53 protein-coding genes, 4 tRNA genes and 2 pseudogenes (2 of these 59 cut by a window edge) are annotated in these 57,671 nt (G+C 50.4%); 19 read left to right on the forward strand and 40 right to left on the reverse strand.

Annotated features, from left to right (window positions below):
- Positions 1 to 360 carry the 3' portion of an NUDIX hydrolase gene (locus tag JL719_RS13855; protein ID WP_033159341.1) on the forward strand. Its footprint begins 144 nt before the window's first position, so 360 of the gene's 504 nt are visible here — the last part of the coding sequence; the start codon falls outside the window, past its left edge; its stop codon occupies positions 358 to 360.
- Between the two features lie 69 nt (positions 361 to 429).
- On the opposite strand, the gene JL719_RS13860 is transcribed toward JL719_RS13855, so the two are convergent.
- A tRNA-Asp gene (locus tag JL719_RS13860) sits at positions 430 to 506 on the reverse strand.
- A 64-nt stretch (positions 507 to 570) separates the two neighbouring features.
- Here JL719_RS13860 and JL719_RS13865 point away from each other — a divergent pair.
- Entirely contained in the window at positions 571 to 1,230 is a 660-nt protein-coding gene (locus JL719_RS13865) for a class I SAM-dependent methyltransferase (RefSeq protein ID WP_033159342.1), read from the forward strand.
- Here JL719_RS13865 and dmeF read toward each other — a convergent pair.
- Positions 1,193 to 2,212 carry a CDF family Co(II)/Ni(II) efflux transporter DmeF gene (gene dmeF, locus JL719_RS13870; protein ID WP_033159343.1) on the reverse strand — a complete coding sequence of 340 codons (1,020 nt, stop codon included), beginning with the start codon at positions 2,210 to 2,212 and terminating at the stop codon, positions 1,193 to 1,195. The two genes, JL719_RS13865 and dmeF, sit on opposite strands and share 38 nt — an antisense overlap.
- Before the next feature lie 160 nt (positions 2,213 to 2,372).
- Between dmeF and xseA the strand changes: the two genes are divergently transcribed.
- The 3 genes from xseA (at position 2,373) to JL719_RS13885 (ending at position 4,804) form a co-directional block, all read left to right on the forward strand.
- Entirely contained in the window at positions 2,373 to 3,716 is a 1,344-nt protein-coding gene (xseA, locus tag JL719_RS13875; RefSeq protein ID WP_033159344.1) for an exodeoxyribonuclease VII large subunit, read from the forward strand.
- A 114-nt stretch (positions 3,717 to 3,830) separates the two neighbouring features.
- A complete protein-coding gene (locus JL719_RS13880) occupies positions 3,831 to 4,235 on the forward strand; it encodes a bacteriohemerythrin (RefSeq protein WP_051670515.1) in 405 nt (134 codons plus the stop codon).
- Positions 4,232 to 4,804, forward strand: a complete 573-nt coding sequence (locus tag JL719_RS13885; RefSeq protein WP_033159345.1) for an alpha-ketoglutarate-dependent dioxygenase AlkB family protein — start codon at positions 4,232 to 4,234, stop codon at positions 4,802 to 4,804. The genes JL719_RS13880 and JL719_RS13885 overlap by 4 nt, the downstream gene beginning before the upstream one ends.
- A gap of 28 nt (positions 4,805 to 4,832) precedes the next feature.
- On the opposite strand, the gene nqrM is transcribed toward JL719_RS13885, so the two are convergent.
- From nqrM to JL719_RS13925, 8 genes are all read right to left on the reverse strand, one after another.
- Positions 4,833 to 5,021, reverse strand: coding sequence for a (Na+)-NQR maturation NqrM (gene nqrM, locus JL719_RS13890; protein ID WP_033159346.1), 189 nt, complete (start codon positions 5,019 to 5,021; stop codon positions 4,833 to 4,835).
- A gap of 88 nt (positions 5,022 to 5,109) precedes the next feature.
- Positions 5,110 to 6,330, reverse strand: coding sequence for an NADH:ubiquinone reductase (Na(+)-transporting) subunit F (gene nqrF, locus JL719_RS13895; RefSeq protein WP_033159347.1), 1,221 nt, complete (start codon positions 6,328 to 6,330; stop codon positions 5,110 to 5,112).
- Between the two features lie 10 nt (positions 6,331 to 6,340).
- Positions 6,341 to 6,949 (reverse strand): NADH:ubiquinone reductase (Na(+)-transporting) subunit E, encoded by a 609-nt coding sequence (nqrE, locus tag JL719_RS13900; RefSeq protein WP_033159348.1) that lies wholly within the window; start codon positions 6,947 to 6,949, stop codon positions 6,341 to 6,343.
- Positions 6,949 to 7,617: an NADH:ubiquinone reductase (Na(+)-transporting) subunit D gene (locus tag JL719_RS13905; protein WP_033159349.1), complete on the reverse strand. Its 669-nt coding sequence runs from the start codon at positions 7,615 to 7,617 to the stop codon at positions 6,949 to 6,951. Before JL719_RS13905 ends, nqrE begins: the two co-directional genes overlap by 1 nt.
- Before the next feature lie 8 nt (positions 7,618 to 7,625).
- The gene (locus tag JL719_RS13910) at positions 7,626 to 8,489 is read right to left on the reverse strand and encodes a Na(+)-translocating NADH-quinone reductase subunit C (RefSeq protein ID WP_033159350.1); all 864 of its coding nucleotides are present in this window, start codon (positions 8,487 to 8,489) and stop codon (positions 7,626 to 7,628) included.
- Positions 8,482 to 9,681, reverse strand: a complete 1,200-nt coding sequence (locus JL719_RS13915) for an NADH:ubiquinone reductase (Na(+)-transporting) subunit B (RefSeq protein WP_033159351.1) — start codon at positions 9,679 to 9,681, stop codon at positions 8,482 to 8,484. Before JL719_RS13915 ends, JL719_RS13910 begins: the two co-directional genes overlap by 8 nt.
- Positions 9,681 to 11,027 (reverse strand): Na(+)-translocating NADH-quinone reductase subunit A, encoded by a 1,347-nt coding sequence (locus JL719_RS13920; protein ID WP_033159352.1) that lies wholly within the window; start codon positions 11,025 to 11,027, stop codon positions 9,681 to 9,683. Before JL719_RS13920 ends, JL719_RS13915 begins: the two co-directional genes overlap by 1 nt.
- A gap of 186 nt (positions 11,028 to 11,213) precedes the next feature.
- On the reverse strand, positions 11,214 to 11,942 hold the full coding sequence (locus JL719_RS13925; RefSeq protein ID WP_033159353.1) for a metallophosphoesterase: 729 nt from the start codon (positions 11,940 to 11,942) through the stop codon (positions 11,214 to 11,216).
- Between the two features lie 102 nt (positions 11,943 to 12,044).
- Between JL719_RS13925 and ispG the strand changes: the two genes are divergently transcribed.
- Entirely contained in the window at positions 12,045 to 13,265 is a 1,221-nt protein-coding gene (gene ispG / locus JL719_RS13930) for a flavodoxin-dependent (E)-4-hydroxy-3-methylbut-2-enyl-diphosphate synthase (protein WP_033159354.1), read from the forward strand.
- A gap of 319 nt (positions 13,266 to 13,584) precedes the next feature.
- Here the strand turns inward: ispG and JL719_RS13935 are convergent, their stop codons facing one another.
- The 3 genes from JL719_RS13935 to JL719_RS13945 all read right to left on the reverse strand — a co-directional run bounded on the left by JL719_RS13935 (position 13,585) and on the right by JL719_RS13945 (position 16,057).
- The gene (locus JL719_RS13935; protein WP_033159355.1) at positions 13,585 to 14,757 is read right to left on the reverse strand and encodes an NnrS family protein; all 1,173 of its coding nucleotides are present in this window, start codon (positions 14,755 to 14,757) and stop codon (positions 13,585 to 13,587) included.
- Positions 14,750 to 15,565 carry a ferritin-like domain-containing protein gene (locus tag JL719_RS13940; protein ID WP_033159356.1) on the reverse strand — a complete coding sequence of 272 codons (816 nt, stop codon included), beginning with the start codon at positions 15,563 to 15,565 and terminating at the stop codon, positions 14,750 to 14,752. Before JL719_RS13940 ends, JL719_RS13935 begins: the two co-directional genes overlap by 8 nt.
- Positions 15,566 to 15,667: 102 nt before the next feature.
- Positions 15,668 to 16,057: a lipocalin-like domain-containing protein gene (locus JL719_RS13945; RefSeq protein ID WP_033159357.1), complete on the reverse strand. Its 390-nt coding sequence runs from the start codon at positions 16,055 to 16,057 to the stop codon at positions 15,668 to 15,670.
- A gap of 197 nt (positions 16,058 to 16,254) precedes the next feature.
- On the opposite strand from JL719_RS13945, the gene JL719_RS13950 reads away from it, so the two are divergent.
- The 3 genes from JL719_RS13950 to JL719_RS13960 all read left to right on the forward strand — a co-directional run bounded on the left by JL719_RS13950 (position 16,255) and on the right by JL719_RS13960 (position 18,033).
- The gene (locus JL719_RS13950; protein ID WP_033159358.1) at positions 16,255 to 16,965 is read left to right on the forward strand and encodes a DUF6901 family protein; all 711 of its coding nucleotides are present in this window, start codon (positions 16,255 to 16,257) and stop codon (positions 16,963 to 16,965) included.
- Positions 16,966 to 17,214: 249 nt separating this feature from the next.
- A tRNA-Leu gene (locus JL719_RS13955) sits at positions 17,215 to 17,301 on the forward strand.
- 180 nt (positions 17,302 to 17,481) lie between these two features.
- The gene (locus JL719_RS13960; RefSeq protein ID WP_129871412.1) at positions 17,482 to 18,033 is read left to right on the forward strand and encodes a site-specific integrase; all 552 of its coding nucleotides are present in this window, start codon (positions 17,482 to 17,484) and stop codon (positions 18,031 to 18,033) included.
- An 89-nt stretch (positions 18,034 to 18,122) separates the two neighbouring features.
- Here JL719_RS13960 and JL719_RS13965 read toward each other — a convergent pair.
- A pseudogene (locus tag JL719_RS13965) lies at positions 18,123 to 19,228 on the reverse strand (IS5 family transposase).
- Between JL719_RS13965 and JL719_RS13970 the strand changes: the two are divergent.
- Positions 19,227 to 19,625, forward strand: coding sequence for a tyrosine-type recombinase/integrase (locus JL719_RS13970; RefSeq protein WP_225892860.1), 399 nt, complete (start codon positions 19,227 to 19,229; stop codon positions 19,623 to 19,625). The pseudogene JL719_RS13965 and the gene JL719_RS13970 overlap by 2 nt on opposite strands.
- A 461-nt stretch (positions 19,626 to 20,086) precedes the next feature.
- A pseudogene (locus JL719_RS13975) lies at positions 20,087 to 21,191 on the forward strand (IS5 family transposase).
- Positions 21,192 to 21,489: 298 nt separating this feature from the next.
- Here the strand turns inward: JL719_RS13975 and JL719_RS13980 are convergent.
- The 13 genes from JL719_RS13980 to hemF all read right to left on the reverse strand — a co-directional run bounded on the left by JL719_RS13980 (position 21,490) and on the right by hemF (position 32,595).
- On the reverse strand, positions 21,490 to 22,542 hold the full coding sequence (locus JL719_RS13980; RefSeq protein WP_225892861.1) for a phosphotransferase: 1,053 nt from the start codon (positions 22,540 to 22,542) through the stop codon (positions 21,490 to 21,492).
- A 218-nt stretch (positions 22,543 to 22,760) separates the two neighbouring features.
- Positions 22,761 to 22,837, reverse strand: a tRNA-Pro gene (locus JL719_RS13985).
- A gap of 70 nt (positions 22,838 to 22,907) precedes the next feature.
- Complete coding sequence (locus JL719_RS13990; protein WP_020481982.1) at positions 22,908 to 23,261, reverse strand: MerR family transcriptional regulator; 354 nt, start codon at positions 23,259 to 23,261, stop codon at positions 22,908 to 22,910.
- Positions 23,245 to 23,541 carry an integration host factor subunit alpha gene (gene ihfA / locus JL719_RS13995; protein ID WP_026146839.1) on the reverse strand — a complete coding sequence of 99 codons (297 nt, stop codon included), beginning with the start codon at positions 23,539 to 23,541 and terminating at the stop codon, positions 23,245 to 23,247. Before ihfA ends, JL719_RS13990 begins: the two co-directional genes overlap by 17 nt.
- Positions 23,542 to 23,543: 2 nt before the next feature.
- A complete protein-coding gene (pheT, locus tag JL719_RS14000; protein ID WP_033158014.1) occupies positions 23,544 to 25,919 on the reverse strand; it encodes a phenylalanine--tRNA ligase subunit beta in 2,376 nt (791 codons plus the stop codon).
- Positions 25,920 to 25,934: 15 nt separating this feature from the next.
- A complete protein-coding gene (pheS, locus tag JL719_RS14005) occupies positions 25,935 to 26,954 on the reverse strand; it encodes a phenylalanine--tRNA ligase subunit alpha (protein WP_033158015.1) in 1,020 nt (339 codons plus the stop codon).
- Between the two features lie 140 nt (positions 26,955 to 27,094).
- Positions 27,095 to 27,457 (reverse strand): 50S ribosomal protein L20, encoded by a 363-nt coding sequence (rplT, locus tag JL719_RS14010; RefSeq protein ID WP_020481986.1) that lies wholly within the window; start codon positions 27,455 to 27,457, stop codon positions 27,095 to 27,097.
- A gap of 29 nt (positions 27,458 to 27,486) precedes the next feature.
- Complete coding sequence (rpmI, locus tag JL719_RS14015) at positions 27,487 to 27,684, reverse strand: 50S ribosomal protein L35 (protein WP_033158016.1); 198 nt, start codon at positions 27,682 to 27,684, stop codon at positions 27,487 to 27,489.
- Positions 27,685 to 27,843: 159 nt separating this feature from the next.
- Entirely contained in the window at positions 27,844 to 28,368 is a 525-nt protein-coding gene (gene infC / locus JL719_RS14020) for a translation initiation factor IF-3 (RefSeq protein WP_084153369.1), read from the reverse strand.
- A 22-nt stretch (positions 28,369 to 28,390) separates the two neighbouring features.
- Positions 28,391 to 30,298, reverse strand: a complete 1,908-nt coding sequence (gene thrS, locus JL719_RS14025) for a threonine--tRNA ligase (protein ID WP_033158141.1) — start codon at positions 30,296 to 30,298, stop codon at positions 28,391 to 28,393.
- A 48-nt stretch (positions 30,299 to 30,346) separates the two neighbouring features.
- A tRNA-Val gene (locus JL719_RS14030) sits at positions 30,347 to 30,423 on the reverse strand.
- 74 nt (positions 30,424 to 30,497) lie between these two features.
- Entirely contained in the window at positions 30,498 to 31,445 is a 948-nt protein-coding gene (locus JL719_RS14035; RefSeq protein WP_129871414.1) for a hypothetical protein, read from the reverse strand.
- A 235-nt stretch (positions 31,446 to 31,680) separates the two neighbouring features.
- On the reverse strand, positions 31,681 to 32,595 hold the full coding sequence (hemF, locus tag JL719_RS14040; RefSeq protein ID WP_033158020.1) for an oxygen-dependent coproporphyrinogen oxidase: 915 nt from the start codon (positions 32,593 to 32,595) through the stop codon (positions 31,681 to 31,683).
- Between the two features lie 266 nt (positions 32,596 to 32,861).
- Between hemF and JL719_RS14045 the strand changes: the two genes are divergently transcribed.
- The 6 genes from JL719_RS14045 to JL719_RS14070 all read left to right on the forward strand — a co-directional run bounded on the left by JL719_RS14045 (position 32,862) and on the right by JL719_RS14070 (position 38,104).
- A complete protein-coding gene (locus tag JL719_RS14045; RefSeq protein ID WP_033158021.1) occupies positions 32,862 to 33,329 on the forward strand; it encodes a ProQ/FinO family protein in 468 nt (155 codons plus the stop codon).
- 507 nt (positions 33,330 to 33,836) lie between these two features.
- Entirely contained in the window at positions 33,837 to 34,583 is a 747-nt protein-coding gene (locus JL719_RS14050; RefSeq protein WP_033158022.1) for a DUF5765 domain-containing protein, read from the forward strand.
- A 133-nt stretch (positions 34,584 to 34,716) separates the two neighbouring features.
- Complete coding sequence (locus tag JL719_RS14055; RefSeq protein ID WP_033158023.1) at positions 34,717 to 35,460, forward strand: TorF family putative porin; 744 nt, start codon at positions 34,717 to 34,719, stop codon at positions 35,458 to 35,460.
- Positions 35,461 to 35,583: 123 nt separating this feature from the next.
- Positions 35,584 to 36,144: an RNA polymerase sigma factor gene (locus JL719_RS14060; protein ID WP_033158024.1), complete on the forward strand. Its 561-nt coding sequence runs from the start codon at positions 35,584 to 35,586 to the stop codon at positions 36,142 to 36,144.
- Between the two features lie 4 nt (positions 36,145 to 36,148).
- On the forward strand, positions 36,149 to 36,856 hold the full coding sequence (locus JL719_RS14065) for an anti-sigma factor (protein WP_051670225.1): 708 nt from the start codon (positions 36,149 to 36,151) through the stop codon (positions 36,854 to 36,856).
- Positions 36,857 to 36,862: 6 nt separating this feature from the next.
- A complete protein-coding gene (locus JL719_RS14070; protein ID WP_033158025.1) occupies positions 36,863 to 38,104 on the forward strand; it encodes a S8 family peptidase in 1,242 nt (413 codons plus the stop codon).
- On the opposite strand, the gene JL719_RS14075 is transcribed toward JL719_RS14070, so the two are convergent.
- The 12 genes from JL719_RS14075 to JL719_RS14130 form a co-directional block, all read right to left on the reverse strand.
- On the reverse strand, positions 38,098 to 39,243 hold the full coding sequence (locus JL719_RS14075) for a glycosyltransferase family protein (RefSeq protein ID WP_033158026.1): 1,146 nt from the start codon (positions 39,241 to 39,243) through the stop codon (positions 38,098 to 38,100). The two genes, JL719_RS14070 and JL719_RS14075, sit on opposite strands and share 7 nt — an antisense overlap.
- Before the next feature lie 13 nt (positions 39,244 to 39,256).
- Positions 39,257 to 40,780: an alginate export family protein gene (locus JL719_RS14080; protein ID WP_033158027.1), complete on the reverse strand. Its 1,524-nt coding sequence runs from the start codon at positions 40,778 to 40,780 to the stop codon at positions 39,257 to 39,259.
- A gap of 14 nt (positions 40,781 to 40,794) precedes the next feature.
- Complete coding sequence (locus JL719_RS14085) at positions 40,795 to 41,637, reverse strand: polysaccharide deacetylase family protein (RefSeq protein WP_051670226.1); 843 nt, start codon at positions 41,635 to 41,637, stop codon at positions 40,795 to 40,797.
- Positions 41,627 to 42,838 (reverse strand): glycosyltransferase family protein, encoded by a 1,212-nt coding sequence (locus tag JL719_RS14090; protein ID WP_033158028.1) that lies wholly within the window; start codon positions 42,836 to 42,838, stop codon positions 41,627 to 41,629. The genes JL719_RS14085 and JL719_RS14090 overlap by 11 nt, the downstream gene beginning before the upstream one ends.
- A complete protein-coding gene (locus JL719_RS14095; protein WP_051670228.1) occupies positions 42,835 to 44,637 on the reverse strand; it encodes an ABC transporter ATP-binding protein in 1,803 nt (600 codons plus the stop codon). Before JL719_RS14095 ends, JL719_RS14090 begins: the two co-directional genes overlap by 4 nt.
- Positions 44,638 to 44,656: 19 nt before the next feature.
- Positions 44,657 to 45,940, reverse strand: coding sequence for an aminoglycoside phosphotransferase family protein (locus JL719_RS14100; protein WP_033158029.1), 1,284 nt, complete (start codon positions 45,938 to 45,940; stop codon positions 44,657 to 44,659).
- A complete protein-coding gene (locus JL719_RS14105) occupies positions 45,937 to 46,581 on the reverse strand; it encodes a histidine phosphatase family protein (RefSeq protein WP_051670229.1) in 645 nt (214 codons plus the stop codon). The genes JL719_RS14100 and JL719_RS14105 overlap by 4 nt, the downstream gene beginning before the upstream one ends.
- Positions 46,568 to 47,896: a phosphotransferase family protein gene (locus tag JL719_RS14110; RefSeq protein WP_033158030.1), complete on the reverse strand. Its 1,329-nt coding sequence runs from the start codon at positions 47,894 to 47,896 to the stop codon at positions 46,568 to 46,570. The genes JL719_RS14105 and JL719_RS14110 overlap by 14 nt, the downstream gene beginning before the upstream one ends.
- Positions 47,893 to 50,022 carry an alginate lyase family protein gene (locus JL719_RS14115; protein ID WP_203531397.1) on the reverse strand — a complete coding sequence of 710 codons (2,130 nt, stop codon included), beginning with the start codon at positions 50,020 to 50,022 and terminating at the stop codon, positions 47,893 to 47,895. The genes JL719_RS14110 and JL719_RS14115 overlap by 4 nt, the downstream gene beginning before the upstream one ends.
- A gap of 3 nt (positions 50,023 to 50,025) precedes the next feature.
- On the reverse strand, positions 50,026 to 52,035 hold the full coding sequence (locus JL719_RS14120) for an alginate lyase family protein (RefSeq protein ID WP_033158032.1): 2,010 nt from the start codon (positions 52,033 to 52,035) through the stop codon (positions 50,026 to 50,028).
- Entirely contained in the window at positions 52,010 to 53,365 is a 1,356-nt protein-coding gene (locus tag JL719_RS14125) for a glycosyltransferase (protein ID WP_033158146.1), read from the reverse strand. The genes JL719_RS14120 and JL719_RS14125 overlap by 26 nt, the downstream gene beginning before the upstream one ends.
- Positions 53,366 to 53,428: 63 nt before the next feature.
- A complete protein-coding gene (locus JL719_RS14130; protein ID WP_033158033.1) occupies positions 53,429 to 54,685 on the reverse strand; it encodes a glycosyltransferase family protein in 1,257 nt (418 codons plus the stop codon).
- 1,068 nt (positions 54,686 to 55,753) lie between these two features.
- Between JL719_RS14130 and JL719_RS14135 the strand changes: the two genes are divergently transcribed.
- Positions 55,754 to 56,494, forward strand: a complete 741-nt coding sequence (locus JL719_RS14135; protein ID WP_129871415.1) for a hypothetical protein — start codon at positions 55,754 to 55,756, stop codon at positions 56,492 to 56,494.
- Positions 56,495 to 56,536: 42 nt separating this feature from the next.
- On the opposite strand, the gene JL719_RS14140 is transcribed toward JL719_RS14135, so the two are convergent.
- Positions 56,537 to 57,304, reverse strand: coding sequence for an Lcl C-terminal domain-containing protein (locus tag JL719_RS14140; RefSeq protein ID WP_033158036.1), 768 nt, complete (start codon positions 57,302 to 57,304; stop codon positions 56,537 to 56,539).
- A 168-nt stretch (positions 57,305 to 57,472) separates the two neighbouring features.
- Here JL719_RS14140 and JL719_RS14145 point away from each other — a divergent pair, with 168 nt between their 5' ends.
- Positions 57,473 to 57,671, forward strand: partial view of a hypothetical protein gene (locus tag JL719_RS14145; RefSeq protein ID WP_129871416.1) — the 5' end (the start) only. Its footprint extends 338 nt past the window's final position; the window shows 199 of its 537 coding nt (coding positions 1–199); it begins with the start codon at positions 57,473 to 57,475; its stop codon lies beyond the right edge, outside the window.

Here is a 57,671-nt window from a genome sequence, read left to right on the forward strand (position 1 = left end):
AAGCGCTCGATGAAAAAAGATTTGAACAAAGGCTTATGGGATACCTCGGCGGCTGGTCACGTCGACGCCGGCGAAAGCTATGACCGTTGCGCGCCTCGTGAATTAAAGGAGGAATTGGGCATATTTGCCGAAAGCCTGGAGAGTTTATTTAAATTGGAACCTAGCACCGACTTAGGTATGGAATTTATCCAGGTCTATCGGTGTCGGCATAACGGACCATTTAGCTTAGCGGCAGATGAAATCGACGAAGGTTGTTGGGCAGATCCGGATAACCTGGATAAGCGCGTTGCCAAGAACGATCCAACCTTGACGCTGACGTTTAAAATTATCTGGCAACGGTTTAGGAATATTGCAAACTAAAATGCTTGTTAGATACTCATCATCAATGTCACTTAAACGATGAGATTAAAACGCAGATAAAAACGAAAGTGGCGGAGCGGACGGGGCTCGAACCCGCGACCCCCGGCGTGACAGGCCGGTATTCTAACCAACTGAACTACCGCTCCGCAGTAGAGAGCGGCGCATTCTACAGCATATCGCCCAAGCGTCAAGCAAAAGCCCAAATTAATTATGCCGGCACCATCCTGCCCACTCTGTAACAGCCCCGATACCCATCTTTATCACAGCGACGCAAAACGCGATTACACTCAGTGCCGACAGTGCTTACTGGTGTATGTCGCTTGCTCTCAGCACTTATCGCCGAGCCAGGAAAAAGCTATTTACGATCTACATCAAAATACCATTGACGATCCGGGCTACATTGAATTTCTATCCCGCTTGGCAAAACCTTTGCTCAGAAAATTACCGAACAATTCTGTTGGACTTGATTATGGTTGCGGCCCAGGCCCGGCGCTTGCAGAACTGTTCAAGGCGCGTGGGCATCGAGTAAATGTCTACGACCCATTCTATGCGGACTTTCCTGAACACCTGCAAAGAACCTACGACTTTATCGTCTGCACCGAGGTAGTAGAGCATTTTCGCACGCCGAAACGTGAGTTCGACACGCTGTTTAGACTATTAAAACCCGGCGGTTGGCTGGGCATCATGACCAAATTGGTCATAGATGCCGAGGCCTTTGCCAAATGGCATTACAAAAACGATCAAACCCACATCGCTTTTTTCTCGCGACCGACTTTTCATTGGTTAGCGGCGCATTATCATTGCCAAATAGAATTCATCGGCAACGACGCGATTATTCTGCAACGCAATCCTGACCCTTACAACAATTGACTTCCACGGTGATATGGTCGAGCTGCGCGAATTTGCCCAATAGATTCTTGTAATAACTGGGCGATTTTGGCTGCTGCGTGACCAAAACCACGATTGCCGCATAATGATTGGCACTAACGGGCCAAACATGCAGATCGCTGACAAGGCATTCGCCGTCTTCCTCCAGCGCGGTTTGTATCGCGTGGGTGTATTTGGGGTTCATGGTCTGGTCCAGCAATACGGGGCTGGTCTCTTTGATTAAGCCGTAAGCCCAGACCAGAATCACTGTCGCGCCAACAAAACCCATCACCGTATCCAGCCAAACCCAACCGTAATATTTGCCAGCCACCAAGGCGACGATGGCCAATACCGATGTAAGGGCATCGGCCATTACGTGTAGATAGGCCGCTCTTAGGTTGTGATCGTGATGATGGGAGCGCTGAGCTTGATCTTTGTGGCCGTGTTCTTCATGGTCATGGTCATGGTCATGGTCATGGTCATGGTCATGGTCATGGTGAGCATTATGCCCGTGTCCATGGTGGTGATCGTGATGGTCTCGCAATAATAGCGCGCTTAACAGGTTGATCAACAAACCCACTTGCGCGACTAAAATCGCCTCGTCAAAGCGAATTATTTCCGGCATCAGCAACCGCTGCACCGAGTCGGCAATCATTACCAAGGCTACCATCGCCAATGCTATCGAACTGGCAAATCCGCCCAATACACCCACCTTGGCGGGGCTAAATGCGAAGGTTTGATCATTCTGGTGGATACGGCTGTAACGGTAGGCGAAGATTGCGATCATAAAAGCCACCACATGCGTAGCCATATGCCATCCGTCCGCCAACAACGCCATCGAATGAAACTGCATACCAGCGACAATTTCCACAATCATCGTCGCAAACGTCAGAAGCAGCACCCATTTGGTACGCCGCTCGCCTTTGCGATTGATCCGCGCGAAATCGTGCGAATGTTGCCAGTTACTCAATTGATGTTCATGCATCCATAGTTCCTTGTTCGCTAAAGCCGAAATCATTACCTAGGCAGCATTTTAGCGCAGCTTACCTGGAAACACTTCCGCAAAGTAAAAGCCCCTGTTATTTGCGGCAAACCGCCGTAAAATAAGGTTTTCAACCTATTCGCCCTGCACTTTCAAGCATTCGATGAGTAATTCCGAGCAGATCTTCAGCGTATCTCAGCTAAACCGCGAAGCCAAACGCTTGCTGGCCAGCCATTTCTTAACCGTGCAAGTACAAGGCGAGATTTCCAATCTCAGCCTGCCCTCTTCCGGCCATTACTACTTTACCTTGAAAGACGCGCAAGCCCAGATCCGCTGCGCCATGTTCAAAGGACAACAGCAACGACTAAGGTTCAAACCTGCCAACGGCAATCTGGTGATCGCCACCGCGCAAGTCAGTTTGTACGAACCGCGCGGCGATTATCAATTGGTGGTGGAACAATTGGAAGAAGCCGGTGACGGCGCATTGCGTCTGGCTTACGAACGCCTGAAACAAAAGCTATTGCTAGAAGGTTTGTTCGAGCAAAACCGTAAGAAACCGCTGCCGCCACTGCCAACACAAATCGGCGTCATCACCTCGGCCAGTGGCGCAGCGATTCACGATATTCTCAGCGTACTGAAAAGGCGCTTTCCGGCGATCCCGGTGCTGATCTATCCGGTAGCGGTGCAAGGCGAAAGCGCGAAATTCGAGATCAGCGCGGCATTGGCAACAGCCAATAAGCAAGCTCTGGTAGATGTGATCATCCTGGCGCGTGGCGGCGGCTCGCTGGAAGATTTGTGGGCCTTTAACGAAGAAATCGTCGCCAGGGCGATAGCGGCCAGTGGCATTCCGGTGATTTCAGCAATAGGCCACGAGGTAGATTTCAGCATCGCCGATTTCGTCGCTGATTTGCGCGCACCTACACCATCGGTAGCGGCCGAATGTGCGGTGCCGGACCAATCCGCCTGGCTTAATCGCTTTACAGCTATTGAGCGCCAACTAACCCGGCAGATGAAAGATAAATTACAGCAGCAACAGATGCATTTGAGTTGGCTAAATAAAGCCCTACAAACCCAACATCCGGGCGAAAAACTACAACGCAATGCCCAGCGTCTCGACGAATTGGAACAACGCTTGAATCGGGCGACGCGAGCCGGCTTGGGGCTGTGCCGCCAGCGTCTGGTGTTAAACACCCAGCGTCTGAATGGACAGCAACCGTTGGTATCGATTCACGGCTATCGGCAGCAACTTGATTACTTCCAACAACGATTAAGCCGTTCGATGCAAATTAAACTGACGGCATTGAAAAATCGGCAACACGCGATATCACAAACCTTACATGCGATTAGTCCACTGGCAACGCTGGAACGCGGTTATGCTATCGTGCAACGACACGAAAGCTCCCAGCTGGTGAAGTCGGTTAAGCAGTTAGCCAAGCTTGAACTGTTCGACATTAGAATGGCCGATGGGCGCATCGTTAGTCGAGTTGATGAGGTGATACCCGATTAAATCTGGCCTGCGCTTTAATTGCCATCGACAATCATCCATCCGTTTTATCGTCGGCGATTAATAGGCATAAAACATGCTTTAGTGCATTAGTTTACAAATCACACGAGTGTTCAAATGACAATATTCGACAGAACCATACCCCTGAGTGTTGGTTATGCTCACATCGATCATGATCACGGCATCTTTATTGATTTGGTAAATCAATTGGATAAGGCCAATAACACTGACTTTCCGGGCTTGTTTGCGCAATTGTATCAACACACCGAAGAACATTTTGAATCTGAAAATCGGTTAATGGCGCAATTCGGATTTCCGGCGGAAACCGAACACAAAGGCGAACATCAACGGGTTTTGGAAGAATTCAAACAGTTTAAAACCCGGATCGACAAAGGCTTAATTTCCTTTGGTCGTGCTTTTGTCAAGGAGCGTCTGCCGCAATGGTTTTTATTGCACATTACGACAATGGACAGTGCATTAGCGTCACACATTAAAGCACAGCAGGAATTGCAAGACGAATGACGCCCGATAAGGAGCTGAGAATAATAAGAGATTTTTACGACGCCGCCGAAAGCGATGCTATCTATAGGCGTTTGCTCCAGGAACAAAATTGGCCCGACAATTGTTACAGCGTTGCCGGTCGGGAATTTACTTTACCCCGCCTGCAAACCTGGCATGCTGATCCGGGGATAGTTTATAGCTACAGCAATAATCTATTAAAAACTCGGCCCTGGACGCCATTACTATCGGATATAAGGCAAAAAATCGAACAGTTCTTAAACTTTTCGTTTAATTCGGTATTAGTGAATTTATATCGAAACGGCGAGGATTATGTAGGCTGGCATGCGGATAACGAAGCGGAGTTGGGGCCACAGCCTTTTATCGCATCATTGACGCTGGGAGCGACCCGACAATTTGCATTTCGGCATAAAAAAACCGCGGAAAGCGGCAGTATTTTACTGACTAGTGGAATGCTATTGATTATGCAGCCCGATTTTCAACACCACTGGCTGCATAGTATTCCTGTCGATCAGAAGTTGACTCAAGGACGCATAAACTTAACGTTTCGGAGAGTTATCGCTCCGAAGTAGCTTAGTTTATCGCTTTGGGCAAGCAGCCTTAATGTTGTTCCAATGTTTTAGCTTGCTCAGCTTCAAACTTCTTTCTTTTGTCGCATTTCTCACTGCATACGCAATTGCCGGTGCCTCCGCAAGACCCCTTGATGGCATTCCGACCGAAAAGCACACCGACTGCCATGACGGCAATAACGATCAACATAAATAAAAATGTTACTAAAAAATAACCCATTTTTTTCTCCTGTTTTTTCTAATCACTGAAACGAAAAAAGGAGCGATCCGAAAATCGCTCCCTGTGCTTCGCGTCAGATTAATACAACTTAACCGCCGAAATCATCCAACATAATATTTTCAGGATCCACACCATTAGCCAGCAGCATGTTAATCACTGAAGAGTTCATGATTGGCGGCCCGCACATGTAGTATTCACAATCTTCTGGGTTCGGATGTTTCTTGATAAATTCTTCGAACAACACGTTGTGAATGAAGCCGGTATAACCTTTCCAGTTATCTTCAGGTAAAGCATCCGACAAGGCTACATGCCATTCAAAATTGTCGTTTTCTTTGGCCAGCATATCGAAATCTTCAACGTAGAACATTTCGCGTTTGCTACGTGCGCCATACCAGAAAGTCATTTTACGCTTGGATTTCAGTCTGCGTAGTTGATCGAAGATATGCGAACGCATCGGCGCCATACCGGCACCACCACCGATAAAGACCATTTCAGCATCGGTTTCTTTGGCAAAAAACTCGCCGTAAGGACCGGATACGAAGACTTTATCACCTGGTTTCAGATTGAAGATAAAAGACGACATGATGCCTGGCGGAATGCCATCCGGCGCCCCTGGAGGCGGCGTAGCAATCCTGACGTTCAGCATGATTTCCTTTTCTTCAGGATAAGATGCCATTGAGTACGCGCGTAGAGTCGGTTCTTTTACATCCGACACATAGCGCCACAAATTGAATTTATCCCAATCAGGACGGTATTCCTCGGCAACATCCATATCCGCATATTTTGAAATATGGGGCGGGCATTCGATTTGGATATAACCGCCGGCGCGGTAATTGATGGCTTCACCTTCCGGCAATTCCAACACTAGCTCTTTAATGAACGTTGCGACGTTGTCGTTGGACTTAACGGTGCATTCCCATTTCTTAACACCGAATACGCTGTCTTCGACTTCGATATCCATGTTTTGTTTGATGGATACTTGGCAAGCCAGACGTTCGCCGTGTGCGGCTTCCCGTTTGGTGATATGCGATTGCTCGGTTGGCAGAATGTCGCCCCCGCCGCTGTGCACTTTCACTTTACATTGACCACAAGTGCCGCCGCCACCACAAGCTGAGGACACGAACAATTGGTTGTCCGCCAATGCGGTCAACAATTTGGAACCCACCGGTACATGGATTTTCTTTTCGTTATTGATCAGAATTTCCACATCGCCAGAGGCCACCAGTTTACTTTTCGCGCCGATGATCAAAAACACCAGCGCTATCACGATGACCGTGAAGAAAATAACACCTAATGCAATTTCCAGCATTACGATACCCTTATAATTGAATTCCAGAGAAAGCCATGAAGCCCAGAGACATCAAGCCAGCGGTGATAAAAGTGATGCCCAAACCTTGTAATGCAGCAGGAATATCGCTGTATTTCAATTTCTCACGCACACCGGCCATGACGGTAATCGCCAAAGCCCAGCCGAAACCACTGCCTATACCGTATACCACGCTTTCGCCGAAATTGTAGTCACGTTCGATCATGAACAAGCTGCCAGCCAAGATCGCACAGTTCACTGTAATCAGCGGCAGGAAGATACCCAAGGCTTGATATAGAGCCGGAAAGAATTTATCCAGAATCATTTCCAGAATCTGCACGATAGCAGCGATCATACCTATACAGCTCAACAAGCTTAAAAAGCTTAAATCCACACCGGTAATGCCTATCCAAGATAATGCATCTTCTTTCAACAAAGTTTGGTAAATGAAGTTATTGGCAGGCACTGTTAAGGTTTGCACCACCATAACGGCAATACCCAAACCCATGGCTGTGGAGATCTTCTTGGACACCGCCAAGAAGGTACACATACCCAGGAAGAATGACAGCGCCAGGTTTTCAATGAAAACCGCTTTAACAAACAGACTGATACAGGCTTCCATTAGTGATGTCCCCCTTCACCATGAGCAATCGACATGATTTTGAACTCGTTGTGTTCCACCTGTTTGGGTTTCCAGGTACGGAAACCCCAAATGATCAAGCCGATGATGAAAAACGCGCTGGGCGGCAGCAGCATCATGCCGTTCGGTACGTACCAACCGCCATCTTTGACCAAAGGCAGCACATCGAAACCAAGCAGTTTGCCTGAACCCAAAGTTTCTCTGAACAGCGCCACGATAATCAGGATCAAGCTATAGCCCAAACCGTTACCGATACCGTCAACAAAGCTTTGCAGCGGCGGATTTTTCATCGCATAGGCTTCAGCACGTCCCATAACGATACAGTTGGTGATAATCAACCCTACGAATACCGACAGCTTTTTGCTGACATCAAAGGCAAAGGCCTTAAGCAACTGATCGACCACAATAACCAGCGAAGCAATGATGATCATCTGCACGATAATCCGAATGCTGCTCGGTATATGCTCGCGCACCGCACTAATCGCTGCGCTTGAACAGGCAGTAACCGAAGTCAAGGCCAATGCCATGATCAATGAGGTAGACATTTGCGACGTTACCGCCAGCGCCGAACACACACCAAGCACCTGCAAGGTGATGGGGTTGTTATCGACCAACGGTTCGAATAATACTTTTTTAGTTTCTTTATCCATGATAAGTCCTAACCGTTTTTTCTAATTTTGTTTAGATAGGTGGCAAAACCTTCGGTACCCATCCAGTATTGGATCAAATTACTGACCCCACGACTGGTTAAGGTTGCACCGGCCAAACCATCCACTTTGTAAACAGAATCCGGGCGACTGGAATCAACACCGCCTTTTACTAAAGTCAAAGCCACTTCGCCTTTGTCGGAATAGACTTTTTTGCCTTTCCACAACGCGCGCCAGTTAGGATTGACTACCTCACCACCCAGGCCAGGAGTTTCACCTTGGTCGTACAGGTTGATGCTTTGCACGGTTTGCGCATCAGCTTCCAAGGCTAAAAAGCCGTACATCGTAGACCACAAACCGTAACCGTTGATAGGCAGAATAATGGATTGCAACTGGTCGCCGTTTTTAACCAAAAACACTTTGGTGTATTTGGCTTTTTGACGGATGCTGGCGATATCTTTCTCGACCGGAATCAACTCGTTCTGCGCTGGGTCTTTCGCAGCCTTGCGTTGGTCGTATTCGTCGACATTGATATTGTCTACGTAATCGCCTGTTTTCAGGTCGACAATCTTGCTTTCGATTCTTTCCGCAAAGGCTTTATCTATATCAGTACCCTCTTCCAACAAACCAGCCACATCAAGAATGTTTTTCTTCATGTCCAGGGCTTTGTTGTAGCCTTGCAAAGGCCGTAAAGCGACTGTAGCGATAGATACCAATACAGCGCACACCAAACATAAGGCCAAAGCCACGTTGACGGTTTTTTCCAGGCTGTCGTTACTTAAAGCCAGGATTCTGTCGGCGTAAACTCTGAACTGTTCGTAGTACTTGCAGAGCTGCTCGTTGTACTTACAGGTTTTTTTCTCGGCATTAAGCATGGCGTTTGATCCTTCTTCTAATATTTGCTTGAACAACAAAGTAATCAATCAATGGTGCAAACATGTTTGAGAAAAGAATTGCAAGCATCACACCTTCCGGGAAAGCCGGGTTAATAACCCGAATGATGATAATCATCACGCCGATCATGCAGCCGTAAATCCAGCGACCGGTGTCGGTCACAGCGGCAGAAACAGGATCAGTTGCCATAAACACCGTACCGAAAGCAAAACCACCGACTACCATATGCCAGTACCAAGGCATCGCAAACATTGGGTTGGTTGTGCTGCCAACGATATTCAATAAAGTGGACATACCGATCATGCCAATCAACACGCCAGCCATGATGCGATAAGAAGCAACACGTGTATATAACAAGAATGCAGCACCCAACATACAAGCTAATGTGGATGTTTCACCCATCGAGCCGGGAATGAATCCCAAAAACGCTTGGATCCAACTGAAACTCTCTTTAATCGCCTCGACGCCACCAGCCGATGCCAAAGATAAAGCCGTCGCGCCACTGTAACCATCCACTGCAACCCATACTGCATCGCCGGAAATTGAAGCCGGATATGCAAAAAACAGGAAAGCACGACCTGTCAAAGCGGGATTAAGGAAATTTTTACCGGTACCACCGAAAACTTCTTTACCCAACACGATACCGAACGAGATACCTAAAGCCACTTGCCACAAGGGGATGTCGGGTGGCAGGATCAGGGTATACAGCATTGACGATACCAAGAAACCTTCGTTGACTTCATGCTTGCGTACGGTTGCAAACAACACTTCCCAAACGCCACCTACCGCTAAGGTAGTGATGTAAACAGGGAAGAAATACAACATGCCGTGCACCAGACAGGAAATCGGGTTGTACGGGTTGTAGCCGAATAGCGCCATTGGAATGCTGCGCCAATTGTTGATCGACTCGACACCCATACCCTTCATGGCTAAGTTGGCTTGATAACCCGTGTTGTACCAAGCCATCAAAATACAAAACGCCGTGGCGATTACTACGAACGTCATGGTACGTTTCAGATCGTTACCGTCACGCACATGGGTTTTTCCGCGCGTTACATCGGATGGCGTGTAAATAAAAGTATCCACCATCTCGTAGAGACCGTAATACTTTTCAAACTTGCCGCCCTTTGTAAAATGCGGCTCTATGCTATCTAAAATATCTCTAGCCGACATTATCCTTCCTTCTCGATTTTAGTTAAATTAGCTCTGAGCACAGGCGCGAAGTCATGCTTGCCTGGATCGACAAAGGTGAACAAAGACACGTCTTCTTCACTCAGTTCCAGGCAGCCAAGAGACTGTGCAGTGTCGGTATCGCCGACTACAATGGCTTTCAATAAAGGTGTAGACAAAATATCCAAAGGCATCACTGTCTCGTAGACTCCCACCGGAACAATGGCGCGATTGCTACCATTTTTATCGGTGGTCAACGGAAACAGGCGATTATCTTTACGATCTTTGCTCGACACGTACACATTCATAGCCGAGTATTTGTCTTTGCCGGGAACGATCCAACCGAAAAGCTCACGTTCACGACCTTCTTTAATAGCAGAAACTTGCAAACTGTAAGCACTCAAAAATGCCAGAGATCCGGCAGCCTCGTGGCCATACAAAACAGAGCCCGAAATTACGCGGTTTTCAACATCTTGCAATTCGCCGGCAACCAAATCGTCCAGATTGGCGCCCACACGTGTGCGTACCAATCTTGGGTTTTTAACTGTTGGACCAGCCAAAGAAACGATGCGTTCTACATTCAGCTTACCTGTAGTAAACAATGCGCCAATAGCAATTACCGCCTGGTAATCAATATGCCATACGAATTTATGGATATTGACCGGATCGATAAAATGAATATGGGTGCTTGGCAAGCCGGCAGGATGCGGCCCGGAAAACTCCGCTACCTGAACGGCTTGATTCGCTACCAAATCAGTGCCCGTCGCTTTGCAAAGATAGGTTTTACCGGATGTCAACTTAGAAACTACAGTCAAGCCATTAGCAAAGTCGGCAGCACGTTCCTTGATAATCACAGCAGGATCTGCCGCCAGCGGACGAGTATCTATCGCTGTGACAAAAATTGAACTAGGCGTTGTATCGACAGCAGGGATTTTGCCGTAAGGACGTGTCAGGAACGCAGTCCACAATCCTGATGCCAGCAAATTTTCCTTAACCTGTTCTTGAGTCAAATTGCCTAACTCAGCTTCGCCGTATTTGCTGAAAGACTCTTGCTGATTTCCTTGCAATTCAATGACCACAGACAACAGCGCACGCTTGTCGCCACGGTTAATAGCTTTAACCACACCCGCACCGGGTGAGGTAAAGTTGACGCCAGGATTTTTTTTGTCAGAAAAAAGGGCCTGTCCTAATTTGACCTTATCTCCTTCGGCAACCATCATTTTCGGCTTCAGATCGATGTAATCGGCACCCAATAAGGCGACCGATTTGATGCTGTTACCATCGCTAATCTTTTGTTCGGGTCCGCCTGTTATAGGCAAATCCAAACCTTTCTTTATATTAAATTGCATAGTTAATACGCCTGCTCCCCAGACTAGTTGCAGCAAAAAGCCCATTGCGAAACACCGATCCCAAAGGGCACTTCAAGACAAAACATGTTCATTACATCACAAGTTATCGGCTTTCTCAACGGAAAATCCCAAGGCTTGTAGCCCTTTAAGCCGAGCGATAGCGCCCGGCATAAGTGGAAATACCGCTCAAATATCAACCACTTTATCGATATCAAAACCACTCACATACTTGCGCCCGACATACCCCCGGGTATTGCTTAAGATACGGGCATCCGCTATCCGGTAATCACCCAAATTGTGCACATGACCGTGAAACCAGGCTGCTATTTCATATTCGTGAAATAAAGGCTTCAAGTCATTACAATAAGCCAGCTTTTTAAGTACGTTGGGTGAATCGATCCAACTCCATTCGGTGGGCGCATGATGAGTGACCACTATGGTCCTGCCGGCGAAGGGCGTGGCAAGTTGTTGTTCTAACCAGAATTTAGATTCCCGATGTAGTTCGGTAAAGTGTTTGGGCTCGAAAGTTTGGCCTGCAAATGACACCTTGCGAAAGTCATTCAAGGTATTTCCCAGCACTTCGGCCTTTTCGGCGCCCTCGATAAACAAATTCGTCCACAAGGTGCAACCCAAAAAGCGCACACCCTGGAAGATAAACTGATCTTTTTCCAGGAACTGAATTTGACTGCCCGCACATTCCCTACGCAACATTTCGATAGTCTGTTGATATTCGTAACCATAAAACTCATGGTTACCCGCCACATAAACCACAGGCTTGCCGATAGACTTCAACCATTCGACACCTTGTTTGAATATGCCGATATCGCCTGCCGCCACGACCAAATCGGCATCGGTTTCCGGCAGACTCTGCTCGCCAAATTCCAGATGCACATCAGAAAAGTAATTTATCCGCACAATTTGCTCTTTCGTCCTGTTACTAAGGAGGTATAATTTATATCCTAAGTGAATTACTTGGTATTTTTTAGATAACTTTCAGTTTTTGCAGACCACACTTCTATGTCGATTAGCTCCAGAAAACACACCCAACAGGTTTTGGTAGGAAACGTAAAAGTCGGCGGCGACGCTCCGATTGTAGTTCAATCCATGACTAATACCGATACAGCTGATGTGGCAGGAAGCGTGCAACAGATCATGGAATTAGCCACAGCGGGCTCGGAAATGGTCCGCGTCACTGTCGACCGTGAAGAAGCTGCGCAAGCCGTACCGGAAATCGTCAACCGACTGGCACAAAAAGGCTTTTCGGTGCCCATTATCGGCGACTTCCATTTTAACGGCCACAAGTTACTGGAAAAATATCCGGATTGCGCTCAAGCACTATCCAAATACCGTATCAACCCCGGCAATGTCGGCAAAGGCAAAGCGCGGGACCCGCAATTTCAGCAGATGATAGAGTTTGCGATTCAATACAACAAACCCGTGCGGATTGGCGTCAACGGTGGCAGTCTTGATCAAGCCGTACTAACCCGATTGCTTGACGAGAACAGACAATTAGCGCAACCCAAAGAATTACCCCTGATCACACGGGAAGCCATCATACTCTCCGCCCTGGAAAGCGCGGCTAGAGCCCAGGAAATCGGGCTGGGTAAAGACAAAATTATCCTATCCTGCAAAATTAGCGATGTTCAGGAGTTGATCAGCATTTATCAAGACCTGTCCAGCCGTTGCGATTACGCCTTGCATCTAGGCCTTACCGAAGCTGGCATGGGCTCCAAAGGCATCGTCGCATCAGCAGCAGCGCTCGGCGTACTGATGCAGCAAGGCATAGGCGACACCATTCGGGTATCCCTAACACCCGAACCCGGTGCCGCGCGCACCAAAGAAGTCATTGTGGCCCAGGAAATTCTGCAAACCATGAACTTTCGCTCCTTCACACCCATGGTAGTGGCCTGCCCCGGTTGCGGACGCACCACCAGCGATTATTTCCAACGTCTGGCGCAAGACATTCAAGGCTATTTACGCGACCAAATGCCTATCTGGAAAGATAAATACAAAGGCGTGGAAGATATGAAAGTCGCGGTAATGGGTTGCGTCGTCAACGGCCCCGGTGAAAGCAAAAGTGCCAACATCGGCATCAGCCTACCCGGAACCGGCGAGTCACCTGTTGCGCCGGTTTTTGAAGACGGTTTCAAAACCGTCACCCTAAAAGGCGACCATATCGCTGAAGAGTTCCAAGCTATAGTCGAGCGTTATATCGAATCGCATTACAGCGCGCAGTAAAAACGTTTCAACACAAAAAAGGCGGCTGAAAGCCGCCTTTTTTATAAACCTATCAAAAGCCCACTATCACTGACCAAGATCATTATTCCTGCCAGGAACAGACCCGCTTACGCCGTTGACCAAAGTCCATTCGTCCGACTCATTTTCACATCAAACCTGTCGCGCAATTTGCTTCCATTCACTCTCATTTGATTGACCAGATCGCGCAGTAAACCGATATAGCAACCCTAATACTGTCGCTCCAACAAATTCAATGTATAAAAAATACGGCACGCTTGGACGAAACCATCCGCCATCGCCACTGTTTTTATGAACTACGCTACCCCGGCTGCCCATCCAACCTGGGCGACATCAAAATTGGCGAATAATAAAATGCGAACAAGGAAAATGCCGCCAACCAGCAATAGGTGGACACCATCACCAAACCGCCATACCAGTTTGGCAACAAAGCCGGAAATAACACCCGAAACAACGCGGCCAGATTTATCAGCACAAAGGCCAGCGCCATCACATTCGAGGCTTTTAGCGCCCTGCCGGTATGGCCCAACGCAACACGGGCCATCATGCCCAAAGTCAAAATACCGATGCCGCCCACAGTAAAGGCGTGTAAAGCCAAAGACTGCGGAACCACAGCAAAAGCAGAGAGCGATACCAAGCCAAATCCAAGGATCAACCAACCATAGCCGATGTACAAAACCCAAAGCAGGGGCACAAACCAAATCCGCGGGTTGTACCAAGCCGCCACTCGCACAATATTAATCACAATCGCCGCTACCGCAGCACCAGCCAACAAAGCGCCGGATATATTCAGCATCAATAATGCAAACACCGCCAAACTCACCGCAACAGCGGCTATATCCAATGCCGGATTGCGAATACAAATAACCCCAGATAGCCCCCGTTCGGTAAAAAACGGAAATACCCGGCCAGCGATGACCAAAATCATCGCAACGATAACAGTAACCACCAGGACCAGCCCTAGCGAGGCATTACCGGCCATACCCAGAACTTGGGCATGAATCAAACCATTACCCAAGGCTAATAACAGCAATAAGGCGACAAAAATCAGATTTTGATAGTTGCCGGTTTTTAAAATTGGCTTACCCACAAAATACGCCAACACCGGCAAAAATACGAAATCGACGGTGCCTATCAACAAATCGGGCAGTAGTTCGGAATAAAAAGGCAATACCCGGCCATAAATCCATAAAAAACACAGCGACGCCAGTTGATCGGGAGTCACCGTTTGTAAGCCAGTCCAGTTTCTAACTGCTGTTAGTAAAAAACCGGCAATCACCGCTGTGGTGTAGCCAAGCAACATTTCATGAGCATGCCACGTGCTGCCGGTGAAGTAATTATCGATATGCAGTGAACCGTTGGACATTGAGTTCCATACTGCAATCAAAGCCAGAGCTGATAATCCCGCCAGCGCGAAAAAGGCCCTAAAGCCCATCGCAAACAGTGGATAATCAAAAACCGGTTTGTTATTCATGCAAACGCTCCTCCAGCCAATCGATTTCGTTATTCGAGAAACCGGCAATTATACGCACTTCTCGGTTAAAGGGTCCCTTGGGCTTGCCTTTGAAATAATTCAGGATCAGGTCTTTAAAGCAGTGTTCAGGTTCCAGACCGCGCTGTCTGGCCAGATTATTGAACCAGTAAGAACCGCGCTCGACATGCCCAACTTCGTCGTTATAAATCCTCCGAAGGATAGCTAGACCGGGCTGATCGTCGATAGCAACCAGTTTATCCATCATACCCGGCGTCACATCTAATCCGCGCGCCTCCATGCAACGCGGCACTATCGCCAAACGCGCCAAAATGTCATCCGAAGTCTCTTCGGCATGCGACCAAAGCCCGCGATGTGCGGGCAAATCGCCGTAATCGAATCCCAAGCCAAGCAAATGAGTGCGAATCAACTCGAAATGCTGCGCCTCTTCGTCGGCGATGATCAGCCAATCCCGATAAAAATCGTCCGGCAAGCCGGGAAATCGGGAAATGATGTCCCAAGCCAAATAAACTGCCACGAACTCGATATGCGCGAGTGCATGAAAAAAAGCCGCTTTACCCTCGTTGGAATCCAGACGACGTTTAGGCATCTCTCGCGGCATCAACAATTTCGGCCGGCTTGGAAATACGGTGTTGCATATCGGCAAGACCGCCCGGTCTGTTTGCAGGGACAATAAGCCGTTATCCAACAACTGCCTGGCTTGATGAGTTAAAACAAGCTTTTGCTCAATATCGCCATTGAATAAACAATGCTCCGCAAAATCGGATAGGCTTTGGGGCTGTTCTGCCAAAATCGAAGTTCCTGTTTTCTCGCTACCGATGAGTCCATCCCATCCGACAACCACGTAAATAGGTCAAACTAAGCACGACACTATCAGAAGTGCCCGGCGTTTTTATTTTTTAGACATAAAGAAATAAACGGTTTGGCACTTCAAAACCATATTGTTGCCGGATTTTTCGATTGCCTCGCAGGTTTCCATCTTCGAGCGACCCGGCGCCGCCTGTTTGACAATCTTGCCGCCTTCGACGGCGTAATTCAGCACAGCCCGCATTTGGTCAAGTCTGGCATGCGAATCGTTTTCATGGGTCATGCCTTCGATAGTGCCGTCATCTTTAAACGTCCAGGTAGTATTGGAACTACGGGCCTTGCTGCCATCACTAGTGTTAGATTCTTTATCGATTTGCCATGTACCCAAAACATCGGCTTTGGTCAGCTGAACTTCCGCTGTGGCGTGAAAAGATAAAAACAATAAAGCAACAGCGGAGAGTTTAATAAATTGCATGGTAAAGCCTTTTTGAGATTATGTTTTTAGAGCTGTCGATTGTAACACGGAGCCGGAGGCAGCCTCCTTTACTTGAATACCGCAGCTATACTCAAGCCAAACTAGTCAGACGACGCCCCTACAATCGGCCAATAACGCGGCTTAGCCAGGTTAAAATCCATCCAAGAAAACGCACATCACAAGTTTGCTGAATTTATATGTCCGAAGACATCCTACATTTTACCTACCGCTTAAGCGCAGAAGATTACGACAGCGCCGATTTCCTAATCGAAGTTGATAAACAAAGCATGACCCTTATTTCTGCCGCTCCCCCTCCCTATCCTCTATGGACGGAGCTCACGTATCAACAATGCCGCAATTGCCCGTTAAAACCTGAGCAGGTTCCGCACTGTCCTGTCGCGATTAATTTGGTGTCACTGTTAAATTTATGTGGGCACCTAGTGTCCCACAAGCAAATGGCTGTAGAAGTCATTACCGATAGAAGAACCATACGCGCCGAAACCACTGCTCAACATATCGCCAGTTCGATTCTAGGCTTAATTATGGCCACCAGCCCGTGTCCGCATACTGAATTTTTAAAGCCAATGGCACGTTTTCACTTACCCTTGGCCGATCAAACTGAAACGATTTACCGAGTAACCACGATGTTCCTATTGGCACAGTATTTTCGGCAAAAAGACCACCTACCCTATTCCCTGGAACTGGATGAACTGCTCGCGCTATATCAAAACTTACAAGTTATCAACCTCCATTTAAGTCAACGGTTAAAAACTGCGATTAGCGAAGATGCAGCGGTAAACGGCGTGATTTTACTGGATTTATTGTCAAAGTCGGTTTCTTGGTCAATCGAAGACGGTCTTGAGGAAATTCATCATTTATTCGATGGATACCGCAAATTAGCTCAATAGTCTGCCGACAAAAACTTTCTTGCACAAACTATCGCTCGCCAATGGAAGCAGCCAAATAGACCAAGCCACCCTAATACCCAAGCCACTGCCTCAGAACGACTGAGTCACGTGGCGACAACAACCAATCCTTCAGGAGTGCCGACGTTAAGCTGCTCAGCGATGTGTATAATCATGATGTGTATAATCATAAGGTTGACACATCCCATCCATACACTTATAATAACTAAATTACTTACCTAGATAAGTAATGCCGAGGTGGTGAAATTGGTAGACGCGCTAGCTTCAGGTGCTAGTAGGGGTAACCCTGTGGAGGTTCAAGTCCTCTCCTCGGCACCATAATTAATTGCAGATGCAATATTATGGTGAAAAAGAATAACTGATTGTTTTATAAAACATTCTTTTGATTCTTTTTTCCTTGCCACATGCTTTTCTTTGCTACATTTCGTAGCATCATTCTTCCTAATAGTCGTTCTTAAAGTCCCTTTGGCACAAATATGGCACATTGGGAGTGCATTTATGGCTACTATTCGCAAACGACTTGGTAAGTACCATACGCAAGTTCGCAAAAACGGTAAAAGCATAACCAAAACTTTTACAACTAAAGCAGATGCTTTGAGATGGGCAAAAGAACAAGAAGTAAAGATTGAACAAGGCAACTTTACGGACAAAAAAGAAAACGTAACCCTTGCATTTTTGCTGGATCGTTGGGAAAAAGAAGTTCTTGTTCACCTTAAAAGCTGGAATGTAGAAAGGTACAAAGTTGCATTAGTGACAAGAGAACTCGGCAATCTTCCCCTGGAACAAGTAACAAGCAACTTGTTATCATCTTATAGAGAAAGTCGGCTTACACTAGCCTCTAATCAAACAGTCAAACATGAATTGAGCTTGATTAAGAGAGCAATGAAAAAAGGAATTGAATGGAACTACGTATCAACTGTACCAGTTGTAGCCTCTCCTTCCCTCAAAGGACAAGCAAGAACAAGAAGACTTAACAGGCTGTTGAAATTTACCGATATACCTTCGGTTTCGGCGCCATTTCTCGAAGCGCCGGGTGGTCTGGAAGCCTGATTAGGCCTTAAAAACCGGTTTTGGCCGGTTATATTCGCCCCTAAGGGGGTTAAATTCCGCCTTTTGGCGGATTTTAGGCGCACGACCACCTAGGCGGTGCTGTAACGCCAACCGAAAATGGCGCCCATTCGCGTCAGGTTATAGGCGGCAAAGGTAAAAAACGTTTGTGCGGCGACTTTCTTCAAGCCCCGGAACTTGGTTTGCCGTAGCGGACCGACGGTCTTGGCCCAGCCGAAGACTTCTTCGATCCGCTTGCGGGTTTTGAGGCTTTTGCGGTAACCGTCGTGCCTCGTGGTACGGCCATCAATGGCCGAGCCTTTTTCTTTTCTGGCGACATGCGGGGTGACTTTGCGTCCGCGTAGCTTGCCCACGAAATCCGCTGTATCGTAGTTTTTGTCGGCGCCCAAGGTTGCGCCAGGTTTACTGATCGTGCGTTTGACCATGGTTTCGGCCGCCTCGCGTTCCGCGGTGCCGGTGGCCTGGGTGACTTCAACGTCGACGACTAAGCCATTGCGGTTCTCCATCAAGGCATGGCCGAGGAAAGCCAGCTGAGATTTGTCACCTTCGCTCTTTTTGTACAGCCGAGCATCGGGATCGGTGGTCGAGGCGTGGGTATCGTTGCTGCGTTTCTCGCCCTTGAAGTTGACGGTGGGATTGCGTCCACCGTCTTCCGGCGGCGGGGTCGAACCGTCCTTTTTGACGAAACTCTTGTGCGAAGCCCAGGCCTGGATCAACGTACCGTCCACGGAGAAATGTTCGTCGGAGAGTAGCTTTTTCCACTCCGCCAAGGCCAGTACCCGTTCGAAAAACAAACGGCTGATACCCAAAGGGCACAAGTGCGCTCGTTCAGCAAGCGGTCGCGGTTGGCGCTGAAGGTGGAGTGATCCCATACGGCGTCGTCCATGGTCAAGCCAACGAACCAGCGGTACAGCAGGTTGAAATCGATATGCTCCACCAACTGCCGCTCCGAGCGAATGGAGAACAGCACTTGCAGCAGACTGGCGCGCAGCAGGCGCTCCGGCGGAATCGAATCCCGGCCGCGACGGGCGTAGAGCGCGTCGAACTCGTCGTTCAATGTGGCGAGCAACAGATCGACTACTTTGCGTAGATTGCGGAGCGGATGTTTTTTCGGAATCCGCGCTTCCAGGGTTCGGTAGCTGAACAGGTCTTCTTGGGTGATGTCGGCGCCGCGCATGGGATCAATGCAGTATATTGGAGATGGTACTATTTTATCATGCAGAACAATGTCTTATGAATTACTCTCGCATCTGGTTCAACCAATCAATGCGGCTTGCGGGAGCGATAAAATCAACAGCCTGTTAGCAGCCGTTGAATACCTACTAAAGCATACAAAAACACAATTTTTGCTCAACTATAGGAAAGAATGGCTTACAGAAAAATTTATTTCACTGTGCGATTCGCTTGGAATAGAGAATTTTAGATTGCACGATCTCAGGCATGAAGGTGTTTCAAGCTTGTTTGAGAAAGGTTTAAACATGATAGAGGTAAGCTCTATTTCAGGTCACAAAGATTTGTCTATGCTAAAAAGATATACACACATAAATCCATCAACATTGATTGACAGAATTTAGTGAAATTAAAAAATAATATAGATAAGTTTTTAACGATTTTTTCATCCCTGTTGGTGCGTAATTAATAATATATATAAATATATATTATAGTTTATGTGCCAAAGGGACTTTAAGAACGACTATTAGAAAGAATGATGCTACGAAATGTAGCAAAGAAAAGCATGTGGCAAGGAAAAAAGAATCAAAAGAATGTTTTATAAAACAATCAGTTATTCTTTTTCACCATTTTTATTTTCTTCTTGCGGAAACCAGCAAGACAGAGATTAAAAAATCCTTATAGATTTTCTCGTAGCTACAAACGATGCAGCAGTCAATTATAAAGTCAATACTTATTTAACAGGCTGTTGATTTTATCGCTCCCGCAAGCCGCATTGATTGGTTGAACCAGATGCGAGAGTAATTCATAAGACATTGTTCTGCATGATAAAATAGTACCATCTCCAATATATTGCATTGCTCTCATGCGCGGCGCAGACATCACCCAAGAAGAACTATTCAGTTACCGAACCCTGGAAGAACGGATTCCGAAAAAGCATCCGCTACGCCAACTGCGCAAAGTGGTCGATCTGTTGCTCGCCACGTTGAACGACGAGTTCGATACGCTTTACGCCCGTCGCGGCCGGGATTCTATTCCGCCGGAGCGCCTGCTCCGCGCCAGTCTGCTGCAAGTGCTGTTCTCCATTCGCTCGGAGCGGCAGTTGGTGGAGCTATCGATTTCAACCTGCTGTACCGCTGGTTCGTTGGCTTGACCATGGACGACGCCGTATGGGATCACTCCACCTTCAGCGCCAACCGCGACCGCTTGCTGAACGAGCGCACTTGTGCCCTTTGGGTATCAGCCGTTTGTTTTTCGAACGGGTACTGGCCTTGGCGGAGTGGAAAAAGCTACTCTCCGACGAACATTTCTCCGTGGACGGTACGTTGATCCAGGCCTGGGCTTCGCACAAGAGTTTCGTCAAAAAGGACGGTTCGACCCCGCCGCCGGAAGACGGTGGACGCAATCCCACCGTCAACTTCAAGGGCGAGAAACGCAGCAACGATACCCACGCCTCGACCACCGATCCCGATGCTCGGCTGTACAAAAAGAGCGAAGGTGACAAATCTCAGCTGGCTTTCCTCGGCCATGCCTTGATGGAGAACCGCAATGGCTTAGTCGTCGACGTTGAAGTCACCCAGGCCACCGGCACCGCGGAACGCGAGGCGGCCGAAACCATGGTCAAACGCACGATCAGTAAACCTGGCGCAACCTTGGGCGCCGACAAAAACTACGATACAGCGGATTTCGTGGGCAAGCTACGCGGACGCAAAGTCACCCCGCATGTCGCCAGAAAAGAAAAAGGCTCGGCCATTGATGGCCGTACCACGAGGCACGACGGTTACCGCAAAAGCCTCAAAACCCGCAAGCGGATCGAAGAAGTCTTCGGCTGGGCCAAGACCGTCGGTCCGCTACGGCAAACCAAGTTCCGGGGCTTGAAGAAAGTCGCCGCACAAACGTTTTTTACCTTTGCCGCCTATAACCTGACGCGAATGGGCGCCATTTTCGGTTGGCGTTACAGCACCGCCTAGGTGGTCGTGCGCCTAAAATCCGCCAAAAGGCGGAATTTAACCCCCTTAGGGGCGAATATAACCGGCCAAAACCGGTTTTTAAGGCCTAATCAGGCTTCCAGACCACCCGGCGCTTCGAGAAATGGCGCCGAAACCGAAGGTATATCGGTAAATTTCAACAGCCTGTTAAAATTTTTGTGGGTTCATATACCCGCCAAATTATCTCCCCTATCGAGAGATTCTCCGCCAAATAGCATCGACCCAATTCTCAGATCAAATTCAGTATATAACCGCCTTCCAGAAACACTGGGAAAAACACTTATATAGATAACGCAGAATAGCTATCGTTATCGTCAACCGCCGCTGAAACGCGCGCAATTAACTCCAAGTTGCTATTGCGCTCCATCATACCCCCTATAGCCAAGGTAACAATCATCGCTTCGAACGGATACACCAAATGAGCACGGTAGCGTTGGTAATACGTTTCTTCGTCCAAGTCGCTAATCCCCTGACTAGCTAACGCCGCCATGTATAGCTTCAGCAATTGTTTTTCATGAGCACGCCGAGACTCCGGCTTCAGCGATGTCGCTAAAAAATAAGCGAGGTCACTAACACCCTCACCCATCCGCACCAATTGCCAATCCAGAAAGCCTGGCTCAGAGTGATTCCAAAATAGATTGCCTGGATGACAATCATGATGCACCAAGGTCTGCACACCGGTTGCCAATATCCTGGTGATTCGCCGCCGATCCGCTGCATAGCGCAACGCGGATCTATGCAATTTGCTGGGCACCAAGCGCCCTGCGCGATCAAGGCCACGCTTCATCAAGGGCACAGCCAGTAAGGTCCCCATATGATTCTCGACATTGTGACTAAAACCGTTTAACCAGCGATGCGTTTTCAATAGCCCAGCATTGCCCCAATAGTGAGCATGAAAAACAGCGAGCTTTTCAACCACCTGCTGAGCTTGCTCCAAGGACAGAGCGTCTGCGGTAAGCCCGGGCCTAAATCCCAGCTCATCCAAATCCGCCATTACCAATGTAGTACCGCGCCCTAACAGACTTTCAGCCGCTAAAATTTGCGGCACACTCACCGGAACCCCCTGAGAAAGCGAATTATAAAAATGAACTTCCTTATGCAATAAACGCGGTATGGCGGTAATCGCTCTGGACTTAATTGCCAGCGACGGCGTTTTTACAAACCACCGACTTGGAACGACGCCGATGGCGTCATGATTCACGGTTAGCCGCAAGCGCGTCGATGTGCCAATATTGACGGATCGAATATCTACTGTACGTACTTTGGCACTGGTTGCGTATCTATCAACAATACGTTGCGCCCATTGCCGAGATAATTGATCCGGGTGATTCACGACAATATGATCTCTAAAACGGCTCAACATCGGATTAGGCCTGTCTCAAATATTTGATAAATCGAAATATTAGCCGCCGTATTCATTCAATTTAACTTTATCGATCAATCAGTGATTAATTATCAAAAACGCTATGTATTCCTATAGTTTTTCAAGCAATAAAAAACCCGCCAAGTCAAGTAACTTGCGGGTTATTCAATATTCAATCTCAAAAAACTTGGTCGGGACGGCGGGATTCGAACCCACGACCCCTTGTCCCCCAGACAAGTGCGCTACCAGGCTGCGCTACGCCCCGAAGTTTATCAATAAACCAATGCCCACCTAGGAGAGCAAGCCGGACATAATATCATATTATTTGGGAAACGCTATTTCAGCAGCTCCAAAATATCTTCCAGCTCGCCAATCATCTGATGAATAAGTTGTTTGGTGCGTAAACTGTCTTCCTTCGCGCTACCACTCGCCAGATGAGCACGCGCACCACCTATTGTGTAACCTTGCTCGTATAACAAAGCGCGAATTTGTCGAATCAACAACACGTCATGGCGCTGATAATAACGGCGATTTCCTCGGCGTTTTACCGGACTAAGCTCGGTGAACTCTTGTTCCCAATAGCGCAATACATGGGGCTTTACCGCGCAGAGGTCGCTAACTTCGCCAATCGTAAAATACCGCTTGGCCGGAATAACCGGTAATTCGTTATTATTACTGGGTTCCAGCATACGCTTCTACTCGAGCTTTCAATTTTTGCCCTGTTCTAAAAGTGACCACACGCCGAGGAGTGATGGGAATTTCTTCACCTGTTTTGGGATTTCTACCCGGCCGACCACTTTTGTCGCGCAATTCAAACTTACCAAACCCGGAAATCTTCACTTGCTCGCCGCTTTCCAGGCTTTTTTTAATTTCGTCGAAAAACAACTCTACGATTTCTTTAGCTTCACGCTTGTTTAAACCGAGGTCTTCAAACAATTTCTCTGCAATATCTGCTTTGGTTAATGCCACAATCACTCCCTCAATTTTGCATTCAGTTTAGCCGCTAAAGTGTCCAGCACTTTGCGAAATATAGCATCAATTTCTGTATCGGTAAGCGTTTGCGTAAAATCCTGCAAGAGTAAAGCTAACGCGACACTCTTATAACCTTCGGCAACGCCCGGTCCGCGATAAACGTCGAAGATCGATATTTCACGTATCGCCGTCTCCATGCATTCTTCAATTACACTGGTGATTGCGGCAGCCGATACAGCCTCGTCCACCAATAAAGCCAGATCGCGGCGCACCGACGGGTATTTGGATAACGTACTAAATTTAGGCACGTTACGCTCCAAGACCGCATCCTGTTCGAGTTCAAACAAGAATACCGGACTATCGAAACCCAATTGTTTTTCGAGCGTTGGGTGCAGCATGCCCAATAAACCTATCACTTCGCCACGTTGGTTTTTGATTTGCGCGGTTTGGCCAGGGTGTAACGCCGGATGTTGATAGGCGACGAAATCAGCACAAACTCCTGCTAAATCAAACAAAGCTTCAATATCAGCTTTCACATCGAAGAAATCCAGCTTTCTGGCTTTTTCGCCCCACTGTTCGGGATTAACGGTACCCAAGGCCAAACCGGATAACATTTTTCGCTGTTGAATTTGCCCATCTTGATAGAAAAACCGCAAGCCGGCTTCGAATAAGCGCACTCGACTCTGTTGGCGGTTGATATTATACAAAGCCGCATTCAACAAACCGCACCACAGCGTAGTGCGCATCACGGCAAGTTCTGAGGATATAGGGTTTTGAATCCGGATAAATTCTTCGCCCGGAGCGACGGCATTTTGCATTGCCTCATCGACAAAGCTGTAGGTAATCGCTTCCTGATAACCGCGATCTACCAAGCAATCCTGCAATCTCGCCAATGGCAACTGCGCCTCGGGCGCTTTGCCAAGCTCAGAGCGCATCAACAAATTGCTACTAGGTAGATTGTTATATCCATAGATTCTGCCGATTTCTTCCAGCAAATCTTCTTCGATGGCAATATCGAAACGAAAGCCGGGCGGGGTAATTTCCCAGCCGTTCTCGACTACTTGTACCTGCATACCCAAGCCTTCGAACAGCGCATGCACTTCATCGTCGCCAAATTGAATGCCCAACACCTTTGTAATACGTTGGCTACGCAGTTTTACCGGCATTCTGGCGGGCAGTTCCGCAGTGGAGATTACCTCTTGAACCGTTCCAGGACTACCGCCGGCTATTTGTAGAATCAATTGCGTGGCGCGTTCGATCGCCCGGCGTTGCAAGTTAAAATCCACACCTCTTTCAAAGCGGTGCGAGGAATCGGTATGCAAACCAAATTGGCGCGCCTTACCGGCCACATCAATGGGCATAAAAAACGCACATTCAAGGAATATATCGCGGGTTTCGCCAAATACGGCGCTGTCCTTACCCCCCATAACGCCAGCCAAGGCCAAGGCTTGCCGTTGATCGGCTATGACCAGTGCCTCGCCGTCCAGCTCTATGGTTTGGTCATTCAATAAAGCCAGGGACTCGCCGGCCCGGCTGCGTCTAACCACGATAGGCGCACTCAGTTTATCGGCATCAAAAGCATGTAGCGGTTGACCCAGTTCGATCAGTACATAGTTAGTAACATCGACAACCGGGCTTAAACTTCTAATGCCGCAACGACGCAGACGCTCCTGCATCCACAATGGCGTGACTGCGGCAGGATCGATATTTTTAATCAAACGCCCCAGATAAACCGGGCAAGCGTCAGTGGCTTCGACTTTAACGTCCAGGGTTTCCGTGTGCTGCGGTTCGACAGTAGCAAACGCCGTAGCTTCGAACGGCAGATTATTCAAAACCGCCACTTCCCTGGCGACGCCTTCGACGCTCAGGCAATCCGCGCGATTTGGCGTTAAGCCTAACTCGATCACGTTGTCATTCAACGCCAAATAGTCGCGAATATCGACACCGACCGGCGCATCAACCGGCAACTCCATCAAGCCTTCGGAACTAACCGCCAAACCCAATTCCTTTTCCGAACACAGCATGCCGAACGACAATTCGCCACGCAGCTTGGATTCCTTTATTTTGAAATCGCCGGGCAATATCGCACCGATCAATGCTGCCGGAATTTTCAACCCGGGCCTGACATTACTGGCACCGCAAACGATTTGCAGGGGCTCAGCTTGGCCGACGTTGACCTGACAAACTCTAAGTTTATCGGCGTTTGGATGTTGAATAGTGGAAAGTACCTCACCCACCACCACACCGGAAAATTCGGCTGCAACAGGCGTCACGGCGTCAACTTCCAGACCGGCCATGGTCAGTTGCGCGACTAATTCGGCGGTGGCGACAGGCGGATTGACCAGTTCTCTTAACCAAGCTTCACTGACTTGCATGATGACTATCCACCGTTAATTAAACTGTTGTAAAAATTTCAGATCGTTTTCGAAAAACATCCGCAAGTCGTTGATGCCATATTTCATCATCGCTAGACGTTCGACTCCGGTTCCGAAGGCGAAGCCGGAATAAACTTGGTTATCGATACCGACCGATTTGAATACTTCCGGGTGAATCATGCCGCAACCGCCTACTTCCAGCCAGCCGGTTTGTTTGCAGACGCGGCAACCTTTGCCGTCGCACATTACGCAGGACACATCAAATTCGGCGGAAGGTTCTGTGAATGGAAAATAAGAAGGGCGAAAGCGCACGTTGACTTCTTTTTCGAAGAAGGCGCGCAGAAATTCAAAAATCACACCCTTCAGGTCACCGAAACTAACGTCAGTATCGACCAAGAAGCCTTCGACCTGATGAAACATGGGCGAGTGGGTCATATCCGAATCACAACGGTACACTCGGCCCGGCGCAATAATTTTCAAGGGCGGCTTTTCGGATTCCATCACCCGAATCTGTACCGGCGAAGTGTGAGTTCTCAATACGGTATGCGCATCGAAATAGAAGGTATCGTGCATCGCCCGCGCGGGATGATGCTCGGGAATATTCAAGGCGCCGAAGTTATGGTAATCGTCTTCGATTTCCGGGCCTTCGACGATATTAAAGCCGGCCTCAGCAAAAATTTTGGCAATCCGCCGCAAGGTGATCGTAACAGGATGCAATCCGGATACGGTTTGGCCGCGCCCCGGCAGGGTTACGTCGATACATTCGCTAGCCAAACGCGCCGCCAATTCGGCATTTTCCAAAGTCGATTTCCGAGCCTCTAACGCCTCTTGAAAAGTATTTTTGGCATCGTTGATAATTTGCCCGACACTGCGGCGTTGCTCGGGGTCCAGGCTACCCAACTCCTTCATCTGCTGAGTGAATAGACCTTTTTTGCCTAGATAATTGACTCTGACCTGATCCAGTTGGCTAAGGTCTTGTGCTTGTGCAAGCTCTTGTAATGCCTGCGTAACAATATCTTCGATACTAGCCGACACGACTCAGCTCACTTTTGTCTGCAATTGAGGGAAATTCCAAAACGATAGGCTTCCGCCAACGAGATTTGGCGGAAAACTCCCCGTCAAAAACGGGGAGTCGAGCAATTAAACCGCTCTTTCAAAGCGGCTTAATGTTTTCCTTACGGTTTGCTTTGGTTTGCTATAGCCACTTTCGCAATCGCGCCGAAAGCGTCGATGTCGCGTACAGCCAAGTCGGCCAATACTTTGCGGTCGATCGCAACATTGGCTTTATTTAGACCGTTGATCAAACGGCTATAGGAGATACCGTACAAACGTGCGGCAGCGTTGATACGCACGATCCATAAGGCGCGGAATTGGCGTTTTTTCTGTTTACGGTCGCGATAAGCGTATTGACCGGCCTTGATGACCGCCTGCTTGGCGACGCGGTAAACCCGGCTACGGGCACCGTAGTAACCTTTTGCCAGTTTTAAAATCTTTTTGTGTCTTGCTCTAGCGGTGACGCCGCGTTTAACTCTAGCCATGTTCTACTCTCTTCAATATCAATGATAAATCAACTGTACGGCAGCATACGCGCAACCAATGGCGTATCCGACGGATGAAGAATGGCTGTTTTACGCAGTTGTCTTTTACGTTTGGTGGTTTTTTTAGTCAAAATATGACGTTTATGCGATTGTTTGCATTTAAAACCGCCGCTTCCAACTTTCTTGAAGCGCTTGCCGGCACCGCTATGGCTTTTCATTTTTGGCATTTGTTTTCTCCAATGATTAAAAGTAAAGTCCCTGAGATAAAACCCAGTGAGGCAAAATGCTTGGCCCCATTGAATTTCCGGACACAAAAGTATCCTTTAACCGATTCGCTCCTGAATCGCCTTACCGTTTTAAAAAACGGCTAAAACCGCGTGATTGAGTTATTTCTTTTTCTTCGGGCCCATCACCATGACCATTTGCCGGCCTTCCAATTTCGGAAATTGCTCGACTATGGCCATTTCTTCCAGATCGGTTTCAATACGTTTCAACAAGTCCATACCCAACTCACGATGAGTCAACTCACGGCCTTTAAAACGCACGGTGATCTTGGTTTTGTCGCCTTCGTTTAGAAATTTGATCAGGCTGCGCAGCTTGACCTGGTAATCGCCTTCTTCGGTACCGGGCCTAAACTTGATTTCCTTGATCTGGATTTGTTTTTGCTTTTTCTTGGCGGCTTGCAGTTTTTTGTTTTGCTCAAACTGGTATTTGCCAAAGTCCATGACTTTGCAAACCGGCGGATCGGCATTGGGCGATATTTCGACCAGATCCATGTTTGCATCGTAGGCGAGCTGTAACGCTTCGTTTATGGAAACAACCCCGACTTGTTCACCTTCAGCGCCTACTACCCGAACCCGCCTGGCGGTAATTTCGGTATTTAAGCGCGTTGCATCTTTTTTAGAGCTGATACCCTAATCCTCCAAGTTGTTATTATTTTCGATCCGCAATCTGGTTCCTCAAGCGTTCGCCAAGTTCGCCAATTGACAGACTTCCTAGATCCTCGCCCTGTTGTGTGCGTACACTAACAGTCCGAGTTTCTAATTCCTTGTCGCCGATAATCAAAAGATACGGCACTCGCTGCATGGAATGCTCGCGGATTTTAAAGCCTATCTTCTCGTTTCTCAAGTCAATTTTGACTCTAAGACCTTGTTTTTCAAGTTCTCGCCGCACCTGCTCCGCATAATCGGCATGGCGGTCGGTGATATTCATCACCATCACCTGCACTGGCGCCAACCATAGCGGAAAAGTTCCGGCATATTGCTCGATCAAAATTCCGATGAAACGCTCCAAGGAGCCCAGTATTGCCCGATGCAACATTACCGGCACATGCCTGGCGCTATCTTCGCCTATATACGAGGCATCCAGCCTTTCCGGCATCGAGAAATCGACTTGTATAGTACCGCATTGCCAGACCCGACCTATACAATCTTTCAAGGAAAACTCTATTTTAGGACCGTAGAAAGCACCTTCGCCCGGCTGCAATTGCCAATCCAGGCCTTTATTGTTCAAGGCCAATTCCAGCGCGCTTTCCGCCTTATCCCAGACCGCATCGTCGCCGACTCGATTTTCCGGACGAGTTGACAGTTTGATAATCACTTCCTCGAAACCGAAATCCTTGTATACCTCAAACAACAGATCGATAAACGTGGAGACTTCGGATTGAATCTGATCTTCGGTACAAAAGATGTGCGCATCGTCCTGCACAAAATTCCGGACCCGCATCAAGCCATGCAGAGTGCCGGATGGCTCGTTACGGTGACAGGAGCCGAATTCAGCTAGGCGCACCGGCAAATCCCGGTAACTTTTAATACCTTGATTGTAAATCTGAATATGGCAAGGACAGTTCATCGGCTTCACCGCATAATCGCGGCTTTCCGAATGCGTGGTGAACATCATCGCACTGAATTTATCCCAGTGACCGGATTTTTCCCACAGCGTGCGATCAACGATTTGCGGGGTTTTGACTTCGCCATAGCCATTGACGCGCAATTTCTCGCGCACGTATTGCTCGATCTGCTGATATATGGTCCAACCCTTGTCGTGCCAGAACACCATGCCCGGCGCTTCTTCCTGGGTATGAAACAAATCCAGGGCCTTGCCGATTTTACGATGATCGCGCTTTTCAGCTTCTTCCAGACGATGCAGATAAGCGGCTAATTCCTTAGCATCGCCCCAGGCAGTACCATAAATGCGTTGCAGCATCTCGTTCTTGGAATCGCCGCGCCAATAGGCGCCGGCAATTTTCATCAATTTAAACGCTTTTAATTTGCCGGTGCTGGGCACATGCGGACCGCGGCACAAGTCGGTAAAGTCGCCTTGTTGGTATAAAGACAAATCTTCATTGGCAGGAATCGAAGCGATAATTTCAGCTTTGTATTTCTCGCCTAAACCTTCAAAAAACTTTACGGCTTCGTCGCGCGACAACAGCGAACGGCTAACGGCAATATCTTGCGCAACCAGTTCCGCCATTCTCTTTTCGATAGCCGTCAGATCTTCAGGCGTAAAGGAACGCTCAAAGGCAAAGTCGTAATAGAAACCGTTTTCTATCACTGGACCGATGGTTACCTGCGCTGAGGGGAATAACTGTTTGACAGCCTGAGCCAGCAAATGCGCTGTGGAGTGGCGGATCACATCAACACCCTCCTCGTCCTTGGCAGTGACGATTTGCAAACTCGCATCGGAATCGATCAACGTGCCGGCATCTACCAATTTGCCATTTACTTTACCTGCCAACGTCGCTTTAGCCAGACCCGTACCAATAGACAGGGCCACATCCATTACAGATACCGCTTGGTCGAATTGACGCTGAGAGCCGTCGGGCAAAGTGATTACAGGCATTTTCGATTCCACAATAAAAAAAGCACCGTCATGCGGTGCTTTATGTTTTGGTAGGCGCGAGTGGACTCGAACCACCGACCCCCACCATGTCAAGGTGGTGCTCTAACCAACTGAGCTACGCGCCTAAAGTCTATCGTTCGAGCCGCGCATTATAACGACCTAAACCGTTTATGCAAGCTTTTTCTATAGCAACAACGGTTCAAGCTGTAGCAGTTAAGATAGATCCCTTGGCACCAGAGGCCGGAGTGTTACTCTCACGATTACCTGACAACTTGTTTAAAAACTCCAACAAAGTCGGTTTTTTACCATTCGCCGGAGCTCCCAACACGTTCACTAAATCGTTAAAACTATCTTGCAATTCTTTATATTTGCCACCAGTTTGACCAGTAGCATCACCCAAAGCCGCGATCAAATTTTGCAAATTATCGGTGAATTTACCATAGCCATTTCGACCTACTGCTTTGTCGCCATGCCGACCGTCATCGTCGGAGCCGTGACGACGATCAGCACTGTATTTCAAAGCCTGACGCAAATCGTGCAAGAAGCTGTGCAACGCTTGGCGTACATCGGCAACAGTTGCGCGTGGCGCGGCAGTAGGTGTGGTCGTTGCAGATCCGTTGGTCGTCGTTGCTTGCGTACCCGCATTATTCGTTACGCTAGTTGACGGTGTCGCAGCCGTTGTCTGTCCGGTTTGCGCCCTACTCGTTGTTGCAGGCGTCGGTGTAGTCGCGGCCGATGCGACCTGCTTTTGCGGCGTTTGAGCAGCACTTGCATCGCCTTGCGCCGCTGTAGCCGGTTGCTGCACACCGCTTTGTTTCAATACCTGCCTTAAATCCTGCAAAAAGGTCTGCAACAATTGCCCAAGATTGGATGAATTATTTTGACTACCGCCAGCATTGCTCTCAGTAGTGTCATCGGCGGCAGAATCACTATTACCACCAGGAATATTCAATCCAAAACTTTGCAATGTTTGTATGACATTGCGCATGAACGCCCCACCACTATGATGATGCCCATGCTTCTCCCCTCTCCCGCTTACCGCCGGACGCTCTTGATCGTCATCGTTGTGCGTACTTTTGGTGCTGGATATGCTGATGGTGGTTTGCGATACATACAATGATGTTGTCAATGAATTGATCGTAGTCATTAGATTCACCTTGACGCTGCATAAAAACAAATGGCGGATAGCCAAAGTCAGGACAGATTCAAATCACTTCCTATATTTTGGCGATTACAACCATGCCGTTTCTTTTAGCGGCAGAAATTTTGTGAACTTTAGCTAACTATCCAAAAAAAAGACCCCACACGCTTGACTGAAAACAAAACCTTGCAAACAAATCTTGCTAAGACATTCCGAAGCACTGTTACTAACCAATTTCCGCCTAAATTCCCAGCCAGTTTTGTGGGCGTAAAAATGTGTCGTATAACCGGGCTTCCGGACTACCTGATTCAGGCTGCCAATTGTATTGCCAGTGCGCGACCGGAGGCATGGACATCAAAATCGATTCGGTCCGCCCGCCAGATTGCAGCCCGAATAGAGTCCCCCTGTCGTACACCAAATTAAACTCGACATAACGCCCACGCCGATACAATTGAAAATTACGCTCCCGGTCGCCATAGACCGTGTCTTTACGCTTTTGCACGATGGGCAAATAGGCATCCAGGTAATGATCGCCAACACTCTGCATAAATGCAAAAGCTTGAGCAAAATCGGGCTCGTTCAAATCGTCGAAAAACAACCCGCCGACGCCACGAGTTTCGTTGCGGTGCTTTAAAAAGAAATATTCATCGCACCACTTTTTATAACGTGGATACACATCCTCACCAAACGGCAGACAAGCCTGACGCGCCACTTGATGCCAATGCAACACGTCTTCTTGGAAAGGATAAAACGGCGTCAAATCGAAACCACCACCAAACCACCAAATAGCCGGCTCACCGTCTTTTTTGGCGATAAAAAACCGCACATTGGCGTGCGAGGTCGGCACATAAGGATTGCGAGGATGCATCACCAGGGACACGCCCATCGCTTCAAATTGCCGATTGGCTAGCTCGGGACGTTTGGCGGTTGCCGATGGCGGCAGATGACTGCCAAACACGTGCGAAAAATTAACCCCGCCTTGCTCAAATACCTCACCATTCGCCAACACCCGCGAACGCCCACCACCACCTTCGGCGCGTTCCCAGGCATCTTCAACGAAGCGCGCGGTGGGTTCTTCCGCTTCTAAAGCAGTGCAAATTCGATCTTGCAACTTCAGCAAATACGTTTTAACTGCGGATATATCGTTCTCAATCATGATAAAGCACTGTCCCGTCGATAGTAATTTTACTCAGCAACCGCTATGCGGCAGCCCTCTGAGCGCAAATTACCACAATAAGCATTCCGCAAACACTTAAGTCGGTTCTCCGGAAAACCCCGGCAGCACCCGATAAAGTGCGGAACGCTATGTTATTTATCTAAGAAATTGTTAGCCGAGCGCACCAAAATTCGATTGCACTATTGGCTTGATGTTTCCCGATGTACAATCTGCTTTTTATTCCTTGATAAAAGTGTGGATACATTATGGGATTTGAAGAACTAGCAGCGCTTAGAGATGAACTTGCCAAGCAAGCAGCTGCCAATAAACCGGTAAAACGAGAAAAAAAGATAGCGGAGAAATCGCCTATCAAAAAGACCGGCAAAGCTGACGCGCTAGTCGCCATTATCGGCTTGCTGCAAAAGAATTTTCCCTTGGCATTTCCCAAAAAACCCGCTGCCAAACTGCCCTTAAAAATAGGCATCCACAAAGACATCCTGGCCCATGCCGATCAACTCGGTGCAGATAAAAACCAACTCCGCACCGCACTGAAGGCCTGGTGTTGGGGACATCGATACTGGGATTGCCTGACAGAAGATGCCGTCAGAGTGGATTTGCAAGGAATGCCGGCCGGCCAAGTAACAAAAGCAGATGCTGAACAAGCGAGCAAATTAAAAGCGCAACGGCGGAAACAGCCAGAAGCCGTCGAAGCATTACCTACAGGGTCAGCATAAGTTTTTCTCATAAAGAGATTGCACACACCAGGATAGCGCGACTTCAAACTATTGATTTTCCAAGACTTTAAAGCACGTATAAGCACCGAAACAAGTTATTTCCAAAGCCTGCTTGCCGATGCGACAGCCCGTCCCCATCCAAATCTCAGAACCAATCGATACGCGCTTAGCACCCAAAGTTGTCTCGGGTGCTTACCGACCTTGTCAGTTCCCGGAAAATTTTTGTCATAAACCCTGAATAAGCCATTAGAATGCGCAAATATTCTGCAAAAATATTGTGGAATCACAACGTATCGACTGCAACATTTGCGTCGTTTTCTTCGCGCGATCACGCCTTAGGTTAATCCCCCCAAGGCAACCTCTTCACGACCAAGCCCAAAAAGCAAAAGTCGGCAACACAGAGCCTTAAAGCCCCTCGGCATCTGCCAGGCGTTACTCTTATACCCTTTTCAAACTCCGACACTGGATCGCAGTTTACCCGATCCTAGATTATTCCCAGGGGGAATTATGTGTTGGAGTGGCGAGGCATCAGCCGCGCTTGCCTTAACCGGCTTTGCGAGCACTGCTTTTTTTTATCGGCGCGGCGAATCCCAGGTCTTATGCCTGGCACTGGCCTACTTTTCCCTGATGGAATTACTACAGGCCTATACCTATTCGGTGATAGACCAATGCCTAAATCCGAACAACCAGATTGCTACGTTTTTGGGATATATGCACATTGCGTTTCAACCGTTTTTTGTCAACGCAGTAAGCATGCATTTCATCCCGGAACCGTCACGAAAACGCATCGCGCCGTTTGTCTATATCTTGTGCTTTGCAGCGGCCACTGTTTTTATGATGCGAATTTATCCGTTCCAATGGAGCAGTTTTTGTTTTGACCACTACTATCAATTTCTACCGGGTACTCAACTCAAATTCTTAATGCCCTTTTGCGGCACGGAAATTTGCTCAACATCCGGACAATGGCATATTGCCTGGGCCATACCGGCCAGCGGCAGTATTCAGATGGCTAACAGTTACGTATACGCTACCTTTTTGATGCCATTGCTTTACGGCTCATGGAAACTGGTGTTGTATCATTTCACGACCGGCCCGCTGTTGGCCTATTTGACTACCAACGATATGAACGAATGGGCTGCCGTATGGTGTCTATATTCGATAGGGCTGCTGCTATTGCTAATTAAAACACCCATCCGCCACTATCTGTATGTAACCAACTGGTACGGTTGCCGGTATCCGCAGTTTTTTAAATAAGTTGATCAATTAACCGCACATCCCTCAAGTTTGTTGAAGGTTCAAGCCGACTAGGAAATAATGCACAAAAGGGTAGTTCTATACTGACAGCCAATCACTGACAATGCCCGCATAAATCTCAAACTACCCAGCCATGGACACAGATAAAATCTTCCGCAAAGGCGTGTTTGCAATCCCCATAGGAATTTTCGGCGTATCCTCGGTTTTAACTTGCGCTCAAGCGGAATGGCATGGCGAACTGACGTTTCTCAGCGATTACTTATACAGGGGCTATTCCAAGAATCGCGGCAACCCGCTGGCTCAGGCGCATATCGATTACCAGGATGCTATGGGCTGGTTCGGCGGCGTAGGCGTTTCACAAGTCAGCTTCGACGACCGTCGCTATAAAAACCATGCCGATGTCGAAATCAAACCCTATCTGGGTTGGAGCTTGCCGTTAAATCGCGACTGGCGTACTGAACTCTCAGTAACCGGCTATCTGTTTGACGGCAAGATTTTTGGGAAATATGCCGATTACGCCGAATTTTACGCATCCCTACACTATCAGGACTGGCTCAGCGGCACCGTGTCCGTTGCGCCTAACGCCTATCGCCGCGACGCCACTGTGCTGAATTACGAACTCAAATATCGCCGCGACATTCTCGACAACCTACAATTTTCAACGGGATTGGGCTACTACCAAGCCAACAAACTATTGGATGAGGATTATTTTTATTGGAATGCTGGGGTCTCCTGGTTCATCACCCACAATCTGGCACTAGACTTACGCTACGCTGACGTTCATCTGGACAATCATCACGCAGATACCCATCACCACGAGTTTTATCCACGCTTACAGGACAACAAGTTTTTAATCTCCGTGACCGCCGGATTTTAAATAAATTTCCCGCCTTTGAACCTTCCGGCCTCGCTGCGGAATACACTCGCACACCAAGCTAAAATCACCGGAACCCAGGTTTGAGCCATGCTGCGTTTAGTCCCTAACTTACATCGACCACCCATGCCCGAACAGCCCCAAATCGGCTCGGACGAGTACGCCCTGCTGCAACGTATCGGCGAAGGCGATACCGCTGCATTCGAAGCCTTCTACAAAAACTACTATCCAAGGTTGTTTCGATTCATCTTGCGCATGACGCGCCAACCCGAAGCGGTGGAGGAATTGATACAGGAGACCTTGCTGGTGGTTTGGGAAAAACCCCAAGGCTTCAATCATGAAAGCAAAATTTCCACCTGGGTATTCGGCATCGCCTATCACAAAACCTTGAAAGCCATGGCCAAAAGCGCCCGGCGTAACAACGATGTCGACATAGACGACTTGACCGAATCCATGGGTGATCCAACCGCGAATCCAGCAAATAACTGGGAAAACGAGGATTGGTTAAACTATGCCTTGGCCACTTTACCGCCGGACCAACGCGCCGTCATCGAACTAACCTTTTACCACGGCTTGTCTTATCAGGATGTCGCCAGAATCCTCGATTGTCCGGAAAATACCGTCAAAACCCGTATGTTTCATGCCCGCAGGAAACTGCAGGTTTTTGCCGACGCACAGGAGAAATAAGGCCATGAACTCACAGATTTCCTCATCCACTACTTCCCATTCGGACATCGTGTTGTTACTGCCCTGGTATGTCAATCAAAGCCTGACAGTTAACGAACGCCAACAGGTAGACCAACATTTAAAAAGCTGCCTAGTCTGCAGACGCGAACTGCTAACTTTGCAAAAACTTGCGGCAGCCGTGCAACAAGCAGCCGACCTGGACATAGCCGCTGAAGCCTCTTTTGCCGGCCTGCGTGCCAAAATGCAAATAGCCAGTCAAGTCCCGCGTAGCAAACAGACCGACATCCCAAGCGAACAACTGGGTGGCGGCAATATAAAACCATTCAGCGCGGGCCAGGGATTTTGGCGAATCGCCAGCAATACCGGTAAAGGTCTGGCTATTGCCGCGTCCTTGTTATTGGTCACCCTGCCGGCAGCCGTCCAATACCTACGGCCGGCCAACACCTCCGATTATCACACGCTGTCAGCGGCCAAACCGGACGCCAGTGCGACCGGTCAGATGCGTGTGGTATTTGCAAAGAATCTGATGGAAAAAGACATAGACGCCGCGCTTAGCCAAATTGGCGGGATACGGGTAGATGGACCGAACAGCGTCGGCGCCTATACTGTCAAAATCGCGACCGGCAAGCCCGATGCCGACATGGCCGGCGCCTTGGCGTTGCTGCGCAGCCGACAGGATGTCATGCTAGCCGAACCGATTTTACAACCATAATCGATCATGAAATTAGTGCGCTTAAATCTGTTTATTTGCTTGATCGGGCTGCTTAGCGCCTGCGCGAGTACCAGCGATTTATCGCGACTAGGCGACAGCACAACTGCCGAAGAGCGGCGTCTGCTCGTCACCTTTACCGACCGCAGCATTGACCGCGCGTTGCCCGCCAACAGCTTGGACGGTTATCGCTTGCGCGGCCATTACGGCAACTCCGGCTGGAGCGAACATATTGCGCAGGAACTGGCCGAGCGTCACCATTTACAGTTCGTCGCCCAGTGGCCGGTGACGACCTTGGGCGTCAGCTGCGTGGTGTATGAGGTACCGGACAGCCTGCCCGTGCAACAGGCAATAACGGAGTTGCAACAGGACAGCGACGTGTCGTCCGTCCAGCAAATGCATAGCTTCCAGGTTTTAGGTAAACAAGTTGCGCCGACTCAAACCTACAGCGACCCGTATCTGCATTTACAAACCGGCTTCAACGCCCTCGGCATAGCCGATTTGCACCGCACCACCACCGGCAGAGGCGTGCGTATTGCCGTGATTGATACCGGCGTAGATACCGAGCACCCGGACTTACGAGGCCGGATCAAGTATTCGGAAAACACCGCACCGGAACCCAGCGATCATAATTTGGCCGACATTCACGGTACGGCGGTAGCCGGCGTATTATCCGCTCATCCCAACAACGGCATAGGCATAGCCGGTATCGCCCCCGAGGCGGAAATCTTGGCATTTCGGGCCTGCTGGCCGGAGAAACCCAATGCCTTGCCGGCACATTGCAACAGCTTTACCCTAGCGTTGGCCTTGAATCAGGCTATCAGAATGAATAGCCATATCATCAATCTGAGCCTGAGCGGCCCCGAAGACCCTTTAGTGCAACAGTTAATCGAGAAAGCGTTGTCCAAAGGCATTATCGTGGTTGCGGCAGTCCCTAGCCAGGACCAAAGCGGTGGTTTCCCGGCCAACATCGCCGGTGTGATAGCCGTTGGTCAGGAAAACAACGGCAACCACCAGCAAATAGCCGCACCTGGTAAAGACATTCTGACCACCGTGCCGCACCAAGCCTACGACTTTATGAACGGCAGTTCCTTCGCCACACCGCATGTGGCCGGCATGGCCGCTTTGCTGTTGCAATTGCATCCGGACTGGAAAGCGGCAGACATCAAACGCCGGCTGGGCAACGACGCCTCGACCGCCAATTTACTGGATTCGAGCACCGCCCTCGCCGTTCCAGAGCGCGCTCACTGATCTTCACAAAAGTCGCCGTCAAGGATTGCCCTTATCCGCCGACTGATTTCGGCCGCGCCGTTAATCGCTATGGCCTGCTGCGGATAAGCCTGATTTATCGTTTCTCTGATCTTGATACTAAGCCGTTCCGGCGGCAGATCGTTGTCGGTTAACGGAAACACAAACCCCTTGCCGGCCAGTTTTTCAATCCGCAGCCCTTGCTCGCTATTGCCGGCGTAAGGATACGCCAACGCCGGCGTGCGGGTGCTGATCACGTCCATCAATGTATTGTCGCCGCCCAGACTGATCGACAACGCCGCAGACTGTAAATTTTCCTGAAAGTTGTGCAAAAACGAGACGACTTGGACATTAGGACTGCTGACCAGCGCTTGCAATTCAGCGATTTCGGTTGCCGAAGCTCGGGAGCTGGTAATCACTAAAAATTGATATTCCGGCAGCAGCGGCGCGGTCCGGATCGCGGCGCGCAACAGCGATTTACCGATTTCGCCGCCGCCTTGGCTGACCACTATCCGGTTCCGTCTTACTGGCCAGCTTGTTGGCGGTGGCGGGCTGACGTAGCCCACGTAAACCAAACGGTCGGCAATTTCGGCGGTCAAGCTAAAGGTTTCCTCGAAGCGGACAATATTCGGATCGCCACGCACGAAAACGGTATGGATATGCTCCCGCACCAGTTTCACCATGCGCCTTTCTGCGTCTAGCGCTGCCGGCACCAAAATTTCCCGCACAAAACAAAAAATCGGAATCGCCCCGCAGCGCTGTCTGACCTTGGCAAATAAACCCAGAATCTCTTGTTTCAAGCGGCGCCGGCCGAACGGGAAAAACTCGACTATTACCGCATCGTAAGGCCAGTTTACAAATTGCTCGATAGCCGCCGCCCGTTCAGCCCAGATACGTTCGATAGGCTCATCGCTGTCCGGTGCGTATAGTTCGTCGCTGGCACTATCGATCAAAATCGTCGGCAAACGCAGATGCCGAAATCCCGGCAATTCCGGCATCTGCTGTAGGCCTTGGCCACCGTGGATCAAGTCCACATCGGCGTAAGCCGACAGCTCGCGGATCACCAACAAGCTGCTGGTCAAATGCCCCAGGCCAACCAGGCTTTGGCAATAAAACAGCATTTTGCGGCGCTTTGCAGGCATGGCAAACAAGCCGCTAAAAGCTGTATTTAAAGGTCAGGTCGAGCTGGAAGGAGTTATTCCCTTCCAACGCGCCGAACGCCGGGCCGGCCATGAAGACCGAACCGGCAAATTGCACCTGCAAATGCTTCCATTCGTCCAATGACAACACCAGATCAAACTCGTCGCCCAGCGTGCCGCTGCGGCCGTTGGGCGTGGCGCGAATTCGCGAATCGCGAATCACCGACGACGGCGTAGCCTGTTCGTAGTGGTGGTAAAGCAAATCGATAGAGCTTTGCTCGGAGATCGGAAAGCCCAGCGCCGCAGTCATGATGTTCAAATTCGATAACTCCGGTCGAAACAGTTCGCCGTAATAACGAAAGCGTTGGCTTCCGGATAATTTTATTTTGTTATTGTGGATGCCTGATTGCCGGTAGCTGTTGTCGGTGCCGTCATCGGGATTGCTGTCGCCGGAGCCGTATGCGTAGCCCAGCGTGACATAGGGTTCGAGGAACAGGTTGCTGTACCAGGTGATGCCGGCGTCCATGCCCCAGGCTGCGACGTGTTTGGGTGTTTGCGCGCCGACGCGGGATACATTGCTGTTGATGTCGGTAAAGGTCTGGGTAGTCTCATCGCCGAACACTAATGCCGAATCCAGCCAATAGCCGATTTTACCGATATGTTCGATTTTGAATTTACCCATGGCTCGGCCGCCAAACCAGGTCAAGTCACCATCGCTGCTGTCTTTACGATTGGCGCGGATCAAGTCGCCGGGGCGTTGATTATCGGAATTGTCGAACTGGCTGAGAAAAAACAAGGATAAATTTTGCTTCGGGTCCCATTGCCAGACCATATCGCCCATTAGCCGTACCACCCGGTCGCTGACCGGATCGATGAAATCCTGATCCGACTGTTTCGAGCCCAGTTCCTTAGCAATCGCCAACTCGGCGAACAGCGTGTCTTCGCCAAAATAAATCCGCGCCGCGTCCAGTTCGTCGTTCCACCACCATTGGCGCTTATCGGCAATGCGTTGCCGGCCCAATTGCAGACTAAACCCCGAATCCAGGAGTTGGTGAATAAACAGCCAGGCCTGGGTCAGTTTGATGCCGGCCTCGTATTGGTCCAGACCGCTTTCTGTGTAGACCTCTGGGTCGTAATACACATCGGACTGCACAAAAAACGATAGCGATTTAGACCACTGGTAAAACAACTCCAGCTTTAAATCTTGGTAAACATTGGCCACGTCGTCATCGCGGCGTGGGTCCAGCCGTCGGTCTTCCACGTAGCGAGGTTCCAGTTCGTAAGCGCCGCCAATGGTCAGCGGATGGCCGAACACATCGACCTTGAACTGGTCAGCCGGCCGTTTATCGCCGGGGTTGATACGTAGCGGCTCTTTTCTGACGGTATCGCCGTTATCCTGGCGGAAGGCGTTGTCTGCGCGTTTTGTGGAAGCCCCTGCTTGTTGGAGACTCGCGTCGGCAAACACAGACAGGCTGAGCAAGGCGCCGCCGGCCAGCAGGGCCGACTTAATTGTTGTTATTTTGAAGGGTTTGGAGCTCATCAGTGGAACGAAAATCAGTGGATGGGTTGATCAGAGGCAAGGCCGAGGGGCGTCAACGGCTTGACCAGGGAATCAAGCGCCAAAGCACCGGTCGCCATATCGACAACGTCTGCGGGACGTAAAAATTCGCGCATCAAGCGGCAGCGCGTATTGGGATGTTCGCGGAATAGCTGCAATACGGCTTGCAGATGCTCAAGGTCGTCACCGTCCATCACGGCGTGGTGCAACATGATGCCCAGTGGTAGCGGGTGCGTCGGATACAACGCCTCTGCGATGGCTTGGCCCAGCGCCATCCAGGGCTGAGCGGATTTGATTCTGATCCCGCACCAATCAATAGCCACCGGAATTTCCCGTAATCTTCCGGTATACAGCGGCGCGGCGCCTAGGTTGCGCGACAGGGCTTGGAAACCCAGTTTGATCAGGCTATCAGCCGTGGTTTGGCTGCAGCGGTTCCAAGGCGGCGTGAAGATGCTGTCCAGCGCCGACCCGAACAGGCACTCAAGCTGGTGTTTGCCAGCCAATAAATCCTTAAATTGCTGCTCTTCGCTACGACTGATGCCGAATTCGCATTTGCGGCCGTGGTTTTCATGGTTTTGATGGCTGCATCCATGTTGATGTACGCCCAACAGAAACGGATTTCGCCGCCAACACCCCAGCAGCGAGTCCGCCAGCGACTGGCTAAGAGCATCGGGAATCACCGCAAGATCGATGGGCGTATGGCAATCCCGAAAGCAGTCCAGCAAGGCATAAAGTCGGTCATCATCCCAACCAGCGTCGTCGTCGCGAAAGAAAATCTGGATGGCTTGTTCTCGGTCATCCAAGGCCATACGCACAGGTCTGAGCCAATCAGCAAGCATGGGCATACTCCTTTGATTGAGCTTCTGGGATAGAGTCGTTTTTGCTGGCCCGCAAGTCCTGAATCAGGCGTACGGTGGTATCGGCCCCAGCCAAATCCAGGCCGGCGGGATTGGGTGAAAAATCCCTTAGTTGCAAAATCCGTTCGGCCAAACGTTGGCCGGTCAATTCGCTAGGATTCAGCATTTCGACTAATCCCAATTCGGCTAACTTTTGCGCCCGCTGAATTTGCTCGTCTTCCTGGCCGCGCACGAACGGCACGACTAAAGCGGGCGTGCGGGATTCGAGAATATCCATCACCGTGTTGTAGCCGCATTGACTCACCGACACACTGTGCGCCTCCAACAAGGGCTGCATCGCCGGTACCGAGCGTACTAATGTCAAACCCTCAACACCTTGGGCCTGTATTACTAAATCCTGCCAGTCCGCGTCCGGTAAAAACGGCCCGGCGACGATGGTCATCGGCAGTTTTTCCTTAGCCCAATTGATGGCATGAGCCTGAATCGCCGCTTGAAACAACGGTGCGCCGACCATGCCGCCACCAGCCGACACCAAAACCCCACGCCTTGGCGGTTTGATTGCGGCCGGCACGTTACCGGGAGCGACAAAACCGGTGTACAGCAGCGGAATTTGCAAGGGATGGCGCGGCTTAAAACTGTCTTCCAATCTGGCAAACCGGGGATCGGCATGCACCAGCAGGCCGTCGAAATAGCGGTCGGTAATCCAGCGGGCGCGTTCGTCATGGCGACTTTGATCTTTACGGGCGTTGACCATGATGTCGCGCAGGCTGCACAGCACCAGTGGCTTCGTTTGCTTGTCTCGACGCGCAGTCTTTAGGAGTGGCAGCAACTCGCCAGCCAGTTTCTTGCGCCCGAACGGGAACAGCTCGATCAACACCACTTTGGGTTTGAGCATTGCGTACTCATCCAAAATTATCTGCTTGCGAGCGGCCAGAGCTTCTTCGACGCTGTAACGTTCATCCTGACTGTACAATTGATGATCCTCGCCCATACCCAGCGGCGGCAGATTCAGCATATCCAAATCGGCAACGGCGGCTTGGTGATCGGGAGCGCGGCCACCATTCAGAAATGTCACCCGAAATTCGCGGCTCAAGGCATTGGCCAAAGTCATGGCTCGGACCCAGTGGCCCATGCCCAGTGAATGCTGGCAATACAGCAGTAAGCGCGGTTTGTAGTGGTTCATGCGGCACGCAACCCGTGTTGGAGTTTATACAGTTCGTGATAATGGCCGCGCATCTGCATCAAGGCTTCGTGGCTGCCTTGCTCGACAATCACGCCTTGCTTCAGCACTAAAATCCGGTCGAAATGGCGGATGGTGTGAAATTGATGAGCGATCATCAGCACGGTTTTGCCGCCGTGCAGCTGATCAATGGCATCGCGGATCAGTGCTTGAGACTGGGCATCCACCGCCGAAGTCGGCTCGTCCAAAATCAGAATCGATGATTGGCGCAACAAGGCCCGCGCCAGACACAAGCGTTGTTTTTGGCCGCCGGACAGATTGCCGCCGCTTTCGCCCAGCACCGTGTCGTAGCCGTCCGGTAGATTGCGGATGAATGCGTCGGCATGCACCATGCGCGCGGCTGCTTCAATCGCTTCAATCGTGGCATCCGGGCTGCCGTAGCCAATGTTTTCGCGAATGCTGGTGCCGAACAGTATCGAATCCTGCAACACCACGCCGATTTCCCGCCGCAACGCCGCCCGCTGGTAACGATCAACTTCGATGCCGTCGATGCGCACAACGCCCTGTTGCGGATCGTAAAGCCGAATCAGCAAGCGGGCGATGGTGGATTTGCCGGCCCCCGAAGCACCGACCAACGCCACCCTTTCGCCCGGCTGAACATGAAACGAAACATCCCGCAGAATGGGTTTGCCGGTCGGATAGCCGAAAGAAACATTGTTAAATTCGATTTCGCCGCGCAAGCCACTAGGCACTATCGCATTCGGCGGGTCCTGTATGTCCGGCTCGGTATCCAGAATTTCACTGATGCGCTCGATGCTGACGCTGGCCTTGGAAAAACGGGTGGACAAGCGGGTGATCTGCCGAATCGGTTGATACATCTGGGCGATATAGGAACTGAACACCAACACGTCGCCGGGCGTCAGCACGCCGTCGAACACTTGCAAGCAACCGAACAGCACCACGATACCGGTGCCGATAGCGCTGATGATTTCGATCATCCGCGTCGCACCGGCTTCGATGCGCGCGGTACGCACGCTTTCGGTCATCGACTGGCTGCTTTCGACATCGAAACGCTCGCGCTCGACATCTTCCATGCCGTAGGTTTGCACCAGCGGCACCGCGTTCAACAGTTCGCTAACCCGCGAAGCCAAGCGGCCTTCATTATGGCGTTGTTTGCGCGCCGAGCGCTTGACCCGGCGATAAATCAGCACGATAGCCAGACACAGCAGTGGAAAACTGGCCAGCACGATCAAGCTAAGTTTCACGCTCAGGCTGAACATAATGGCGAACATGCCCAGTACCGTCAGCACGTGGGTGGTGAAGGTCAAGGCCGAGTCGGCGTAGACGTCCTTCAAGGTGTTGGTATCGCTGGTGAGCTTGTTCAGCAACTCGCCGGACGGCGTACTGCTGTGAAAGGCCAGCGACAGGCGTTGCAAGTGGTCGAACAACTCGCTACGCAAGGTGTAGACCAACAAATAACCAATGCGGGAGGTCAGGAACAATTGGTAGTAGGAGAAAACTCCCTTGAACAAGGCAATCAGCACCATGCTGCCGCAGAGGATCCATAACGCTTGTTCGCTGCCGCCGTGCAACAGCGGTTGCGCGGCGGCCAGATGGGCCGGCAACGGATGATTCAGCAACACATGATCGAAAATCAGCTTCAGCGGCCAGGGCACGATCAGGCTGGTCAGGGTGGAACCGAGTATGCAGACAATGGCCGCGACAATGCTGCCGCGAACCCGGCGCAGATGCGCCCACACGATTTGTCTGAAGCGGCTGTTCGATTGGGTTTGGTCGGTCATGGGTAGTTTTCCGGTGAATTCATTCGGCCAGCGGCCAGGGACGCAAAGCCAGCGCAATAAAATCAGCGACCCGTTGCTGGGCTTCTGATTTTTGTTGGATGAAGCAACGGTAGGCGCGGGTCAGCAACTGGCCGCGCAGATGCCAAACAAAGCGTTGCGGGTCGGTTTGGTTGTGGTTGGCTGAATAAGTCGTAAACAGTTGCTGAACCAGTCGGTCTATTACGGCAACCGGATAGGGATAGTTGTATAAATCCGCCGCGAAATTGGCCAAATCCTGCAACGGGTCGCCCAGCGTCAATTCGTCGTAATCAAACAGCGCCAATCGGCCGTCCGCCAACACCAGTAATTGATCGATGTGAAAATCGCCGTGGATCAAGCCCAGAGTTGCAAACTCCGGGCGAGTTTGGCCCAGTTCGCTTAGCAAAGCAGTCAGTTTCGCTTGCTGCGCGGGATAGGCCACGCTCAATTTGTCGGCTTTCTTACGCCACTCTTGCAAGTGCTGCGGCAAGCTTATGGTGGGCAGCGATGGTGGCGGTGTAAGCCGATGAAATGCGGCAAGAGCAGCGACCAGAACCGGGAGTTTGGCTTCTACCTCGCGCGTAAAATCCATCGCCGCCAACGCTAGGCCCTGCAAGCCGTCCAACCACAGGGTCCGGCAGTTGGCAGCGTAAGCCAGTGCTTGGGGCATGACAAAGTCTGCGACTGAAGACGGTTGCTGTTGCAGCAAACCCAGATTTTGATAAACCGTCCGGCCGCGTTGATCGACATAAGTTTTGCCGTAAACCACCCGCGCAGGTTCAGTTTCGCCGGCGGCGAAGCGGTAACGCGCCGTGCAGCGAATTTCCGGCCGGTAATTGACGATCTCGATAGCCGATATTGGCCGTTGTTCCAACTCGGCAATCTGCCGACTATCCATCAACGCCGCCAGCCAGGGCATCGCCGGATCGTCCGGAAAATGCCAGCCCACCATGCCCAGTTCCGCCAGATGTATCGCCCGTTCGCCGTTGGCTTGCGCTTCGCTGTAGGCCTGCTGGCTGCGCTGACCCAGATAAGCGCGGGCGTACAGTATGCGCTGCTCGGCGGTCATTGCCGCTGGATGCCGGCCGCGTAAATGGTAAACCAGCGATAAAAACGAGCGCTCGCGATTTTCAGCCAGCCGATAGGTTTTGTAACGCGGATGCTGAATCTCGCAGCCGGTCACTTGCCAGTCGCCTGCCCGGCACTCGGGCAAATGCTGTTGCAGCGCGGCGGCCATCAGATCGGCATTCAGCAAGGGGGCAAATTGCGCCAAGGGGTTAGTCATGTGCGCAACCCCGCATAGCGCCGGCCATGCTGTTCGCCGCCTAGGCGTATGGTCATCACTTCCGCGTTGCTGCGTAAATCGATGGCGTACAGATATTTGTTTTTGACGTTGATCTCGGCTACGCCGGCAAAATCGGCGCCCAACAACTGATTCAAGATGATTTCGTTGGTGTTGCGATGGGCGACGATCAACATCGCCTCTCCGCCGCCGGCCAACATGGCTTGCAGAGTGCTCAGCACCCGCGCGCTAAAATCCGCATACGCTTCACAACCGGGTACGCTGAAGCCATATTTATCCTGTTCGCGTGCCGCCCATAAGCGGCTGGCCTCCGGGTCCCGTTCATCAACATGTCGGCCTTCCAGAATACCCAGGCCAATTTCCCGCAGACCATCCAAAGTCCTGATGGGCAAGCCCTGCATGGCCGCGGTGGGTGCGGCAGTTTGTATGGCGCGGGTCAGGCTGCTGCTGTAAATCGTGCTCAAAGTTTCTTGTCTCAGCACGTCCGCTAAGGCTTCAGCTTGCTGCATGCCTTTGGCGGATAGTTTCGCATCAGCCTGACCGGAAATCCGTTGTTGCAGATTCAATTCGCTCTGGCCGTGACGAGCCAAATAAATTCGCCGTGGCTGATTAGATGAATACATCGTCCGCTCCGGCAGCCTGCTCACAACGCACCGCGAACATATCGCTCAGCGCCAGATAATGTTTGAATTGTTTGAGGCGTGTTTCGTCCAGTTGGCGCAAACTGCGGCGCACCACTTCGTGTATCAACGCGGCGGCAACCTGCCAACGTAAATCCGCCAAATTCAGCGTCTGCCGACGGTGACGTTGGTAACTCAATACCAAGCGATTGACCAGTGGATGGATGGATTCAATCGAAGCTGCATCGCGGATGCCGTTTAAATAAATATTGGCGATCAGGCTGGCCAGATCCAGCAGGGGATCGCCGAGGCATACGCAGTCCATATCGATCAAGCCCAAGCGCTGACCGTCATATAAAAAGTTATTTAGTTTCAAGTCGTGGTGCAGCGTCGCCAGCCTAGATGGCGTTTGAAGCGGCGCCTGCGCCAACAAGCTGTTTACCGAGCGGGCAATACGGCCGGCCCATTCCGGGCAAACTTGCTCGGCCAGCGTTGGCGTATCCAACAAACCCTGCACCACATCGCTTTGCGTGTAACATCTTGGCGTATCGATATGGCAGGCGTGCAACTCCGCCACGCACTGTGCCATCTGATCGGCCAGTATCCCATCACGATCCTCCTGCAACTCCGCCCACGTCAAAGCCTGACCAGGCAGATGGGCTTGCCAAAGTGTCAACGTGTCCGCGTCAAAAGCCAACGCCTCGGCACCCCAGTTAAATGGTCCGTTAAGCTGGCGCATGACGGCAAAGGTTTCGCGGCCCGCATCATCGGCATAATTTTTGGCGTACACCAGCCGCGGCTGCGTTGATTCGGCAGGTTGCACGCTGTAACGAATCATGCAGGAACGCTCGGCAAGATAATGCAACACCTCGGATTGCAAGCTTTCTACAGGCATGCCAAGCAGGTCGGCCGCTTGTAGGCGAATCGCCATCGCCGCGTGGTCCAGCAGCGTGGGCAAATGGCGTAGTTTGCGATCATACGGAAACGCCCACACCAGCATGGCCGGATGTTGTAATAGCGTCAGCGCGCCTTTCGCCAAGTCTGGCCGTTTGGCGAGTTCCCGTTCAAACTCGCGGTTAACGTCGGCCGGCGAGCATAGCCGCCCGGTGGCAAAGCGGGTGTGCGGACTATCAGATTGACCTGTCCAGCGATACCCCACCAACAGGCTCTTCCCCGGTTTATAACGTTTTTCGCCGATCTGCCAGCCGTTTCCGGACGCTGGATTACCCGCGCCGTCTAGTAGCCAATCCAGCAAGGGGCCCATCAAAGTCGGATTCAATGCCGCTGGCATCTGCGGAAATTGCGGGTCTTGATTCATGCCGCGCGCTCACAAACCGCTGATGGTGTTGGCGTGGTCGGGCTTGGCCGATAATTCAACGTAACCGGTTTGTCGATGCTGTCCACCAGCGTGCGGCCGGCAATTTTCAGGCTTTCAATGGCGTCGGCTTGTAAGCTGACGATCTCCCCCAGCAGATTGCGGCGCACGAACAACAGCTTCGCCCGGCAGACAATATCCGCAAATCGGTATTCCGTTGTTTCGTTGAGATGGCTAACAAAAAAACAGTCGCGATAAACCGTGTCGGCGGTCTTTAAGGTAATACTCAAAGCCATGGCCTGCATTGGCGTTGCCAGATGCTGCGACTGACTGACCGGCAAGCTGTCGATCCGGATGTCCGGCGCGTCATCCCGATAGGGATACAGCACAGTTTGAAACCAACGGGTACCGTCGCCCTCTTGGCTGAAACACAGCACCGGCGCGGCGTGTTTGACGCCATACTCCGGCGAAAACCAGCCGGATTCTATGCGCATCGCCACCTCGGCACGCGGTGCTTGCGCGACTAACAGGTTAGGCAGGCAAACGCCCTGGCCTTGCCGATTATTCAGGGACTGAATTGGCGCTGACCATGGTGGCGGCAGATGAAAAAATTGTTGGTAGCGATGACTGGTACAGCCGCTTAGCAGGTCGCTGATAATCCAGTACTCGTTTTCGGCATAGAAGATGCTGCGCTGATGATCGACTTCGTAACGCGGGCTGAGGGCGCGGCCATGCACGAAATCAAAGCCTTGATTCGATTCAAAACGGATTACCGCAGCATGGGGTTGCGGGCCGACCGGTTCATGACATTGGTAGGCCATTTGATCCTTGCCGTCGATCATGACGGTGTTGTGGGCGGCGGTGCCTTTAAACGCATGCCGCCAGTTGACGTCGTCGCTTGGGTGTTCGTGATAGGTATAACGGCCCGGATCGACGATCAAGGAGCGGCCGAAAGCGGCCATTTCAAAACTTAACAAGTCGTAATGGCCGTGGCTGCCAAAGCCCAAATCGCCGCAGTCGAAAAACAGATAACGGCCGTCGGCATAAGGCCGTTCGGCCCAGTCGCTGCGCAGAATGCAATAACCGCTGTCGGCAAACAGCCGCGAGCGTTGCGTCGGCGGCTGGCCTTGCTTGCCTTGGCTGAGCACATAGCGCAGCGCGTCGCTGGGGTAATAGCGTTCGGCTTTACCCAGTAGCGATAGATAACTGTTGACGTCGCCGTCGTTGATGGCCGGCAGCCAGCCGTCGGGTTTGTGGGCGTAAATCGAAAATTCCAGGGCTTTTTCAATGACGGCATCGAATGGCTCGGGCAAGTTCACGCCGTTTAAATCCGCCAGTTCGCGGACCCGTAAAAAGTTCTTCAATACGGTGTGGTGATAGTCGGTGGACAGCTCTTTTTGCACGCCGTCGGCCAGGAAATCCTGGCGTAGATTGGCCAGCAGTTCGCTCTGGGCAAAGGTCAGTAACTCGGCCGAAGCGCTAAGCTCCGGGAATAAAATCGCAACCGTGAAAATCGCTGACAGCTCGATGGTGCGGTGATTACCTTCTGGGGTTAGGTTACGGCTAAGAAATAGCGCCTGCGACTGTATCGAATGTAAAAACGCCAGCAGAAATTCGGCGTTTATCGCTTGGCAGTCCCGGCCCGGCACGAAGTAGTGGTAAGCCAACAGCCATTGCTGCAAGCGGCGGCCAGTCACCTGGCTGTTCACGAACCCGTCCGGCACTTGCTTTATCCAGGAACCGACCAATGCCACCCAATTGTCGGCATAACCTTCGTCGCCGCTATAGTCGTAGGCCAAGGCCAGATCGCGGGCGTAATAAAACTTGTGCAGCAGAATCAGCCATTCCAGATCGGCGCTGGGGTTGTGCAACCAGTCAAATCCGTTGCCTAAACGGTGAGTCTCGTTATTCAGAGTAAATTCATTGTCGAGTATCGGCGCCGCGCTGGCGACATGTTTGGCTTTTCCGGGTTTGAGCGGAAAGTAGTTGTCCACTGCGCGCTGGCGAAAATGCGCTAACAACTCGGCGGGTGAGCAAGTATCGAACGGCGGCAGCAATAACGCAGCTTTATCGGCGCCTGGGTTGCCTGACAGGATTGAACTATCCATCGCGCGAAATTCGGGTTTCATCATTTATTCCCTTGCCGCCGCAGCCGATTCGGTATGCCACGCCATCACCCGGCCCAGACTATCCTGACGGCGGAATACGAACGCGCTATTGGTATTTAGATCAGCAAACGTATAACTGCCGCCTTTGCGGTGCGCCAGAAATAGAGTGTCGAGATAGTCCCCGTGCGCCTGTTGGCTGTGAATCCGCAGGGCACTGGCTATGGTATTGCCCACCGATTGACCGTGTTGGCTGACCGGCAGCTGTGCAAGCGTCAGCCGAGGAGGCGTCGATTGATAAGGAAACAGCACCGTCAAAAAGCAATAGTCGGCGGCATGCGCGGCAAACTTGACGACCGGCGCCGGGTATTTGACACCGTAGCTGGGCGAGACAAAGCCGGGCTCCAGCGTTAATTGGGTATCCGGTTGCGGGAGTTGCAGCATGAGCAGATTCGGCGAATCGACGCGCAAGCCGGCGGCATCGACTCGGGTGGTCGTACGTTGCAGAGCTAGCGCATCCAGATGAAACCGCAGTTCGTAGTCGTGGTTTTGCTTCGCGCGCAGCAAATCACAGATCAGCCAGTATTCGCCGGCGATGAACAGGATTTTGCGCTCGTGAATCACCGGATATTCATGGCTGGCGGCGATGCCGTGCAGATAGTCAAATCCCGGCCGGTGCAGCGCGCATTTAAATTCGCGCGCCGGTTCCGGGCCTTGAATCTTGTATTTGCGAATGTGCGGCGCATAAAGCGTCTGATTTTTGCCGTCCACCTGCACGGTGTTGTGGTAGCCCGTGCCGCGAAACACTACCCGCCAGTTGGTGTCGCCGGATTCGTCGTAGGTATAACGGCCCGGATCGACAATCAACGAGCGACCGTAAGCGGCCATTTCGATATTCAGTAAATCCAGATGGCCGTGGTTGCCGGCCCCGAGCGGCGCGCAATCGAAAAACAAGTAGCGTTCGTCTTGATATGCTCCGCCTTGATCACCCCAGCCACTGCGCAAGATGCTGTAGCCGCTAGCGGTAAAGGTTTTTGAACGTTCCGCCGGTACTTGGCCTTGTTGGCCGGACGTGGCAACGTAAAGCATCGCCTCATCGTGATACAGCGCATGGCCTTGGCGCAGCAAATCTAGGAAATTGGCGCTATCGCCGTCGCTGATGGCCGGGATAAAACCGTCGGGTTTATGCGCATGCAGGCAAAAGGTCAGGGCTTTTTTGATGGCTGCGTCCATGTCCACCGGCAGCGCGATGTGGTTCAGCATGGCCAGCCTGCGAATGCCCAGAAAATTACGCAGCACGATGTGGTGATAATCGGTCGATAACTCGCAATGCACGCCGTCGGCCAGCAAGTCGGTTTGCAGATTGCAATGCAGTTCGGCAATCGAAAATTTCAACCATTCATCGGCGCCGCGCAATTCCGGAAACACCACCGCCACCAGAAAAATCGCGTAAAGCTCTAGCGTGCGATGATTGCGAGCTGGGGTCAGGTTGTCGCACAGATAAGCCACTTGTTGTTGCAGCGAGGCGAGAAAGTCCAGATGAAACTCGGGATCAATAGCCGGTTGGGTGTCCGTCGAGACGACATAACGGTAGGCAAAAATCCAGTTTTGCACGCGGCGGCCGGTGACATCGCTGGAGAGAAAATCGATGGGTACGGTATCGATCCAACGTTGGGTCAGCGTTTGCCATTTATCGCGGTAGCGCCGATCACCGGTCTCTGCAAAGCGCCGGCCCAAGCCGACCGCGTAATAAAACTTGTGCAACAAAATCAGCCATTCGATGTCGGCGCTGGGGTTGCTCAGCCAGTCGAAGTCATCATCCAGCTGATAAGGTTCGTGATTGAAATCAAAGCGATTGCGCAATACGCCATCCAGTTTTTCCGGGGTATTTTGCTCTTCGTCGATCACCGAAAAGTAGCGGACATGCCGGCGGCTATGGAAATAAGTCAGCAAGTCAACCGGCGTCATATCGCAATACGGCGCCGCCAGCGCCTGTAGACGCGGGTCGGTATTAAGAATGTTCAGCACAGCAGACATGCGCTTCCACCATTTCACCGGCCAGGCAGGCGTCGAACAAGTTTTTCAAAGCCACCGTGGTGTGTCGGGAGTTAAAATCCCGGCAGACGGTTTGCCGCGCGGCTTGGCCCAGGCGCTGGCGTAGAGCCTGATCTTTTAACAAGCGTTCGATGGCATCGGCCATGGCTGCGGCATTTTTCTCCGGCACCAGCAGGCCGTTGACTTGGTCTTGAATCAGTTCCGGGATGCCGGAAATGTCGGTGGAAATGACCGGCATTTCCATCGCCATCGCTTCGACCAATACGTTCGGAATGCCATCGCGGTCGCCGTTGTCCACCACCAGACAAGGTAGGGCAAACACGCTGCCTTGCTGATAAATACCGCGCAATTGTTCTTGCGTGACCGCGCCGGGCAGGCTGACCAAATCTCGTAAATCCAGATCGGCGATCAGTTGTTTGATCACTAGCGCGTATTTATCGGCGCCGCCGACGATGCGGCAGTTAAATTTAACGCCACGATCCCGCAGAATTGCGCAGGCTCTGACCAAGTAATCGAAGCCTTTTTTCTCGACCAGCCGCCCAACCGACAGGATGGTTGGGACAGCGCCAGCGGCAGATTGCTCGCGCGGCTCCGGCACAAACAAATCGGTGTCCAGGCCGTGATAAATCCGGTGCACGGCAATATCGCTGCCTTTGCAGGCGTCCAGATGTTGCTGGTTGGCGCCGGTGCAGGTCACGGCAAATTTGGCGCGGCGCATTTTGATTTGCAATAAATCGCCGGGATTCAATTCCTTTAGGTAAATATCCTTGGCATGGGCGGTAAAGCTGAACGGAAGGCCGCTGATCCGACTGGCAAACATAGCCACCGTCGTGGCGCCGTGGCAGAAATGGGCGTGTAAATGGCGAATGGCCGGATTCTGCAATACCGCTTTGGCGATAGTGCCGGCTTGCAAAAATTCCTTAATGAATACCGTGCGCGGAAAGTCCCGCCAGCTTTCGCGGTATTTAATCGACATACTGAAACACTCCAGCAAAGCGCCGAGATAGGCGATTGGCCGCTTCAGGAACAACCGGCCGTGGCTGGGTATGAATTTCGGCAGGTTTTCCCTTAGCCAGACCCAAAAGCTGCGGCCGGTCAAATCGTCGGCTTGCGGCAGATAAGTCACTGGCGCTTTGATCTGGTCAACCACGGCATGGTGCTTTTGGCCCTCGAGTTGCTTGATCGAAAAGATCGACAGTTTGAGGCCTAAGGTTTCCAACAAGTGGATTTCATTGGTGATAAAGGTTTCCGAGGTGCGCGGAAAGCCTTTGAGGATGTAGGCGACTTGCGCCTGGTTGTCGTGTTTTTGCATGGTGTAATCCATAAGGGGCCGTTCGGCGTTGCACGCGCCGAGTGATGTATTCGGCAAATTGAGTTAGTCGGCGCTGGCGCTGCGAGTCGAAGCCCTGATCGTTGCCGGCAGGTTTGCCGGGCAGTCGTAAAGCAGGTCGCTGATCGACTGGCTGATGCGCGGCAAGCCGCCCATGTCGATTTGATACATCCGGCTGTGGTGGACGTTGGTGCGGCGCAATTCCTCGCGGACGGTATCCATCAGCAATTTGGGCGTCAGATTGTTGGGGTGAATGGCGCGCACCAAACCTTGCAGGGCCAGGCGTTCCGCGCGTATCCATTGCTCCTGCGAAGGTTTGACGCGCGGTACCAAAATCGCGCGCTTACGCAAGGTTAACAATTCGCAGGTGGTGTTATAACCGCCCATGCTGACCACCAAATCGGCGGCTTCCATGCAGGCCATCATGTCGGTGTTAAACTCTTGAATCACCACGTTACGGCAACCACGAGCCAAAACTTCGAGCTGGTGGCGGCGGCTTTCCGACATTTCCGGACCGCAAATCATCAGGGTCATGGTGTTGTCGCCCAGATCTTGCCGATTCAAGCCTTCCAGATAACTGTGCAGCAATTGGTAGCCGTCTTCACCGCCACCTGCGGTCACCAACACCAGACGTTCCTGTTTACAGCCGATTTGCTGCCGAATCTCACCGGCGCGTTTGTCGCTGCGTTCGCGGGCGATGTAGCCGCAGAAGTCGACTTTTTCATGGCTGGCGTCGGGAAACTCGTATTCCTTGCGCATGTCGTAAATCTCCGGCGAACCGACCACCAGCACCTTGTCGTAATGGGATTGAATGGCATCGTGGTAACCGTTTTTCTTCCACACGGGTATCGTGCTTTCCGGACTGTCGAGGATGTCTCGCAACAACAAGACCAACTTGGCACGGTGGCCGCGGCGCTGCATTAGATTGAGAGCCGCGCCCAATTCGTCGCTGACGCCGTAGGGCTTTTTATCGACCAAAATCAAATCGGGGTCGAAATCCAGCACTGCGCTGCGGATGATGTTGCTGCGCAGTTTGAGCAGTTGCGCGTATTCCATGTCCAGAAACTTCACCGAATAATCGCCTTTGACGCTACGCGAAAGACAGGGCAACTTGATGTAATCGATGCGGTCCGGAATCCGGAAGGCATGCAGCATCGGCGAGCCGGACAAAATCAATACCGAGACATTCGGATCGGCATCCACCAAGGATTTAGAAATAGCCAACATCCGCCGGATATTGCCCAGACCGAAGGTATCGTGAGAATACACAATGATTCTTTTGGATTGCTTGCTAAGCGTCATGGCCCGGATTCCTTTTGCTGCATCGTCATTATGCGGGCGCCATTAGTTTCCAGTGAGGATAATCTGACGCCCGGTTCAATTTCGGTAACCAGACAAAACCGTGGTTACGTGCAGCGTTTATTCCCGGGCAAACCAGCAAGGTTCATTCAAATCGGCATTTTCATCAAACTTTAATGTGGCGATGTTACTCAGCCTGCCCACAGGCGCATGAACCGGTTTTTTGGGACAGCCTGCCTTAAACACGGTGCAAATAAATTGAGAAGTACGAAATCCGGGATTTGAAGCGCTTCGGGAATGTGGCGCCAATGGTTTGAGCGATGTGCAAGTCGGCATTCGATCTGCTCTGCTTTCAAACAGCGCAGCGGAATTAAGAGGTTTTTAAGCAAAAAGGCGAACAATCCGCTGCGACTGAAACAATCCCACAAAGGAGGATATATGTTCAGGCTTATAACGATATTGTTAATCGGCGTGTTATGGTCCGGAACCGCTTTGGCGCATGGAGATAATTGGGGACATGGCCACCATAGGCGGCATCATCACCATCACGGGCATGCTTACCGGCCATATTTTAGGATGCATGGCCCGGCAAGATTGGGCTATTACCCTCCCCCGCCGCCGCGCTATTTCGCGCGGCCGCCGCTGGACTATTACGGCTATCCGCCGCGGCCGATGCCCCGATATGATTACCGGGAGCGCTGGTGATTGGAGGCTTGCCGAGAGTCAAACGGGTGGTTGCTTTGACTTAGCATAGAGATAACAGCCATGTGCATTTAGGGTTGGCTGGCACTTCCAAGCATCTGGCTTCAATCGGCCATTACCCGACCGTCGGGGTCGCCATCCAATTTCAATAGTTAAGGCAACCTGTGACCCAGTTGACTGTCCGTTATTCGGCGAACAATTTAACATTCTCACTGAGTCACTACGGCCAAAAGCAGACGGACTCTTTCACTAACGAATGTCAGATTGTTGAGGATGAGCTGACATAGGAAAGTATTTGCTAGGCCGGACGTGTAATTTGCGAGAAATGCTATAAAATAATTTAGACTTCAATTACCCGATACTCTCTCAATGAGACCAATATTAATTTTATTTGCATTTATTTTGTTATCAGGATGCTCTGCAATTCATACTCAGTCAGAACGTATTAGAATTTTTATGATGGCATCAGACGCTAACACAAAAGCTGAGGCTTGCAGAGCTCCTATTCAAGCAAAACCAAAGTATTCTAAACTTTATAATAAACTGGCAATAGCATTTAACGAGTATCCGACTGAAGAACAACTGAAAGATGATGAGGTTATCAGTGATCCTGACGTACAGCTAGGCATAGATTGGTATGGGGAATTTCAATATTGTATGGCAAAGCAAATTGAAGAAGCCAGTAAAATTGATCCAGCGTTAGCAATTATAATTTCAAATGTATTAAAGAAACAGATTTCATTAGTAAATGAAATTGTATCCAATCATCCAACATATGGATATATAAACACACAAATATATGGACTTAGAACATCTTTAAAAGATGAAGGTAAAAAATGGAAGGTTAATCTTGAAAATCGTCTAAATATAATGGAAGAAAATGAAATAGACCAGTCTAGGGATGCTTTTATTTCTGAAGTGGGAAATGTAAGCAAAAAATTTGCTCAGATATTATTTACAACAATCGGTGAAATGGCAAGAGCAGAAATAGAATTAGCAAATGCTGTTGTATTGTATTCAGCAACTCATCCAACATATATAGTTACTAATCCAATAAGAACTACTAATTGCAATGTATTCGGCAATCAAATTACTTGCAACAGCTTCTAAGTATGATAAAAATAACAGAATTCGAAGCCTACAGCCCTCAAATTACACCATTGCTGATCTGATCTGCCCTAACAAACCAGTAAACCTCATTAATCCCAATAAAATAAGACCAAAAAGCCAAGCCGGTATGTGTATCGGTATTACAGTAATATCCCCATTGCGAACAGCCCAAACGTTCTGAAAGGCACTTTTAGATGTAAACGCTTGTACTCCACCACTACCAAGATTGAAATACCAAGCATAGGTAAAATCTCTATCATATATCGTGCTGCTCCAATATGGGAACCCCTGGATTCCGCTAAATAGAAAATAATTACCGTTATGAACACTAGCTAACTGCATGGCTGGCTTTCCACCCAACTCCGTGTAATATAATTGGCCAAATTCACTACCGCCTTCTGAGTATCCACCAAATGTTGGCCATGTCGTTGGCAGTCGCCAATCATTATAGCCGGCATAATTCATGCTATTAAGATAGCCAATAAATGCTTGGGCTCCGTACCAATTTAACGTTCCAGTTGTTAAATTAAAATCAGAAAAAGATAATGTATGCTTGTCGAGGAAAGTATTTTTACCCAAACCGTAAATAATGCCATTATTTGCGTCAATTACTTGCTGTATGAAATTATTGTTCTCAGGTGAATTTGCGAGATATTGAAAAAGATTAGCATTGGATGTCCAAGTGATCTTGCTAATGTCGTCATAAACCAAGCCACCTTCTCGGGTATAAAGGGAGGCATAGATAACTGTTGAAAAGCAAGCTCCTGCTATAAAAACAGAAAATATTAATATTTTTTTAAATTCATGCATTGCTCTACTCTTTAATTTTGCTAGGATAATAATAGCTCATCAAGTTGGTCATGATATAGAAGATAAAACGAAATTGCCAATTGCGGTGTCCAGCTAAATGTGTGTTCTCGGTGCTATAGTTGATCTATAAAATACATCCAATTCAATTTTTTGTAAGGAAGATTCAAATTGGCTGATTGTTCAGTTTTGCTCGACATCATTACCTCTCTAGGCAGCGGCTTGGCCGGTGTTGGCGGTCTATATGCTGCATACGCAGCTTCGAAATCAGCGAAAACAGCTCATGCGGCAATGAAGCTTGCGGCACAAACCGAGAGCAGAGCACTCCGGAGACAGCTTATTTACGCATCAGGTGACGTTTTGTCTGAAA

The organism is Methylomonas sp. LW13 (genome assembly GCF_016865255.1).
Lineage (GTDB): Bacteria > Pseudomonadota > Gammaproteobacteria > Methylococcales > Methylomonadaceae > Methylomonas.

Bases quoted from the DNA above. Each gene is read 5' to 3' on its own strand.
- JL719_RS13865 (WP_033159342.1), top strand. From the start codon at position 571: ATGCCGGCACCATCCTGCCCACTCTGTAACAGCCCCGATACCCATCTT.
- dmeF (WP_033159343.1), bottom strand. From the start codon at position 2,212: ATGCATGAACATCAATTGAGTAACTGGCAACATTCGCACGATTTCGCG.
- xseA (WP_033159344.1), top strand. From the start codon at position 2,373: ATGAGTAATTCCGAGCAGATCTTCAGCGTATCTCAGCTAAACCGCGAA.
- JL719_RS13880 (WP_051670515.1), top strand. From the start codon at position 3,831: ATGACAATATTCGACAGAACCATACCCCTGAGTGTTGGTTATGCTCAC.
- JL719_RS13885 (WP_033159345.1), top strand. From the start codon at position 4,232: ATGACGCCCGATAAGGAGCTGAGAATAATAAGAGATTTTTACGACGCC.
- nqrM (WP_033159346.1), bottom strand. From the start codon at position 5,021: ATGGGTTATTTTTTAGTAACATTTTTATTTATGTTGATCGTTATTGCC.
- nqrF (WP_033159347.1), bottom strand. From the start codon at position 6,330: ATGCTGGAAATTGCATTAGGTGTTATTTTCTTCACGGTCATCGTGATA.
- nqrE (WP_033159348.1), bottom strand. From the start codon at position 6,949: ATGGAAGCCTGTATCAGTCTGTTTGTTAAAGCGGTTTTCATTGAAAAC.
- JL719_RS13905 (WP_033159349.1), bottom strand. From the start codon at position 7,617: ATGGATAAAGAAACTAAAAAAGTATTATTCGAACCGTTGGTCGATAAC.
- JL719_RS13910 (WP_033159350.1), bottom strand. From the start codon at position 8,489: ATGCTTAATGCCGAGAAAAAAACCTGTAAGTACAACGAGCAGCTCTGC.
- JL719_RS13915 (WP_033159351.1), bottom strand. From the start codon at position 9,681: ATGTCGGCTAGAGATATTTTAGATAGCATAGAGCCGCATTTTACAAAG.
- JL719_RS13920 (WP_033159352.1), bottom strand. From the start codon at position 11,027: ATGCAATTTAATATAAAGAAAGGTTTGGATTTGCCTATAACAGGCGGA.
- ispG (WP_033159354.1), top strand. From the start codon at position 12,045: ATGTCGATTAGCTCCAGAAAACACACCCAACAGGTTTTGGTAGGAAAC.
- JL719_RS13935 (WP_033159355.1), bottom strand. From the start codon at position 14,757: ATGAATAACAAACCGGTTTTTGATTATCCACTGTTTGCGATGGGCTTT.
- JL719_RS13945 (WP_033159357.1), bottom strand. From the start codon at position 16,057: ATGCAATTTATTAAACTCTCCGCTGTTGCTTTATTGTTTTTATCTTTT.
- JL719_RS13950 (WP_033159358.1), top strand. From the start codon at position 16,255: ATGTCCGAAGACATCCTACATTTTACCTACCGCTTAAGCGCAGAAGAT.
- JL719_RS13960 (WP_129871412.1), top strand. From the start codon at position 17,482: ATGGCTACTATTCGCAAACGACTTGGTAAGTACCATACGCAAGTTCGC.
- JL719_RS13970 (WP_225892860.1), top strand. From the start codon at position 19,227: ATGGGATCAATGCAGTATATTGGAGATGGTACTATTTTATCATGCAGA.
- JL719_RS13990 (WP_020481982.1), bottom strand. From the start codon at position 23,261: ATGCTGGAACCCAGTAATAATAACGAATTACCGGTTATTCCGGCCAAG.
- pheT (WP_033158014.1), bottom strand. From the start codon at position 25,919: ATGCAAGTCAGTGAAGCTTGGTTAAGAGAACTGGTCAATCCGCCTGTC.
- rplT (WP_020481986.1), bottom strand. From the start codon at position 27,457: ATGGCTAGAGTTAAACGCGGCGTCACCGCTAGAGCAAGACACAAAAAG.
- rpmI (WP_033158016.1), bottom strand. From the start codon at position 27,684: ATGCCAAAAATGAAAAGCCATAGCGGTGCCGGCAAGCGCTTCAAGAAA.
- thrS (WP_033158141.1), bottom strand. From the start codon at position 30,298: ATGCCTGTAATCACTTTGCCCGACGGCTCTCAGCGTCAATTCGACCAA.
- JL719_RS14035 (WP_129871414.1), bottom strand. From the start codon at position 31,445: ATGACTACGATCAATTCATTGACAACATCATTGTATGTATCGCAAACC.
- hemF (WP_033158020.1), bottom strand. From the start codon at position 32,595: ATGATTGAGAACGATATATCCGCAGTTAAAACGTATTTGCTGAAGTTG.
- JL719_RS14045 (WP_033158021.1), top strand. From the start codon at position 32,862: ATGGGATTTGAAGAACTAGCAGCGCTTAGAGATGAACTTGCCAAGCAA.
- JL719_RS14050 (WP_033158022.1), top strand. From the start codon at position 33,837: ATGTGTTGGAGTGGCGAGGCATCAGCCGCGCTTGCCTTAACCGGCTTT.
- JL719_RS14055 (WP_033158023.1), top strand. From the start codon at position 34,717: ATGGACACAGATAAAATCTTCCGCAAAGGCGTGTTTGCAATCCCCATA.
- JL719_RS14060 (WP_033158024.1), top strand. From the start codon at position 35,584: ATGCCCGAACAGCCCCAAATCGGCTCGGACGAGTACGCCCTGCTGCAA.
- JL719_RS14065 (WP_051670225.1), top strand. From the start codon at position 36,149: ATGAACTCACAGATTTCCTCATCCACTACTTCCCATTCGGACATCGTG.
- JL719_RS14070 (WP_033158025.1), top strand. From the start codon at position 36,863: ATGAAATTAGTGCGCTTAAATCTGTTTATTTGCTTGATCGGGCTGCTT.
- JL719_RS14075 (WP_033158026.1), bottom strand. From the start codon at position 39,243: ATGCCTGCAAAGCGCCGCAAAATGCTGTTTTATTGCCAAAGCCTGGTT.
- JL719_RS14080 (WP_033158027.1), bottom strand. From the start codon at position 40,780: ATGAGCTCCAAACCCTTCAAAATAACAACAATTAAGTCGGCCCTGCTG.
- JL719_RS14085 (WP_051670226.1), bottom strand. From the start codon at position 41,637: ATGCTTGCTGATTGGCTCAGACCTGTGCGTATGGCCTTGGATGACCGA.
- JL719_RS14090 (WP_033158028.1), bottom strand. From the start codon at position 42,838: ATGAACCACTACAAACCGCGCTTACTGCTGTATTGCCAGCATTCACTG.
- JL719_RS14095 (WP_051670228.1), bottom strand. From the start codon at position 44,637: ATGACCGACCAAACCCAATCGAACAGCCGCTTCAGACAAATCGTGTGG.
- JL719_RS14100 (WP_033158029.1), bottom strand. From the start codon at position 45,940: ATGACTAACCCCTTGGCGCAATTTGCCCCCTTGCTGAATGCCGATCTG.
- JL719_RS14105 (WP_051670229.1), bottom strand. From the start codon at position 46,581: ATGTATTCATCTAATCAGCCACGGCGAATTTATTTGGCTCGTCACGGC.
- JL719_RS14110 (WP_033158030.1), bottom strand. From the start codon at position 47,896: ATGAATCAAGACCCGCAATTTCCGCAGATGCCAGCGGCATTGAATCCG.
- JL719_RS14115 (WP_203531397.1), bottom strand. From the start codon at position 50,022: ATGAAACCCGAATTTCGCGCGATGGATAGTTCAATCCTGTCAGGCAAC.
- JL719_RS14120 (WP_033158032.1), bottom strand. From the start codon at position 52,035: ATGTCTGCTGTGCTGAACATTCTTAATACCGACCCGCGTCTACAGGCG.
- JL719_RS14125 (WP_033158146.1), bottom strand. From the start codon at position 53,365: ATGCAAAAACACGACAACCAGGCGCAAGTCGCCTACATCCTCAAAGGC.
- JL719_RS14130 (WP_033158033.1), bottom strand. From the start codon at position 54,685: ATGACGCTTAGCAAGCAATCCAAAAGAATCATTGTGTATTCTCACGAT.
- JL719_RS14135 (WP_129871415.1), top strand. From the start codon at position 55,754: ATGAGACCAATATTAATTTTATTTGCATTTATTTTGTTATCAGGATGC.
- JL719_RS14140 (WP_033158036.1), bottom strand. From the start codon at position 57,304: ATGCATGAATTTAAAAAAATATTAATATTTTCTGTTTTTATAGCAGGA.